Annotated in this window: 51 protein-coding genes (1 of these 51 cut by a window edge); 16 read left to right on the forward strand and 35 right to left on the reverse strand. The window is 63.7% G+C overall.

The window, feature by feature from the left end; genetic code table 11:
* Positions 1-541 precede the first annotated feature (541 nt).
* From ACRQDJ_RS04250 to ACRQDJ_RS04260, 3 genes are read right to left on the reverse strand one after another with little or no spacing between them, the layout of a single operon-like run.
* Positions 542-1063 (reverse strand): DUF6912 family protein, encoded by a 522-nt coding sequence (locus tag ACRQDJ_RS04250; RefSeq protein ID WP_284896283.1) that lies wholly within the window; start codon positions 1061-1063, stop codon positions 542-544.
* A 13-nt stretch (positions 1064-1076) separates the two neighbouring features.
* Positions 1077-2033 (reverse strand): CpaE/TadZ family protein, encoded by a 957-nt coding sequence (locus tag ACRQDJ_RS04255; protein ID WP_284896281.1) that lies wholly within the window; start codon positions 2031-2033, stop codon positions 1077-1079.
* Complete coding sequence (locus ACRQDJ_RS04260) at positions 2030-2608, reverse strand: hypothetical protein (RefSeq protein WP_284896279.1); 579 nt, start codon at positions 2606-2608, stop codon at positions 2030-2032. Before ACRQDJ_RS04260 ends, ACRQDJ_RS04255 begins: the two co-directional genes overlap by 4 nt.
* 412 nt (positions 2609-3020) lie before the next feature.
* Here ACRQDJ_RS04260 and ACRQDJ_RS04265 point away from each other — a divergent pair, with 412 nt between their 5' ends.
* Together ACRQDJ_RS04265 and ACRQDJ_RS04270 are read left to right on the forward strand one after the other, a co-directional pair.
* Entirely contained in the window at positions 3021-4025 is a 1005-nt protein-coding gene (locus ACRQDJ_RS04265) for a LysM peptidoglycan-binding domain-containing protein (RefSeq protein WP_284896277.1), read from the forward strand.
* 91 nt (positions 4026-4116) lie between these two features.
* Positions 4117-5235: an Rv3235 family protein gene (locus tag ACRQDJ_RS04270; protein WP_284896275.1), complete on the forward strand. Its 1119-nt coding sequence runs from the start codon at positions 4117-4119 to the stop codon at positions 5233-5235.
* Positions 5236-5426: 191 nt separating this feature from the next.
* Here the strand turns inward: ACRQDJ_RS04270 and secA are convergent, their stop codons facing one another.
* The 3 genes from secA to ACRQDJ_RS04285 form a co-directional block, all read right to left on the reverse strand.
* Positions 5427-8405 carry a preprotein translocase subunit SecA gene (gene secA / locus ACRQDJ_RS04275; protein WP_284896272.1) on the reverse strand — a complete coding sequence of 993 codons (2979 nt, stop codon included), beginning with the start codon at positions 8403-8405 and terminating at the stop codon, positions 5427-5429.
* Between the two features lie 118 nt (positions 8406-8523).
* Complete coding sequence (locus ACRQDJ_RS04280; RefSeq protein ID WP_435717817.1) at positions 8524-9528, reverse strand: polyprenyl synthetase family protein; 1005 nt, start codon at positions 9526-9528, stop codon at positions 8524-8526.
* Between the two features lie 50 nt (positions 9529-9578).
* Positions 9579-10283, reverse strand: a complete 705-nt coding sequence (locus ACRQDJ_RS04285) for a class I SAM-dependent methyltransferase (RefSeq protein ID WP_284904223.1) — start codon at positions 10281-10283, stop codon at positions 9579-9581.
* 202 nt (positions 10284-10485) lie between these two features.
* Here ACRQDJ_RS04285 and ACRQDJ_RS04290 point away from each other — a divergent pair, with 202 nt between their 5' ends.
* Genes ACRQDJ_RS04290 through ACRQDJ_RS04300 form a run of 3 tightly spaced genes read left to right on the forward strand, consistent with a single transcriptional unit; the run spans position 10486 to position 13427 of the window.
* Complete coding sequence (locus ACRQDJ_RS04290) at positions 10486-11934, forward strand: hypothetical protein (protein ID WP_284904224.1); 1449 nt, start codon at positions 10486-10488, stop codon at positions 11932-11934.
* 58 nt (positions 11935-11992) lie between these two features.
* On the forward strand, positions 11993-12901 hold the full coding sequence (locus ACRQDJ_RS04295; RefSeq protein WP_284904226.1) for a 1,4-dihydroxy-2-naphthoate polyprenyltransferase: 909 nt from the start codon (positions 11993-11995) through the stop codon (positions 12899-12901).
* A gap of 40 nt (positions 12902-12941) precedes the next feature.
* Positions 12942-13427 carry a PLD nuclease N-terminal domain-containing protein gene (locus tag ACRQDJ_RS04300; RefSeq protein ID WP_284904227.1) on the forward strand — a complete coding sequence of 162 codons (486 nt, stop codon included), beginning with the start codon at positions 12942-12944 and terminating at the stop codon, positions 13425-13427.
* A gap of 68 nt (positions 13428-13495) precedes the next feature.
* Here the strand turns inward: ACRQDJ_RS04300 and ACRQDJ_RS04305 are convergent, their stop codons facing one another.
* The 4 genes from ACRQDJ_RS04305 to ACRQDJ_RS04320 form a co-directional block, all read right to left on the reverse strand.
* Complete coding sequence (locus tag ACRQDJ_RS04305; protein WP_284904229.1) at positions 13496-14167, reverse strand: histidine phosphatase family protein; 672 nt, start codon at positions 14165-14167, stop codon at positions 13496-13498.
* A gap of 116 nt (positions 14168-14283) precedes the next feature.
* Positions 14284-14790: a MarR family winged helix-turn-helix transcriptional regulator gene (locus ACRQDJ_RS04310; protein WP_087069920.1), complete on the reverse strand. Its 507-nt coding sequence runs from the start codon at positions 14788-14790 to the stop codon at positions 14284-14286.
* A 454-nt stretch (positions 14791-15244) separates the two neighbouring features.
* Positions 15245-15349, reverse strand: coding sequence for a 30S ribosomal protein bS22 (locus ACRQDJ_RS04315; RefSeq protein WP_425541650.1), 105 nt, complete (start codon positions 15347-15349; stop codon positions 15245-15247).
* Between the two features lie 175 nt (positions 15350-15524).
* The gene (locus ACRQDJ_RS04320) at positions 15525-15731 is read right to left on the reverse strand and encodes a helix-turn-helix domain-containing protein (protein WP_284904310.1); all 207 of its coding nucleotides are present in this window, start codon (positions 15729-15731) and stop codon (positions 15525-15527) included.
* A gap of 207 nt (positions 15732-15938) precedes the next feature.
* Between ACRQDJ_RS04320 and ACRQDJ_RS04325 the strand changes: the two genes are divergently transcribed.
* Entirely contained in the window at positions 15939-17339 is a 1401-nt protein-coding gene (locus ACRQDJ_RS04325; RefSeq protein WP_435717820.1) for a TrkH family potassium uptake protein, read from the forward strand.
* Between the two features lie 33 nt (positions 17340-17372).
* Here the strand turns inward: ACRQDJ_RS04325 and ACRQDJ_RS04330 are convergent, their stop codons facing one another.
* Positions 17373-17603 carry a hypothetical protein gene (locus ACRQDJ_RS04330; protein ID WP_284904233.1) on the reverse strand — a complete coding sequence of 77 codons (231 nt, stop codon included), beginning with the start codon at positions 17601-17603 and terminating at the stop codon, positions 17373-17375.
* Positions 17604-17688: 85 nt separating this feature from the next.
* A complete protein-coding gene (locus ACRQDJ_RS04335; protein ID WP_284904234.1) occupies positions 17689-17976 on the reverse strand; it encodes a helix-turn-helix domain-containing protein in 288 nt (95 codons plus the stop codon).
* Positions 17977-18122: 146 nt separating this feature from the next.
* On the opposite strand from ACRQDJ_RS04335, the gene ACRQDJ_RS04340 reads away from it, so the two are divergent.
* Positions 18123-18815 carry a potassium channel family protein gene (locus tag ACRQDJ_RS04340; protein WP_016441787.1) on the forward strand — a complete coding sequence of 231 codons (693 nt, stop codon included), beginning with the start codon at positions 18123-18125 and terminating at the stop codon, positions 18813-18815.
* Between the two features lie 101 nt (positions 18816-18916).
* The gene (gene radA / locus ACRQDJ_RS04345) at positions 18917-20293 is read left to right on the forward strand and encodes a DNA repair protein RadA (RefSeq protein ID WP_284904236.1); all 1377 of its coding nucleotides are present in this window, start codon (positions 18917-18919) and stop codon (positions 20291-20293) included.
* Positions 20294-20360: 67 nt separating this feature from the next.
* Here the strand turns inward: radA and ACRQDJ_RS04350 are convergent, their stop codons facing one another.
* Positions 20361-21098 carry a hypothetical protein gene (locus ACRQDJ_RS04350; RefSeq protein ID WP_284904238.1) on the reverse strand — a complete coding sequence of 246 codons (738 nt, stop codon included), beginning with the start codon at positions 21096-21098 and terminating at the stop codon, positions 20361-20363.
* A 646-nt stretch (positions 21099-21744) separates the two neighbouring features.
* On the opposite strand from ACRQDJ_RS04350, the gene ACRQDJ_RS04355 reads away from it, so the two are divergent.
* Positions 21745-22641, forward strand: coding sequence for an HhH-GPD family protein (locus tag ACRQDJ_RS04355; RefSeq protein ID WP_284904239.1), 897 nt, complete (start codon positions 21745-21747; stop codon positions 22639-22641).
* Here the strand turns inward: ACRQDJ_RS04355 and ACRQDJ_RS04360 are convergent.
* On the reverse strand, positions 22591-23679 hold the full coding sequence (locus tag ACRQDJ_RS04360; RefSeq protein WP_284904240.1) for an alpha/beta hydrolase fold domain-containing protein: 1089 nt from the start codon (positions 23677-23679) through the stop codon (positions 22591-22593). The genes ACRQDJ_RS04355 and ACRQDJ_RS04360 overlap by 51 nt on opposite strands.
* Before the next feature lie 43 nt (positions 23680-23722).
* Here ACRQDJ_RS04360 and ACRQDJ_RS04365 point away from each other — a divergent pair, with 43 nt between their 5' ends.
* Positions 23723-25525, forward strand: a complete 1803-nt coding sequence (locus ACRQDJ_RS04365) for an L-lactate permease (protein WP_284904242.1) — start codon at positions 23723-23725, stop codon at positions 25523-25525.
* A gap of 112 nt (positions 25526-25637) precedes the next feature.
* On the forward strand, positions 25638-26486 hold the full coding sequence (locus ACRQDJ_RS04370) for an SMP-30/gluconolactonase/LRE family protein (RefSeq protein WP_284904243.1): 849 nt from the start codon (positions 25638-25640) through the stop codon (positions 26484-26486).
* On the opposite strand, the gene ACRQDJ_RS04375 is transcribed toward ACRQDJ_RS04370, so the two are convergent.
* Positions 26464-27165 (reverse strand): GntR family transcriptional regulator, encoded by a 702-nt coding sequence (locus ACRQDJ_RS04375; RefSeq protein WP_284904245.1) that lies wholly within the window; start codon positions 27163-27165, stop codon positions 26464-26466. The genes ACRQDJ_RS04370 and ACRQDJ_RS04375 overlap by 23 nt on opposite strands.
* A 128-nt stretch (positions 27166-27293) precedes the next feature.
* Here ACRQDJ_RS04375 and ACRQDJ_RS04380 point away from each other — a divergent pair, with 128 nt between their 5' ends.
* Positions 27294-28577 (forward strand): MFS transporter, encoded by a 1284-nt coding sequence (locus ACRQDJ_RS04380; RefSeq protein ID WP_284904247.1) that lies wholly within the window; start codon positions 27294-27296, stop codon positions 28575-28577.
* Positions 28578-28675: 98 nt separating this feature from the next.
* On the opposite strand, the gene ACRQDJ_RS04385 is transcribed toward ACRQDJ_RS04380, so the two are convergent.
* The 18 genes from ACRQDJ_RS04385 to dacB form a co-directional block, all read right to left on the reverse strand.
* Positions 28676-30028: an MFS transporter gene (locus ACRQDJ_RS04385; RefSeq protein WP_087069933.1), complete on the reverse strand. Its 1353-nt coding sequence runs from the start codon at positions 30026-30028 to the stop codon at positions 28676-28678.
* 126 nt (positions 30029-30154) lie between these two features.
* A complete protein-coding gene (locus ACRQDJ_RS04390; RefSeq protein ID WP_284904249.1) occupies positions 30155-31093 on the reverse strand; it encodes an NAD(P)-dependent oxidoreductase in 939 nt (312 codons plus the stop codon).
* A gap of 29 nt (positions 31094-31122) precedes the next feature.
* Positions 31123-32634 carry an ABC transporter permease gene (locus ACRQDJ_RS04395; RefSeq protein WP_284904250.1) on the reverse strand — a complete coding sequence of 504 codons (1512 nt, stop codon included), beginning with the start codon at positions 32632-32634 and terminating at the stop codon, positions 31123-31125.
* Complete coding sequence (locus ACRQDJ_RS04400) at positions 32631-33311, reverse strand: ABC transporter ATP-binding protein (RefSeq protein WP_035276747.1); 681 nt, start codon at positions 33309-33311, stop codon at positions 32631-32633. Before ACRQDJ_RS04400 ends, ACRQDJ_RS04395 begins: the two co-directional genes overlap by 4 nt.
* Positions 33311-34333 (reverse strand): efflux RND transporter periplasmic adaptor subunit, encoded by a 1023-nt coding sequence (locus ACRQDJ_RS04405; protein WP_284904251.1) that lies wholly within the window; start codon positions 34331-34333, stop codon positions 33311-33313. The genes ACRQDJ_RS04400 and ACRQDJ_RS04405 overlap by 1 nt, the downstream gene beginning before the upstream one ends.
* Before the next feature lie 220 nt (positions 34334-34553).
* The gene (gene lysS / locus ACRQDJ_RS04410) at positions 34554-36035 is read right to left on the reverse strand and encodes a lysine--tRNA ligase (RefSeq protein WP_284904313.1); all 1482 of its coding nucleotides are present in this window, start codon (positions 36033-36035) and stop codon (positions 34554-34556) included.
* 40 nt (positions 36036-36075) lie between these two features.
* A complete protein-coding gene (locus tag ACRQDJ_RS04415; protein WP_284904252.1) occupies positions 36076-36924 on the reverse strand; it encodes a Rossmann-like and DUF2520 domain-containing protein in 849 nt (282 codons plus the stop codon).
* An 11-nt stretch (positions 36925-36935) separates the two neighbouring features.
* On the reverse strand, positions 36936-37805 hold the full coding sequence (locus tag ACRQDJ_RS04420; RefSeq protein ID WP_026428660.1) for a ketopantoate reductase family protein: 870 nt from the start codon (positions 37803-37805) through the stop codon (positions 36936-36938).
* A 52-nt stretch (positions 37806-37857) separates the two neighbouring features.
* On the reverse strand, positions 37858-39639 hold the full coding sequence (locus ACRQDJ_RS04425) for a PH domain-containing protein (protein WP_435713462.1): 1782 nt from the start codon (positions 39637-39639) through the stop codon (positions 37858-37860).
* The gene (locus ACRQDJ_RS04430) at positions 39640-40134 is read right to left on the reverse strand and encodes a PH domain-containing protein (protein WP_284904256.1); all 495 of its coding nucleotides are present in this window, start codon (positions 40132-40134) and stop codon (positions 39640-39642) included.
* A gap of 87 nt (positions 40135-40221) precedes the next feature.
* Complete coding sequence (locus ACRQDJ_RS04435) at positions 40222-40641, reverse strand: DUF3180 family protein (protein WP_087069941.1); 420 nt, start codon at positions 40639-40641, stop codon at positions 40222-40224.
* On the reverse strand, positions 40634-41557 hold the full coding sequence (folK, locus tag ACRQDJ_RS04440) for a 2-amino-4-hydroxy-6-hydroxymethyldihydropteridine diphosphokinase (protein WP_284904257.1): 924 nt from the start codon (positions 41555-41557) through the stop codon (positions 40634-40636). The genes ACRQDJ_RS04435 and folK overlap by 8 nt, the downstream gene beginning before the upstream one ends.
* Positions 41554-42516, reverse strand: a complete 963-nt coding sequence (folP, locus tag ACRQDJ_RS04445) for a dihydropteroate synthase (RefSeq protein WP_284904259.1) — start codon at positions 42514-42516, stop codon at positions 41554-41556. Before folP ends, folK begins: the two co-directional genes overlap by 4 nt.
* Before the next feature lies 1 nt (position 42517).
* Positions 42518-43177 (reverse strand): GTP cyclohydrolase I FolE, encoded by a 660-nt coding sequence (gene folE / locus ACRQDJ_RS04450; RefSeq protein WP_284904260.1) that lies wholly within the window; start codon positions 43175-43177, stop codon positions 42518-42520.
* Positions 43178-43234: 57 nt separating this feature from the next.
* Positions 43235-45520: an ATP-dependent zinc metalloprotease FtsH gene (gene ftsH / locus ACRQDJ_RS04455; RefSeq protein ID WP_284904263.1), complete on the reverse strand. Its 2286-nt coding sequence runs from the start codon at positions 45518-45520 to the stop codon at positions 43235-43237.
* The gene (hpt, locus tag ACRQDJ_RS04460; RefSeq protein WP_016441812.1) at positions 45521-46072 is read right to left on the reverse strand and encodes a hypoxanthine phosphoribosyltransferase; all 552 of its coding nucleotides are present in this window, start codon (positions 46070-46072) and stop codon (positions 45521-45523) included.
* 37 nt (positions 46073-46109) lie between these two features.
* Entirely contained in the window at positions 46110-47240 is a 1131-nt protein-coding gene (tilS, locus tag ACRQDJ_RS04465) for a tRNA lysidine(34) synthetase TilS (RefSeq protein ID WP_435717822.1), read from the reverse strand.
* Entirely contained in the window at positions 47240-48613 is a 1374-nt protein-coding gene (gene dacB / locus ACRQDJ_RS04470; protein WP_435717823.1) for a D-alanyl-D-alanine carboxypeptidase/D-alanyl-D-alanine endopeptidase, read from the reverse strand. The genes tilS and dacB overlap by 1 nt, the downstream gene beginning before the upstream one ends.
* A gap of 80 nt (positions 48614-48693) precedes the next feature.
* Between dacB and ACRQDJ_RS04475 the strand changes: the two genes are divergently transcribed.
* Positions 48694-49218, forward strand: coding sequence for an inorganic diphosphatase (locus ACRQDJ_RS04475; RefSeq protein WP_026428653.1), 525 nt, complete (start codon positions 48694-48696; stop codon positions 49216-49218).
* 196 nt (positions 49219-49414) lie between these two features.
* On the opposite strand, the gene ACRQDJ_RS04480 is transcribed toward ACRQDJ_RS04475, so the two are convergent.
* Positions 49415-50752: a C40 family peptidase gene (locus tag ACRQDJ_RS04480; RefSeq protein ID WP_435717824.1), complete on the reverse strand. Its 1338-nt coding sequence runs from the start codon at positions 50750-50752 to the stop codon at positions 49415-49417.
* Positions 50753-51442: 690 nt separating this feature from the next.
* Here ACRQDJ_RS04480 and ACRQDJ_RS04485 point away from each other — a divergent pair.
* Both ACRQDJ_RS04485 and metX read left to right on the forward strand, forming a co-directional pair.
* Positions 51443-52759, forward strand: a complete 1317-nt coding sequence (locus tag ACRQDJ_RS04485; RefSeq protein WP_435717826.1) for an O-acetylhomoserine aminocarboxypropyltransferase/cysteine synthase family protein — start codon at positions 51443-51445, stop codon at positions 52757-52759.
* A 22-nt stretch (positions 52760-52781) separates the two neighbouring features.
* Entirely contained in the window at positions 52782-54062 is a 1281-nt protein-coding gene (metX, locus tag ACRQDJ_RS04490) for a homoserine O-acetyltransferase MetX (protein WP_435717827.1), read from the forward strand.
* 27 nt (positions 54063-54089) lie between these two features.
* On the opposite strand, the gene ACRQDJ_RS04495 is transcribed toward metX, so the two are convergent.
* On the reverse strand, positions 54090-54971 hold the full coding sequence (locus ACRQDJ_RS04495) for a hypothetical protein (RefSeq protein WP_435717828.1): 882 nt from the start codon (positions 54969-54971) through the stop codon (positions 54090-54092).
* A gap of 1469 nt (positions 54972-56440) precedes the next feature.
* Here ACRQDJ_RS04495 and ACRQDJ_RS04500 point away from each other — a divergent pair.
* Positions 56441-57238: the 5' portion of a hypothetical protein gene (locus ACRQDJ_RS04500; RefSeq protein ID WP_435717829.1), read on the forward strand. The gene runs 129 nt beyond the window's last position; 798 of the gene's 927 nt are visible here — the first part of the coding sequence; it begins with the start codon at positions 56441-56443; its stop codon lies off the right edge, out of view.

Genomic DNA, 57238 nt, shown 5'->3' on the forward strand with positions numbered 1-57238 from the left:
CGATTGCCAGCCGGAGCGAAAATGCCGGGTGCCGAATTAAGCGACCCCGTGTAGTGAGACATCTTTTCTCCATTGGTTAGATATACGGATATTTAGGAGACGGACGCCGTCACATATGTGAAAATTATGAAAGTGATACACCCAAGTATCACCAAAACATAATCAGTAACGCACCGTATCGCCTAAACATTCAAAATCGTAACACAACCATGAATATCCCCTTTGATATTTAGCAATACATCATCAAATATGCATATACCGCTTTGACCTGGGGCTTTATTGGGCAACCCCCCAATCGATAGGGGACTTTCCGCCCATCTTGCAGTCTTTATGTAACTTATTTTCCACAAAGTGTGTGGAACATAACCACCCGCCTGCACATGGACTCGTGAATCATTATTCAATTTGCACATAGCCTCTTTGAGAGAATAAGTCTCATAGATATGAGAGAACTATTCGCGCGGTTTTCATAACAAGCGGCTATACATGCAGCATCATTCGATCAGCATGCACATCCAGACCACATAACGATGTCGGCGCCTTAAACGCTTGCCGCTGTGCCCAGTTCGAGGGCTAGATCAAGGCGTTCGGACACGTCGTACCAGAGCAAGTCCTCCTCGGCGAGTACCTTGAAAGCGGCCCCGTCGTCAGGCCCTGCCAGCACGTAGGGTTCCATCTCCGGCCCGTCCACGTGGATAGACACCACCTCAGCCCAGGAAAGTTCTTCGCAAAGCTTGAGGGCCGTGGGTAAATACTCCTCCGGGTTGGCAAGCGCCCCGCATGCTTCGGGTGCTACCTCAGCGGCAATCACAACTCGGCGCGGGCGCAGCCCGCCCCGCTCCGGGAGCACTACCCCGAACTGAGGATCGGCCTTCCCCGCAAACATCGCCGAAACGGCACACAAAGAATCATCCGCGGCCGCGTTGAAAGCAATCGCCTCGAGATAGTCACGATCTTCATCATTCACTTCACGCGCCAGGGCCTCCGTTGCCGCGTGCACCACACGCCCGGAAAGCACGGACATCGCAACATCGGCAGGAGTAGCCGGAAGATAAATTCTCATGCGCCCAGTCTACTCATCGCCCCACACCCCGATAGTCCAGAACAGCACGCGCCAGCCGCCGCACATCCCGACTCACCCTACTGCGAGGGGCTACAGCCACCACGCTCATGCCGGCTCGTTCGGCCCGTGCGTAGCGAGCGGCGTCGTCGCCCACCCCTATCACGGCGGGTATCTCACTCTCCCCGAGAAGCGAGGCGAAGGTAACGCGATCCTCCAGACCCGCGCGCGTGACCACCGGCAAAGCCGCGCGGCCCAGCGCCCGAGCCCGCCACCACGCCTCCACTCCGCGGCGCAAACCTACCGGTCCGGCGCGGCAGGCCACCACCACGAGATCCGCGGCGAGAAGCGCACTGAGCGTCAAGCTATCACGCTCCCCGCTCGCCCCGGCACATCGCTCGCTACTCCTGGCACGCTGGCTTAACTGATCGTTCCGGTCGTGTCGATTCGCGATGGGGAACCCGGCCGCCCGGGTATCGGTTTCGTCGAGAAAAGCGGGAAGTTCCGCCGCGCAATCAACGATGGTGATCTGCGCGAAAGGCCGGAGCTTATCCCAGAGCTCGCCGATACCGGGCCCGACCAGTTCAGGCCAGCGGCCAGCGCGATTGAGACCAGGGAGGAAGTGTAAGGTGCCGCGCGGGCTGGCGCGCAGTTCCTGAACGTAACGCGGAAGCTGCGCCTCTAGCGCGTCGCCGGAATGCAGGGCACGGGCAACCCCAATGAGCCCAGCCGGCTCCTCGCCCAGATCAACGAGCTGCGCCAAAGACGGGTTGCGGGTATCCGCGTCCACCAGCAACACCGTATGCCGCTCACTCAGCACCCAAGCAAGATCGCGTGCCAGGGTGGAACGCCCCGGGGCGCCACCGCTCCCCCAGATAGCAACCAAGAAACCGAAATCAGGATGGGCACGCTCAGCAGGATTCGTGTGCTTCGGGACATTGGCACGCTTCCGGCGCTCAGGATTCAACCTCATTGCACCTCACCTACCAGCGTGAATGACGCGCCCGCCGCGAGCTCCCCAAGCGCAGCCCCGAGCTCGGCACGCGGGATATGAACTTCCATCGCCGCCGCGCCCGCGAAATGCGTATCGCTGGCCGTTCCCGCGAAGATAACCTCCCGGGAAATCAGCCGGGCGGGAGCTTTTTCGCCGGTGCCGCCCGCGGCGGGAAGCGCCCACAGCTGCGCCGGTGCCCCGCGCGCCAGAGCGGTGGGAAGCACACCGCTGAGCGGCAGCATTGTCACCACCCGCTCGCCCGACATGCGCAACGCCGACTTTTCGACCAGCTCACCCGGGTAAATCGTGCGCCCGACCGTACCCGCCTGGCCTGCCGGGATATAGGCATCAGCCAGCCCAGCCGGCACTTCCACGACTGCCAAAGCCGCCTCATCCAGCGAGGTGCCGGGCACCACCGCCTCGGTTGCCCGATAGACGGGCACGGTCACCGGGCCGCGCAGCGCATACCCGCCCGCGAGCGCGCCGGCAGCAATCAACGCCACCCCACCTGCCAGACGCGGATCTTTCCACCGCGTCCACGTTTTCTCACGCATCCGCTTCCCCTTTCGATTGACCGCATTTGAGCGAACTTGACCACACTCGAACGCATGTGACCGCGAAAACTCGCGACCGGGAGCGATGCGAAGTGACCGGAAACGACCAAAAATAACCACCACTTTGGCCTCCGCTCACGCCCGCTCGCGCCGTGGAGTCAGTGTGACAGCTAGCGCGCAACTCGCCAAGTCCCCATCCACAGCTTGTGGATATCCCGGTCATTCCTTGGCGTTTCTTATATGAGTTATCCACAGGGGAATGAGGCCGGGTGTACCCGGCTGATTAATAGTTGAGCCACACGGGACATTTAGTCATACCACCACGGTGAGAACCGCGTGCCACCCGCTCTTCATCACGAGCAGAGCACGAGGTTTTCGATCCTGACCGGTAACCCCACTGAAGAGGTTCACGATGTCGGCAACGATCAAAGCGCTGTTATCGGCGCTCGCAGGGCTCGCGTCCGCATTTTTCGCGGTCGCGACCGCCCGCTTGCATGCCCCGCCCGGGAGCGTCGCCCAGCTCACCGGGACTCTCACCGTGGCCGTATGCATCGTCGCGTGCTTGGCATGCGCGCGGCTCACCCTCTGCTATTGCGCGGTTGCGCGCTTCGCGCGCGGGAAGGACGACGCCGTCACCCGCCTCGCCCGGCGCATCGGCGGGCGCCATTTCCGCGCGGCTCTCACCAGCACTCTCGCCACTACGCTGGTGGCCATGCCCGGGGCATGGGCCTCGGAGCCAGATTCCGGCAGCGGCGTCGATATTGGCTGGGGCGGTGACTATTCCGCTCTTCTCACCTCGCCTTCCCAGCCCAGTCCCGATCCCACCGGGTTGTTCCGCGTGAATCCCGATGACTTGCTCGGTGACGTCTCCTATCGGGACGGCGCGGGTGGCTACTATTTGCACCCGCCGGCGCTACCTACGGCCTCGCCTTCGGCTGAGCCTGGCGAACTAAACGCGACGGGTATAGCAGATGCATCGGGCGAAGCGAATGCACCGGGTAAAGCAGACGAACCAAAAGAACCGGGTGCGCTGAGTTCACCGGAAAAACCGGCCGAACCTGCTCAGCCCTCTCTGGCAGCTCAGCCAAGCAACCCGGAAAGCGCTCCCACCGAATCGTCACGCCCAACCGCGCGCAGTACACCCGCCCTTTCCCCGACCGAAATTTCACGGCTCGCTGCCCCGCTCCTCAACTCGGATCCGCAGCCCGCGGAGCTGCCGTGGGCAGCGCCTCCCCCGATTTATATTGTCCAGCTCGGGGACACCCTTTGGGATATTGCCGATACACACCTCGGGGCCGGAGCGAGCGATGCGGATATTCTCGGGTATACCTATGCCATCGCCGCGGCCAACACCATCGAGGATAGCGACCTCATTTATCCCGGCGAACACTTTATTCTTCCGCCAGCGCGGGAGTAAGAGCCACGCATCTGCTCCCACCACCCATGTTCAGTCCTGCCTCGGTTATCGAGGTTCGTTCCCCTACCCCCACGCATCTCAAGGAGATCCCATGTCCACTGCTCCGCATACCGAAAATACCCCCGGTGCTACTGAAACGACGAAGCCCGCCCATCCCGAACCGCAGCCCATAACCAACGCTGCGGGTCAGGATCTGCCTCCTCCCGAAGAAGCCACCTCGGAGGGCCAGCCGAGTTCGTGTTCCCATCTCGGGGCGGAGGAGCCGGAGATGATTCGGGTTTCTCGACTTCCACCTGCACCACCTCCGGTATTTGCGCAGCCGGATATCGATGACATTGTGTCCACTCTGGATCAGGTTCAACTCGCGGAAATCACCCAATATCGCGCGGTCACCCGCCACCCTCCCTTCCCGCCGGCACCCCACGAGGAAGATACCTGCGTAGCGGAAAACGCGCCGCCCGCGGGTGGGCTCGCAGGCGAGTCCGCGCGTGGGCTCGTAGACGAGTCCGCAGGTGAGCTCGCGGGTGAGCCCGCGGAGCTACCTGGCGCCATGGTTAACGAACGCCCCAGCACCGGCACGGAATCCGCAAACAGCGCGGATCCCACAAACAGCATGGAGTTCACAAACGGCATGGAACCCACCCCAGGAGTGGATCCCATCGATGCCTTTGAGCTGATCGATGATGTTTACCTCACTGATGGTGTTGACCCCGCCGGTGACTTCCACGCCATCAATGCTGAGAACAGCACCGATACCTACACAGCCATACCGACCGAATCCAAACTCCACCAATGGAACCGGCTCGCGCTATCCGCCGCGCCCTACCGTGATATGTGGCGTGAGGAGATGGCTACCCTTGATGATCCACTCCCGCCCGAGATCCGGCCACCGCATCGTTTCGCCGCCGGAATTATTATCTACTCCATTGAGGTACTGCTGGGCCACCGCGCACCCGGATATGTGCGCCCGCATCTCAGCCCGGAAGTATTTGCCGCGCTCGTGCGCCGGGCCGGCCTGGCTATGCGTATTAAAGGGAAAGCGCCCTGGCTGGGAAACCTGCGGATTTCCACGCTCAAAATAACGCATCCGCGCCCGCGCGTGGCCGAGGTCATCGCCTGCGTATATTCGGGTGAGCGGACCCATGCGGTTGCCATGCGCATGGAATTCCTCGCGGGGCGCTGGAGCGTCGTCGCCCTGGAAATTGGGTGAACAGGCCGCAAGGGCAACAAAAACTATCCCGAAACCCGCACGCAGGACTATGAGGCCGCAACGCACCCGAAACAAAAACAAGCGCCGGCCGGTCACGCACTATCACGCACGTGACCGGCCGGCACCCGTATGTCTCTCGCCTAACGGTTTACGGTAGTCTCGCAGCCACTAACTAACGGCCTCGCAACCGCCTACCGCCGCCGCTTCTTATTCTGCTTGGCCGCGGCCCGGCGCTGCGCCCGGTTACCACCGCCAGCGCCACCCGCGCCGCCCCGGCCCCCGCGCGAACCGCCGCGCGCACCGGTGGTTTCCGTCTCCCCGGAACCGTCCTTCGCCGCCGAGGAATACGAAACATTCTGCTGGCGCTTCGGCTGCTTAATACCCAGGGATTCCGCCGTCACGCGCTGGCCCGAGGCACCCTCGGCGCCTTCACCCACCGCGGCCTGCAAAGCCCGCTGCTGTTCCGCCTGCACCTGGCGTTGCTTTTCCTCCAGCAACTGGCGCTGCTGTTCCTGGGCGGCACGCAGCGCCTGCTGGGAAGCAGACACCTGCTCGGCACTGCCCGCACCGCTGGTGCGAATCGCCACTCCGGGGCCGGCCATACCCGCCGCGGTATTCCCCGCCACGGTCACCGGGCCGGTCGCCTGGGCTTCCGCCTCCAGGCGCGCCGCGCGTTCAGAAGGAAGCTCGAACTTGAAGAGGTACCGAACGGTTTCCGACATGATATTGTCATTCATCGCCTGGAACATGCGGTAGCCCTCGTCCTTGTATTCGACGAGCGGATCGCGCTGCGCCATGGCGCGCAGGCCAATACCTTCCTTGAGGTAATCCATTTCGTAGAGGTGCTCGCGCCACTTGCGGTCCAGCACGGATAGCACGATCTGGCGTTCCAGTTCGCGCATATTTTCCTCGCCGACTTCCGCTTCGCGCTCCTCGTAATGGGCGTGAATATCATCGGTGAGTTCGCGCTTGAGCGCGGTGCGATCCAACTGGGAGGGCCCGCCAATCTCATCAAGGTATTCCTCCGCGGTGAACCCGGGAGTGTAGTAGCCCTTGAGGTCCGTCCACAGCGCGGAAAGATCCCACGCTTCCTCGTTATCATCGGCGGTGTGGGCGCTGACCACGTCATCCACCACGAAGTCGAGGAAGCCCTGCACCATGGACTCCATATTTTCGCCCTCGAGGATGGAACGCCGCTCGGTGTACACCACGGTACGCTGGTCGTTCATCACGTCGTCGTACTTGAGGACGTTCTTCCGCATTTCCGCGTTCCGCGCCTCATTTTCGGTTTGCGCCCGCGAAACGTTCTTCGACATCTGCTTCGTTTCGATGGGAGCATCGTCGTCCATGGCGTAGCTGAGCATCCGCCCGGCCATGCCCTGGCCCCACAGGCGCAGCAGGTCATCTTCCAGCGAAAGGTAGAAACGGGATTCACCCGGGTCACCCTGGCGGCCGCTACGCCCGCGCAGCTGGTTATCGATACGCCGGGATTCGTGCCGCTCCGAACCGAGCACGTACAGGCCGCCCAATTCGGCCACTTCTTCGTGTTCGGCCTTGACGGCTTCCTGCTGGCGCGCCAGTTCTTCCGGCCAGGCCGCTTCGTATTCTTCCGGGGTTTCTTCCGGATCCAGGCCGCGCGCAGCCAACGCATCCACCGCGCGATGTTCGGGGTTGCCGCCCAGCATAATGTCAGTACCGCGGCCGGCCATATTGGTGGCCACCGTGACCGCGCCCTTACGCCCGGCCTCCGCAACCACGCGCGCTTCCCGCTCGTGCTGCTTCGCGTTGAGAACCTGATGCTCGATGCCTTCACGCGCGAGCAAATCGGAGAGCTCTTCGGAAGCTTCCACCGAGGCGGTACCCACCAGCACCGGCTGGCCCTTTTCGTGGCGTTCCACAATATCTTCCACAACCGCGCGCAGCTTCGCGGCACGGGTGGGGTAAATAAGATCCTGTTCGTCCTTGCGGATCATCGGCTTATTCGTGGGGATGGGAACGACGCCGAGCTTATACGTCGAGGCGAATTCCTCAGCTTCGGTTTCCGCCGTACCCGTCATGCCAGAGAGCTTGTTGTACAGGCGGAAGTAGTTCTGGAGGGTGATCGTGGCCAGAGTCTGGTTCTCCGCCTTGATCTCCACGCCTTCCTTGGCTTCAATCGCCTGGTGCATGCCTTCGTTGTAGCGCCGCCCGGGCAGCACGCGCCCGGTGTGTTCGTCCACGATCAGCACTTCGCCGTTGAGCACCACGTAATCGCGGTCTCGCTCGAAAAGCTCCTTGGCCTTAATTGCATTATTCAGGTAGCCGATGAGCGGAGTATTGAGGGATTCGTACAGGTTATCGATACCCAGGGCATCTTCCACCTTGTCAATTCCCGCTTCGAGCACACCCACGGTGCGCTTCTTCTCATCCACTTCGTAATCGGTATCCCGGCGCATACGCAGCACCAGGCGCGCAAATTCGCGATACCACTTATTCGCATCACCTTCGGCCGGGCCGGAAATAATCAGAGGAGTACGCGCTTCGTCAATAAGAATGGAATCAACTTCGTCAACGATAACGAAATTATGCCCACGCTGCACCAGCTCACTGGTCCGCCACGCCATATTGTCACGCAGGTAATCGAAACCAAATTCATTATTGGTTCCGTAAGTAATATCCGCATTGTATTGTTCGCGGCGCTGTTCGGGAGTTTGCCCGGTGAGAATACACCCGGTGGTCACCCCGAGGAAGCGGTAGACGCGCCCCATAAGTTCGGACTGGTAGGAAGCCAGGTAATCATTAACCGTGACCACGTGCACGCCCTCACCGGTGAGCGAGTTGAGGTAGGCGGGCATGGTTGCCACGAGCGTTTTACCTTCACCGGTTTTCATTTCGGCAATATTGCCCAGGTGGAGGGCCGCGCCGCCCATCACCTGCACATCATAGGGGCGCTGACCGATGGTCCGCACCGCCGCTTCGCGCACCGTGGCAAAAGCTTCGGGAAGGATAGCATCGAGGGTTTCGCCCTCTTTCAGGCGCTCCTTGAAGCTATCGGTTTGCGCGCGCAACTCCTCATCACTCATCGCCGAGATATCACTTTCAAGCGCATTGACCTGCGCGGTGATGTTCTTCAGCTTCTTCAGCGTGCGGCCTTCGCCGGCGCGAAGGATACGATCAATCAAGCGTGCCACTTCGTCGAGCTCCTTACCGTGGGCATACGGATGCAATTGTACGGGGTAGAAGCGCGCCCCGCCCCACCTCTTTCACCATTAGCTTTGCGTTCTTCATTACGCTCAGTTTTTCACCAGCCTAGACCGTGCGCGCCACCACCGAGCGCGCATATTCCGCGAGGGCTTCGCGCACCGCCCCATTCTCCAGATCAGCAATGGCGGCCACCGCGCGCCCGGCCCATTCTTCGGCAAGCTGGCGGGTTTCTTCCATCACCGAATGCTTGCGCAACGCGCCGAGCACGGTATCAAGGCGCTGCCCGGCGAGCTCCCCGCGATCCAATTCCGCCAAGATCGCTAGCCCGGCGTCGTCCAAAATCCCCGCGGCGGCGCGTTCCCGCAACAAAATCGTGGGCATGGTGTCCACCGATTCGCGCAGGTCCGTTCCCTGTTCTTTACCTGTTTCTTCAGAAACAACGTCGATATAGTCATCGGCGATCTGGAAAGCGATCCCCACATTTTCGCCGAATTCTTGCACCTGAGCGGCAACGTGCGCGTACTCGGCTTCCCGGCTCCCGGCCGCCGCATACACGCCTTCGCGCGCGGAAGCCGCAATAAGCGAGCCGGTTTTCCCCGCCAGAACTTCCAGGTAGTGCGCCCGCGGGGACACCCCGCTCGTGCGGCCCACGGTTTCCAGGAGCTGCCCGGTGCACAGGCGCCGGAACGTTTCCGCGTAATCCTTGACGGCACGCGGCCCCAGATCCGCCATCATTGACGAGGCGCGCGAAAAAAGAATATCTCCGGCCATAATCGCCGCGGAATTCCCGTAGCTGCGGTGCGCGGCCGGAACCCCGCGCCGCAGCGGGGCTTCGTCCATAACATCGTCGTGGTAGAGGGAAGCCAGGTGGGTCAGCTCCATCGCCACCGCCACGTGCTCGACCCGCTCCGATTCCGGCTCCGGGCCCAGATACCCGCAGAGCAGCGCCAGCGCCGGCCGCATCCGTTTCCCGCCCGCCTCGGCAAGATACGTGGTGATCGGGTCCACGCGCAGGTCACCAAAATGCGTGGCCGCGTCCAGCTTTTTTTCGACGACGCCGAGCCGCTCCCCCACGCGGGTGAGCAGCTCTTCGACAGTCAGGTCTTTCACGATAGCCAATCCTAGCTTTCCGATGGTGCGCCGGCCCGCGGCCCGGTGCCTCAATGCGCCGCCGGCAGGGTAGCGCGGTGCAGCGCAACGATCCCGTTGCACATATTACGGTATTCAACGTCGCGCCACCCTGCCGCGTGCAGCCAGCCAGCCAGAGTACGTTGATCGGGCCAGTCGATAATCGATTCCATGAGGTAGGCGTAGGCCGGGCCATCCGAGGAGGCCAGGGCCGCGACCCGAGGAAGCACGTGGCGCAGGTAGCCGTGGTAGAGGGTGCGGAAAGGCGCGCAGGTGGGCGTGGAAAATTCGGCGATCACCACGTGCCCGCCCGGGCGCGTCACGCGGGCCATTTCTTGGAGGGCCCGCATGGGATCGTGAATATTACGCAGGCCGTAGGAAATAGTCACGGCGTCGAACGTATTATCCACGAAAGGAAGATCGCAGGCATCGGCCTGCACAAAACGCAAGTCCGGGTGGCGCAGGCGCGCAACCTCAAGCATCCCGTCCGAAAAATCGGCGCCCACCACGCGCGCCCCCACCCGGGCGAAATGCTCGGTGGAGGTGCCGGTCCCGCAGGCCAGGTCGAGGATCTCCATCCCCTCGCGAATGCGCAGGGCTTCGGTAACGTAGCGGCGCCACAGCCGCACCTGCCCGAAACTGAGCAGGTCATTGCTCAGGTCGTAGCGCGGGGCGACCTGGTCGAACATTCCGGCGACGGCGCGCGGATCTTTGCTGAGTTGTGCACGTGCAGACATGCCCTCTATTCAACCAGCTTGGGCGTATTTGGCAAGAGTGGAATTCTATCTGGCTGCGTAGCCGGGGCGCAGCCACGTGCAGCCGCGTGCACATCCGCACAAAGTGCCCGGGTTCAGCACGCGCCCCACGGGACCTCAAACCGGCGAATTTCCAACGGGCGGCGACTAGACTGAAAAAGAAGTCACGAATTGAGGAGTCATTATGTCCCTGCCCACGCCCATGCCAGCTATGACACCGCCGCTGCTGGCCGATGTGCGCCGCGATTTTGGCGCCCGCACCTGGATTGTGGCTCTTATGAGCCCCGTGATCGCGGTGGCGGTCACCTTCCTCGTCACGCTTTTCTTCGCCTGGCTCGGCCTGCGCGGCATGGGCGAGCTCGATATGGGCGGGGTGAATCTTAGTGATGTGCTCACCGCCCCGAAGTGGGCGGCCCTCACCCTGCTGCTGGCCCTGGGCGGCACCGCGCGGGTGGTGGCCGAGCCGAATCTTGTGGATATGAGTTTCTTCGTTCCCGCTCTCACCCTCACCCTCCTGATCGGCCTCATTATCTACTTCCTCAACCAGTGGGTGGGCCGCGGTAAGCGCAATTCCACCCTGCTGGTCTGGATTCCGGCCTGGGTTTCGGCCGGGGTGCTCGCGGCGATCGGTGCCGGGCTGGCCGCGTTCATGCGGGTGGATCTGAGCCCGGGCGGGGCCGTCATGGGGCAGCCCATCCCGCCACTGGCCTTGCAGGCTAGCCCCCTCTTCACCGCGCTCACCTGCCTCCCGCTCGGGCTTTTCGCCGCGGGCTTCGGGCGCATGACCACGGTGAAATCCACCCCGCGTAACCGTTTCACCCTCACGGCGGCCTCCTCTATTCCCACCTACGCGCACGCGGTACGCCTGGCCTTCACCGCTTTTATCCTGGTGAGCTGCGTTTCCGCCCTCGCCTTCGGTATTGACCTCATGGTGCGCCAGGATGCCAAGATCGCGTGGCTCCTCTTGGCCTTCCCCTTCTTCCTCACCACCGGAGTCATGACCATGTTCGGGGCGGTGGGCGCGTCCTTCGCCGCCGAATATGATGCCACCGGCCTGGGCATGGGCGTGAACGCCCAGGGTGATACCACCTTCCTGCTCTGGGATAACCTGGCCACCGCGCCGGCCATCGTGGCGCTTATCTCCATGGTGCTGGTGCTGGTGTGGACGGCCTACCGCTGGGGCCGCTCGCGCGATCCGCGTATGGAATTCGGTGCTATTGCCTGGACGGTGATGCCCTTCGGTTTCGGGGCCACCACCACCGTGATCTGGGGTATTACCCGCGGCTCCGCGAAGATGGCGGCGCAGGGCATGGAGCTGGCCAGCGCCAGTTACGACCTGCATTGGTACCTCATTTTCATCGGGATTGGCCTGGGCCTGGTGGTGGAGGCTTTCTCGCGGCCCTTCCGCACTCGTCCGCCCGAAACGATGGCCACGGGTTACCTCACCCCGCACGCCTCGGATATCCCGCATCATCCTTCCGTTCCCGGCGCCCCGGGCGGGATGCCCTTGCATCCGGAGTATCCGGGAACCCCGGTTGCGTCGGCTCCCCAGCAGGCCCGGCCGCCGGTACAGCCACCGATGCAGGCCCAGCCGCCGCATGCACCGGCGCCCCGCCCCGAAGACCTGGCCTAAACCCCAGCGCGGTCTAGGTGATGCGCTCGGAGCGTTCCCCTCGATAGAATAGGCGGCCGTGGCAACTGTTACTGATTGGCTCGAAGGGGCGCGCGTTCGCACCCTTCCCGCGAGTGTCTCCCCCGTTATCGCCGGGGCCGGGATCACCCTGTGGGAAGGGACGCTGTACGGCCCGATTCTGGCCCTGGCTTTCGTGCTCGCCCTGCTGTTGCAGATCGGCGTAAATTTCGCGAATGACTATTCCGACGGCATCCGCGGCACCGACGATCACCGCACCGGCCCGCCTCGCCTCACCGGCGGCGGCACCGTGCGCCCGGGCGTGGTGCTCGCGGTGGCACTCACCTGCTTTGGCCTCGCGGCGCTCGTGGGGCTGGTGATTATTGCCTGGTGCGGGCAGTGGTGGCTCATCGCGGTGGGCGTGGGCGCACTGCTGGCCGCCTGGTTCTATACCGGCGGGCGCCACCCCTACGGCTATATGGGCTTGGGCGAAGTCTTTGTTTTTATTTTCTTCGGTTTGGTCGCCACCGCCGGCACCGTCTATATCCAGAGCGGCACGGTTCCCTGGCAAGCCTGGGTGGCCGGCAGCGCCGTCGGCCTTATTGCCTGCGCCATTCTCATGGCTAACAATATCCGCGATATTCCCACCGACGCCGTCACCGGGAAACGTACCCTCGCGGTGCGTCTGGGTGATACGTGGGCGCGGCGCGTCTATGTGCTCATGCTCGCGGTGGCGATGGGCTGCGGCGTCGTGCTGGCGTTCACGCCGAGCACCCACCAGGCGTCCCTCCTCCTCTACCTCCCCGCTTTCGCCATCGCTGCGCGCAATAGTTGGCGGATGCTCAGCCGCGGTCCTTCCCGCGCGCAGGGGCGTGCTCTTATCCCGGTCCTGAAAACTACCGGTATTACCGAGCTCGCTTTCGCGCTGGCGGTGCTGGTCTCGTTCTGGGCCAGTTCGCTCTTGGTCTAGGCGCCTGCAGCCTCCGCGCGCTAACGACTAAGATGGTGGTATGGCCCGAGTAATTATGGCACTTCTTGCCGTCAGCATCTGGATTTACGGCATCATTGACGTCATCCGCACGGACACCACCCGCATGCCGGGCCGGCTGCGTAAGCCGGCGTGGCTCGCCCTCACGGTTCTGGTGCCGGTTCTCGGGTCGCTGCTGTGGATCGCTTTTTCTTTCCCGGTCAAGTTCCCGCAGCAAAATATTTCGCTCGGCTCTTTTGGGCGGGGTCGCTCTTCGTCGCAGCGGCGCCGTCGCCCCGTTGCGCCCGACGACGATCCGGACTTCCTGTCCCGCTTGGATGCGGAAAACCGTTTCCGCGAATGGGAACGGCAACAGAAGGAGAACGACGCCGCACCCGACGCCGCATCGGGCTCCCCCAGCGCCGGTGAATCGAAAGACGCGGGCAGCCCGGAAGCTGGCGGCGCGCAGCCGGATAATCCGGAGGAGCCTGGGGGCCGGCCGGCATCCCAGCCGCCCGCGCAGGATTAACCCGCTAGTTTCTGAGAGTCGCTCAGCCCTGCCAGTCCGGCGGGGCTGTCTCTATCTGCGCGTCTGGCTTAGTCCCCGCGGTTTTCGTCCGCCGCGGAGACTCCCGGGGTAATATCACGCGCCCGGGCCAGCAGCTCAGCCGCGGGTTCGGCGTAGTCCACCGCCACCAGGCTGGTGCCCTGGAACGTCAACGAGGTCACCGAGCACAGCGCGCACTGGCGCCGGCGCGGATCGTGAGCGAGGGAACGGCCTTCCACGAAGGAACGCAGCGTCCAAATGGGAAGCTGGTGGGAAACCAGCACCGCCTCGCCACCGCGGGCCGCTGCCAGCCCATGGCGTACCGCATTCGTCATGCGCGCGGCAATATCCGTATAGGGCTCCCCCCAGGAGGGCCGGAAGGGGTTGATATACCACGGCCAGAATTTCGGGGAGGCCAGAATCCAGCGATTCCGGTTAACATTGATTCCCTCGAAATTATTACCCGCTTCGATGAGGTTGGCATCGGTGCCAATCTCAAGATCGAAAAGCTCAGCGGTGGGGGTGGCAGTTTCAATAGCCCGCTCCAGGGGTGAAGAGATCACCGCCCGCACATCACGACCGCGGAAGAAATCCCGAACACTGCCGGCCATCTCCCGGCCCAGATCGGTGAGGTGAAAACCGGGTTGGCGGCCGTAGAGTTCGCCGCTGGGGTTATCCACCTCTCCGTGGCGGACCAGGTGAACAACTGTTACGTCAATCATGATGCCAGTCTACGGCACCGGGAGCTGCCGGCCGGACCCCAAGCCCCCTCGCTTGGGAAATTCGCTTGAAAAGCACCATCCGACCGGCGTGCCCGAATACCTACGTGCCCGAACGCCTACCAAATATCGGCGGCGTTGCCCACCAGGCGAGTGCACAGCTCGCCCATCTTGAGGAAGTCATCATGACCGAGTTTGTCCACGAGGTGAGCGCGAACCGAGATCACGTGGGTAATGGCCGCCTTTTGCAGCAGCTTGAAACCTGCATCCGTGAGCGTGCAATCCACCCCGCGCCGGTCATGCGCGTTGGCGGAGCGAGCCACCAGACCGCGCGCCTCCAGGCGGCGGACGGTGTGGGTGAGCCGCGAGCGAGAATGTACCATCACATCGGCGAGAGTCGACATCCGCATGCAGCGATTTTCCGCCTCGGAAAGGCGGGCCAGAACGTCATATTCGTTCAATGACAGATTGTGATTGACCATGAGTGCGTGGTTGAGCGCCTCTGAGGTCACGGCTGTCGCGCGCAGATACGCGCGCCAGGCAAATTGTTCCTCTTCAGAAAGCCAGCGAACTTCCGCGGCCATGAGATTCATCCCTTCGTCAGGCACGATGTCACGTCGTGACATTAACGGCAACTCGCACGGGGTGTGCGAGTCTTCATTACGTCGTTGCGCCCGCGCCGGACGCAACACATCCAGCTTGCGCCGGATGAACGATGACGCCACTTCTCCCCCATTTTCCCACGCGGGAACCCAGGAGCGAAAGGCCTTAAGTGGTGCTCGTAGCGCGGTACCGCGCGCAGCACGCCCGTGCCTGGCGAAGCGCCGTCGACCACAGCATCACGTGAAGTATACCTTTGTACGAACGTAACTCAGAGTTACATTCTCTTTTTAGGAAGGACCCCCTTACCTAGGTAGTAATATTGATAAGTATTTTTGCCCGAATTGTCAAGGTTTGCTCGATAAGCATCCCATGAATATGTGAGCACTTTCACTTGTTCCTAAGTGTCGATACCACGGCGTTAAAACAAACGATAAAACAAAAAGGCCCGGACATCCGGGCCCTTCCGCACGCGGGGAACTACTTCTTGTTCCGACGCTGGTGGCGAGTTTTACGCAGCAGCTTACGATGCTTTTTCTTCGACATACGCTTGCGGCGCTTCTTAATAACGGAACCCACAGGCACCTCCAAAACTAGATCGCGGGGAATCGCCCCGATGGAACATCACAGTATCTTACCGGCCCGCGCCCGCCTATGCGTAGCGCGTGAATCAGAACACGGTTAAATTCACAACCGCTCCGGGCCTGCCACCGTTTCTAGCGCCCCTTTTCGGGCGACGACGCACCGGCCGTGCGCCGCACTATTCCCCAACCGCGCGCTGTTGCGGGAGGCTATTTCCAGTCAGGAGTGCTTCAACAGCGCTGGCGGGTACCCGGTAGGAGCTTCCCACCCGCACGGCCGGCAGATCGCCGGCGTGAACCATGCGGTAGACGGTCATCTTCGAGACACGCGTCAATTCAGCCACTTCCGCGACGGTGTAAAACTGCGGAGACGAAGGCATTTGCATCTGGTTCATCCCATCATCCTGGAGTAATTTTTTGCCACATCGGCAACAGCTACAGCAAGGATATCCCATATTCTCAGCATTCACAGCATTTTCTGCATGTTATGTGCCGCTTTTCCGTGAGGTACGTGGCAGGGGAATATACTACGGAACAGGTACGCGGCGTTTTTCCTGGCCGCAGCCGCTAGCTCGAGGACCCGGAGGACGCCCATGGCAGCACACCCTGAGGTGGCATCCGCGCGCCCGAGCTGGCGTGATCGGCTGGCGGCCGTAGGTGGACGCGTGGATCGGGTGGCGCGGGATCGCCCCGCGCGCCTGGCGCTTCTTATTTTCGCGCTCATCATTTTGTTCCTCACTGCCGCGCTTTCTTTGCCGTTGGCAACCACCACGGGGAAGAGTGCTCCGTTCATTGATGCGCTTTTTACCGCGACGTCATCCGTGTGCGTGACTGGCCTGGTGACGGTTGATACCGCGACATACTGGTCGGTATGGGGCCAGCTTTTTATTTCTTTCGGGCTCATTGTGGGTGGCCTAGGCGTGATGACGCTGGCCTCGATTCTGGGCCGGGCGGTTTCCCGCCATGTGGGTCTCACGCAGCGCATGCTTACCGCGGAGGAGAATCAGTCGAGCCTGGGCGAGGTAGGTACGCTGCTCCGCGCGGTGATTATTGTGGCGTCGACGGCGCAGGCTATTTTGTTCTTGGCCCTCCTGCCCTTCTTTTTGCGCAATGGCGAGGCCCTGCTTCATGCTCTCTCGCATTCCTATTTCATGGCGGTTTCCATCTTTAATAACGGTGGCTTTGTGATCATGCCGGAGGGTGTGAGCCCGTATGTGGGGCAGTGGGCGCTGACTATCCCGATTATTTTGGGTACTGTTGCCGGGGCTATTGGTTTCCCGGTGGTTTTGGATATGTGGCGTAACCGTTCACGCCCGCGTAAATGGTCGGTCACCACGAAGATCACGCTGGTCACCTATATCAGCTTGGCGGTGCTCGGCGCGGTTTTCCTGGCGGTGTTGGAATGGAATAACCCAAATACCCTGGGTAATTTGGCGGTGGCCGATAAAATCAACGCCGCGCTCACGCTGTCGGTGGATGCGCGTTCCACGGGTTTGACCACTATTGATGTGGGTGCGATGGGTGAAACATCGTGGATCCTCCTTGATTCGCTCATGTTCATTGGTGGCGGTTCAGCTTCCGCGGCGGGCGGCATTAAGGTGACGACTTTCGCGGTGCTCTTGCTGGCTATTCGCGCCGAGGCGCGCGGTGATCGCGATACCGAGGCTTTCGGTAAGCGCATCCCGGCCGAGGTGTTGCGCTTGGCTATTGCGGCAACGTTCGCCGGCGGGATCATGGTGGTGACCGGTTCGGTGGCGCTGCTTCAGCTCACGAATTTCACCTTCTCGGAGATTCTGGTCGAGGTGATTTCCGCTTTCGCTACCTGCGGTTTGAGCACGGGGATCACCGGGGCGCTACCAGCCAGCGCGAAGTTCGTGCTGGTACTCCTCATGTTCTTTGGGCGCACGGGCACGATGACGCTCGCTGCTGCATTGGCGCTGCGTTCACGACGCCGCACCATCCGGCTGCCCGAAGAACGGCCAATTATCGGCTAAGCGGGCAGATGGCTTATCCCGGGGTTACCTACGCTAGCTTCGACGCTTGGTGCCGGCTGAGCCGCCGTCGTTCCGAAGAATGCTGCGTAAAGAAGAGAGGAACAAAAGCACCGCAACCACTATGGCCGGGGCGAGAGCGTTCGGGGTTGCCGGCGGGAAAATACGGTTGAGGAGAGTCACCGTAAGAAAAGCGACCCCGCCGCCAATCGCAGCCACCACCAGCGCCTTAAGAACGCCTACCGCGAGCACGCGCCAATCCTTCATAACATCCCCTGCCTACCCGGGCCGCTAACCGGCGAATGCCTTTATCCTAAGCCGTCCGCCCCGCCCGTTACGAGTGCTCCTCCTATCAGGAGTGCTCATGCTTCGAACGCTCCTCCTCAACATCGAGATCTTTCACCGTATAGAAAAGGCCAGCACCGATCACCACAGCGTAAAGCTGAAGCGCGTGGATTGTTGGATTAGTTATGCCCGCCTCCAGTTCCGCAACCGCCTCCTCATCCAGGCACATTCGCCGCGCCACAGTTTCTTGAGTCAGACCTTTACTCACGCGTATAGCGGTGAGCTCCCGCAGCATCTGCCGCCTTCGACGGGCCTGCTGACGAGATCTTTCACGTATCACGGAAAGCCTATCCATGGTGCCCTACCTTTCTTCGATATCAGTTGAGTGCGTTTACGCAGGATTTCTGCGTACCTTCATGGTCGCACGGGCTTACGACATGAATTTTGGCACGGAGCGTTAGACTACGAGCCAGAGATATTGTGACCGGAGAAAGGGCGGCTATGCCGGATACGCGCGACGAACAAGCCATCCTCGTGGTGGGGCTGGGGCGTTTTTCGACCGCCATCGCCACCACGCTCGATGATTTGGGGCGTGACGTGCTCGTCGTCGAAAAGAATCCCGATACCGCGCAGCGGTGGAGCCATCGCTTGCGGGTGGTGGAAGGGGATGCCACCAGTATGGAGGTGCTCGACCAGGTGGGCGCGGGGGATTTCACCGTGGCCGTGGTGGGCGTAGGGACTTCGCTGGAGGCTTCCGTGCTGGTGACCGCGAACCTGGTTGATCTGGGGATTCCGCAGATTTGGGCGAAGGCGGTTTCGCGTGCGCACGGCCGTATTTTGCGACGCATCGGCGCCCACCACGTCATTTATCCGGAGTACGACGCCGGTACGCGCGTGGCGCATATGGTCTCGGGAAGGATGCTCGACTATATCGAGATGGAGGACGGCTTCTCCATCGTGAAGATGCGCCCGCCGCGGGAAATTCGCGGTTTCACCATCGCGAAATCGCGTATCCGTGAGCGTTTCGGGGTGCGGATTATCGGGGTGAAGGCACCGAATCAGCCCTTTGAATACGCCACCGAGGACACCCTCATCGGGGCAGATGACACGATTATTGTGTCCGGCGATACCGAGCTATTGGAGGAGTTCGCCAACCGGCAGGGGTGGATCCCGGCGGTGGGTTCGGCTCGGTAACGGGCTCGGCTCGGTAGCGATTCGGTAGAGATTCGGTAGGGATTCGGTAGCGACTTTTAGCTCGCGATTTTTATGTCGTAGGCCCCCTCTAGGATGGTGGCATGGCAAAACAACCGGCAACCGTGTACGAATGCAGCGAGTGCGGGTGGTCCACCGGCAAATGGATGGGCCGCTGCGCGCGGTGCGGCTCGTGGGGCACGCTTGATCAACACAGTCCGGCCGCACCCTCCGCGGCTCCGGCCGCTTTAGCACCAACTTCACCGGCGCAACCCATCACCTCGGTGCCGGCTACCGCCGCGCGGAAAATCCCCACCGGGGTATCTGAATTGGACCGGGTGCTGGGCGGCGGTTTGGTTCCCGGCGCGGTAATTTTGCTTGCCGGGGAACCGGGGGTGGGCAAATCTACCCTGCTCTTAGATGTGGCGGCGAAGGCCGCGCGGGCTGCGGCGCGCTCGGGGCGGGCGCCGGTCCTCTATATTTCCGGGGAGGAATCGGCCTCCCAGGTGCGCTTGCGCGGGGAGCGCATCGGGGCGATGGATGAGCATCTGCTTCTTGCCTCGGAAAGCGATATCGGGCGGGCCCTCGGGCATATTGAAAACGCCCGGCCTTCCCTTCTTATTGTGGACTCGGTGCAGACCTTGGCCGATGCTGAGGTAGCGGGAACTGCGGGCGGCCCGGCGCAGGTGCGGGCCGTGACCGCGGCGCTCGTGAGCGTGGCCAAAACGCACGGCCTGCCGGTGGTGTTGGTCGGGCACGTTACGAAAGATGGTTCCATTGCCGGGCCGCGCGTCCTGGAACACCTGGTTGATGTGGTCTGCCAGTTCGAAGGGGATAAACACTCGCGGCTGCGTTTGGTGCGCGCGGTGAAGAATCGGTACGGGGCTACCGATGAAGTCGGGTGTTTTGAGCTCACCGAAAGCGGGATTGTGGGGCTACCTGATCCCTCGGGGTTGTTCCTTTCCGCCCGGGATCACACGGTGCCCGGCACCTGTGTATCGATGACTCTGGAAGGGCGGCGGCCCATGCCGGTGGAAGTCCAGGGCCTGGTGGTTCCTTCTTCCGGGCGGCCGCAGCGCACCAATTCCGGGGTGCTTTCCGCGCGGGTGGCCATGATGGTCGCGGTGCTGCAATCGCGCCTGGGCTTGAGCTTGGATCAGAAAGATATTTTTGTGTCCACGGTGGGTGGGGCGCAGGCCAGCGAACCGGCCGCGGACGCCGCGATTGCTTTGGCGCTGGCATCGGCCTACATGGATCTGCCGCTTGCTCCCGGGGTGATCGCCATCGGGGAAGTGGCCCTTACCGGGGAACTCCGCCCGGTTACCGGCCTCCCCCAGCGCCTGAACGAAGCTGCCCGGCTCGGTTTCACCCTTGCCATTGTTCCCGAACGTACCGATAGCTCGAAGCTCCCCGCGGGGATTCGGGTGCAACGCTGCGCGGATATCCGCCAGGCCCTGGAGGCGGTGCTTCCCACCGGGTAAGCCGCTAAGGCCGGGCATAGATGGCGTAGGCACAGAAAGAAAGTGGTACCTGCGCGGCGGGCCCCGGCTAGTTCGCCGGCTCGGAATCCCCTTCCGGCGCGGGTGCTTCGGCGCCTTCTCCAATGCCGGCTTCCGGGGCGGGTGCTGCTTCTTGGTTTTCACCTTCCGCGTTATTCGCCGCGGGGCTCGGATCCGCGCTGGGAGCCGGGCTAGCATCCGTGCTCGGTTCGCTACTCGCCTCATCATCCGGGCGGGCGGGCTGCTTGCCGCCCCCGGTAATCAGCTCAAAGACGGCGGTAGCGGGAGAAGCTGCGCCGTCGGCAAAAATAGCTTCCGCCTTGTACGTGCCCGGTGTGGACAGCGAACCCGAACTGCCGCACCCGACGCCCTCGTTCCCGCCCGGCCATGTCACCGTGGTCACGGCGTCCATCCCGCGATCCAGCAGCAGACGGCGATGTTCATCCCCGGCCTGGCACGCCGCGGTATTCGCCACCTGGTGCCCGCCGGACGTAATCGACACATTGAGATTGCCCCACCCGGCATCCACATAACACGGATTCGTGGTCGATTTATTCGTCAATTCCACGGAGAAAGATACCGGCGCGCCCGCACCACGTTCGTTATTCGTCACCCGCATCCGCAGCATATCCGGAGTGCAGGCCACCGGCTCGTAGAAAGCGGTCGGAACCGCAGCCTGGGCTTCCGCGTGCTCCTGAGAACGCGAGGCCGCAAACTTAAACGTCACCACCGCGCCAATCACAATCGCGAGCGCGGCAAAAATCCACAGCCAATGCTTCGGTTCCAAACGCGCAAAAATCGAAGTCTTTTCTGGGATCCGGCTCTGGCCGCGCGGGCCCGCCGGTACCGGGCGGCGCCGCCGAGTAGAAGCCTGGCGTTCCCGGCTGGTGCGCTGACGGCGACGCTCCTGGCCAGTACGTTCGCGAGGTGAACGCTCTCGAGTGGTACGTTGGCCTGCACGTTCGCGGGGAGAGCGCTGGCCGGAGCGTTCACGAGTAGTGCGCTCCCGAGTAGTCCGTTCCCGCGCGCCGCGCTCCCGATTGACTTGTTCCCGGCCTGAGCGTTGCCGATTTGCGCGCTGCTGGGCCGAACCTTGCTTATCTGCACGTTGCTGACCGCTACGCGCCTGGCCGCTACGCTGCCCGCGTTCCGAAGGCGCCGATTGTGCCGAGCGCCGCGGCCGCGCAGCCTGCGCCCCGCGCTCCGAGCCCCGTTCCGAACCGCGCTCTTTCCCGCGGACCGGGCGTTCACGCTGGCTTTCCCCGCGCCTCACTCGCGCGGTTCGCCCAGCCTGCTCCTCGCGCCGCTCGCGGCCACGCCGCGGCGCACCACCCGTGGGCCGCTTATGCGCGCGGCGCTCTCCGCCCGTTTCTTTCACGGATCCACGGTACCAAAACGTGCATAATGCCCGCGTTTCCGGCACACTACAGATAATGCTCAAGAATCTTTTAAGGTGGTACGACGGCGCAGCGCGGCCACTACCGTGGCGCGCGCCCGGCACCTCCCCGTGGGCAATCCTGGTATGCGAAGTGATGAGCCAACAAACCCCCGTCGCCCGGGTCGCGCCCGCCTGGCGGGCCTGGCTGGAACGCTGGCCCACCCCGGCCGACCTCGCCGCAGCCACACCCGCGGACGTGCTCATTATGTGGGACAGGCTCGGTTACCCGCGCCGAGCCCTGCGCCTGCGTGAATGCGCTATTGCCCTGGTGGAACGGCACGGCGGCCGCGTCCCGCGCACCCGCGAGGAACTCCTCGCTCTACCCGGCATCGGCCCCTATACGGCCGACGCGCTCCTCGCCTTCGCCTTCCAGGAACGCTCGGTCGTCCTCGATACGAATATTCGCCGGGTCCTCGCTCGGGTATACGACGGCGCCGCTTTGCCGCCCGCCCATCAAACAGTTCGGGAACGCGAGCGGGCCGCTGCGCTTGTTCCCGCGGATGGCCCGGGCGCGGCACGCTGGAACGCGGCCCTCATGGAGCTGGGCGCCCTGGTCTGTACGGCGCGTGAACCTGCCTGTTCGGGGTGCCCGCTGCGCGCTGAGTGCCGCTGGTTATCTGCCGGGAAACCAAAGAATGCCGCCCCGCGCACCACCCAGAAATTCACCGGGACCCAGCGCGAAGCTCGGGGAAAAATCATGGCGGTCTTGCGCAAGCGCCGCGGCGGATGCGCCCGTCCGGACTTACTGCACGGTAGTCACCTGAGTGAAGAGCGATTCGCTCCCGCACTCGCCTCACTCCTAGAGGACGGGCTTGCTCAGGAAAGCGACGGCCGCTACCACCTACCTATCGCTGAGAGCGTGGACACCGGAGTATCCCAGAACGCCAGCTAGAAATACCGCGGTATCCGCGATGACGCGGGCGGCTTCGGGCAGGAGCCGCACTCGCTGGAGAAAAGCGTGCATCACCCCGGGGATAACCTCGAGGCGTACGCGCACCTCGCTCGCCTCGAGGTACGTGGCCAGCGCCTGGCTATCGGCCAGCAGCGGATCGCACTCCCCCACCGCGAGTAAAACGGGCGGGCAGCCGCGCAGCTCGGTGCGCAGTAGCGCGGTATCCGGGGCCGTGGCCCGCTCGGTGGGCGAAGAAAAATAGAGGGAGTCGTAGTAGGCGCGATCCGCGGGGCTCATTCCATCGGCGGTATCAATATCGCTCATAGCATCCGTATTGCATGCGGGCTTGCCCAGCGATTCGCAAGCGGCAGTGGCTGCGTTGGCAGCGGGAGGAGCGGGCAGGCCGTATTCGCCGTAGTACAAAACAAGCGCGGCTATCCGCTCGGCAACCGGCCCCCGTGCGAGCCGCCACCAAGTCCCTAAGCTCAGGGTTGCCCCGCAAGAATCCCCCGCCAGCACGATAGGACAGTTGGGAAAGCGGCGGGCCAGCTCGATGACCGTGTCCTCGCATTCCTCGGATATGCGCGGGTAGCGCGCCCCGGGCGCCAAAGTGTAATCCACACTCACCACCGCGGCGCCGGTGGCGGCGGCAAGCTCGCGTATGAGGCGGTCATGAGTAGCCGAGCTGCCCACGCAGTAACTCCCGCCGTGCAGATACACGATAATGGGCCGGGCGGCACCTGCAGGGAACTGCGCCGTCGTACCTAATTCGGTGGCCGAAAGCGAACCGCACCCCGCGAGCCGCGCAACCTGCCCGGACGAATAGACACGCACCGGAACCGGGCCGTGCCGGGTCGGAAGCGTATCCGCACGCCACGCAACCTGCGGCCCGCCCTCATTCCACCAGCGGTGCTCGGCTTCGTAACGCGCCTGCATGGCGGCGGGCTCCCCGTGCCCGTGATGCGGGAGGGCGGGCCGGGCGTCCTGCGCCAGGGCCGCCCGCGTCGAGGCCGATAATCTCACGTCCGAGCTAGACATAAAGTCATCATAAAGGCCCGAACCGCCCCGGTACGATGAAGGAATGCCTTGTAGCCCCGCGCTGCTCGCCGTGCCGAGCCAGCTTTCCACAGTCCTCACGAATAAAACCCTCCTCGCGAATACCTCTCTCCTCACCGGCACCACCTTCACGCCCGCGCCCGATGCGGTCGGCGGCCAGCTGTGGCTTTCCGCACTCCTGGCGGCGCTTCCGCTCCTGGTGTTCTTCGTGCTCCTCGGAGTGTTCTCCATTGCCACGCACTGGTGTTCCCTTATTTCCCTCGGCCTGGCCCTGGCCATCGCCGTCACCGGCTTCGGGATGCCGGCGGACCTGGCCGGACTCTCCGCCCTGCAAGGCGCGGCATTCGGGCTTTTCCCCATCTGCTACATCGTGATTATGGCGGTGTGGCTCTACAACCTCACCGAAAGTTCGGGGCGTAGTAAGGACGTCCAGGCGGTTTTCGCGGCGCTGGGCCGCGGGGATATGTGCGTGCAGACCATCCTCATCGGCTTTATTTTCTGCGGCCTCATCGAAGGGCTGGCCGGATTTGGCGCGCCGGTGGCCATTAGCTGCGCCATGCTGCTGGCCATCGGCCTGCCCCCGGTCAAGGCCGCGCTGGCCACCATGGTGGGCAACGGCATCAACGTGGCCCTAGGTGCCATGGGTATCCCCCTCACCACCGTGGCCCGCATGGGCGGGGTGGCCGATCCCATGGACGTGGCCGCGGTAGCCGGGCGGATTATCCCGGTGGTGGCCGTGGGCGTGCCCCTCCTCCTCGTTTTTATCGTGGACGGCAAACGCGGGGTGAAAGACACCTGGCCGGTGGCCCTCACCGCCGGAATCGGTATGGTGGCCGGGCATGTGATCGCCTCGAATTTCATTTCTCACGAACTCATCGCTGTGATCGCCTCCCTTCTTTCCTTCGCGCTCACCGCCGTGCTGCTCACCCGCTGGCGCCCGGCCCACACCCCGGCCGAATTCGCCAGCGCCCCCGCGGGTGAGAAAATCTCCGCCAGCCGGGTATTCCTGGGCCTGCTCCCCTACCTGCTGGTTGTGGTGGTCCTCGCGGTCACCAAATTGTGGCGGGTTACCGTTCCGGGCACCGCCGGCCCGGGCGGCGCGGGAGGAGCGGCCGGAGCCGCCGCCCCGCGCCGCATCGAATTCCTGGCCCAAACCGATATCAGCTTCGGCTGGCCCGGCCTGCACGGGCACCTGGTGGACCAGGCCGGTAACGCCCTGTCCACCACCACCTTCACTTTCAACTGGCTCTCCTCCCCGGGGACGATGCTCTTCCTCACCGGAGTGGTGGTCACCGCGGTGTACGCGCGGTGTTCCTCCGGCGGGCGCTACCCCTATTCCTTCCGCACCGGCCTGGCCACCCTGGGGGCCACCGTGGCAAACCTGGCCGTGACCGTGGGAACGATTGCCACCATTATGGCCCTCGCCTACGTCATGAATTTCTCCGGTCAAACCCAGGCCATCGGGGCCTTCATGGCCTTGGCCGGCACTGCTTTCGCGGCGCTTTCCGCCTTCCTCGGGTGGATCGGCACCGCGGTCACCGGATCGGCCACTTCCTCGGCAGCGCTCTTCGGGAACCTGCAAGCCACCGCGGCCGCCGGGGCCGGCATCGACCCGCATCTCCTCCTGGCTGCCAACCAGCTCGGGGGCGGGCTCGGGAAAATCGTCAGCCCGCAAAACCTCGCGATTGCGGCCACCGCGGTACGCGCCCCGGGCAGCGAACCGGAACTGCTGCGCCGCGGAGCTGCCTATTCGCTCGGGTTGCTCGCCCTGCTGACCCTCGTCGTCGTGCTGGCCGCGAGCGGGGTGCTGAGCTTCATCACCGCGTAAACGGACGCGGGCGCTGCGGCTCGCCAACCGGGGCGCCTGCTCTGCAACTAGCCCGCCGGCGCGCCCGCCGTACAGCTAGCCAGCCCGGGCGCACTGGCCTACCCTGGAGAGCATGGCTTTTGAACAAATTACCGACGCTGTTGCTTTCCACGCCGAAGGCCCGGTGTGGTCGGAAAGCTGGGGCGGGCTGCGTTTCGTGGATATGCTGGCCGGCGACCTGCTCACCCTGCGGAGCGACGGCGGAGTGGATCGCCTGGCCACCGGCTCGAAAATCGCGGCATTTGTGCGCCCGCGCACTGGCGGAGGTTACGTCGTCGCCACCGAACGCGGGCTGGCCTTGGCCGATACCGCCACGGCCGCCCCGCGCCCGGCCGCAACCCTGTGGAACAGCCCCGCCTACCGCATGAACGAAGGCACCGCGGACCCGTGGGGCTACCTCTACGCAGGTTCCATGCCCTACACCCGCGACGCCACCACCCGCGGCACCGCGCGCCTCTACCGCATCTCCCCCACCCTCGAGGTCAGCGTGATTTTGAACGATGTCACCACTTCGAACGGCATCGGTTTTTCGCCCGACCGCACCCGTGCCTACTACATCGACACCTCCACGCGCGCGATTTCTGTTTTTGAGGTCGACGACGCAGGCGCACTTCAGCACCGCAGCGACTTCCACCGCGTGGAAGGTGCGAGCCCGGACGGGCTGACCGTCGACAGCGAAGGGAATGTGTGGGTGGCCCTCAACCGGGCCGGCATCATCCGGGTCCTCGATCCGAGCGGGCAGATCGTGCAGGAATACCAGCTCCCGGTAACCGGGACCACCGCGGTGACCCTGGGCGGGGCGGACGGTAAGGATGTTTTCGTGACCGTCTCGCGCGAAAATGACGATTCGCGGGGCGCCGGGGCGCTGTGGTGGATGGACGGGCCGGTGGCCGGCCAGCCTACCTTGCCTTTTGCGGGGTGACGCCGCCGGCATGCGAGAGCACCGCGCCCGCGTCCACCCCGAGCCGGGCCTGGCGTGCCCGCTGTAAGGCACGCAGTGCCTCCCAGGCGCTCTCCTGCCCCAGCAAAACAGCGTCAATGAGTTGTTCCTGCGCTTGCTCCAGCGCGCTATCTATGTGGCTGGCATCGGCGCGGCTAGAGTTTGTGCGGCCGGCACCGGCGCGGGCTGCCCCGATGCGGCTGGCATCAGCGCTGCTGGCCTCCGCCCGGCTGGCCGCGTACAGCATGGTGTGGAAGGTGAGCGGGCGGTGGAGTGCTTCCAGGCGCTTCGAGCCGGAGACCTCCACGAGGGTGTGGAGCACCCGGCTGGGTTGCTCCCCACGGGCCGCGCGCAGCGGGCGCAGATCCGGATGGCCGGCCATAATCCGCGCCAGCGCCAGGGATTCACTAATCTCCAGCAGCGCCACGATCTCCGGGATTTCCGAGCCGTCCACGGTGACCACCCGCGGGTGTTTACGTGCTTCGCGCTCGACCAAACCGTCCGCAATCAAGGATTCCACCGCGATGCGGGCGGTGGAACGCGCCACCGAGTATTCCTCCGCGATCGCGGCTTCGGCCAGGCGCTCCCCCGGCGCAATATTTCCGGAAAGGATGCGTTCACGCAGGTGGTCAGCCAGATCATCGGCAAGCCGGCGAGCCATGAGCACTCCTTTCCTCCGCGGGATAACGAGCTGGGTGAGTACCCGCTCCCGCCTTATCCTAGGTAAACTGACTGTCAGTTTCCACTGTGATTTTACGCCCGCGCGCCGCACGCACGAAAGGAGGGGTTATGGCCGCCACGCGGTTCCCACCGGGCTGCACCCCCGCCCCGGATTATTACCGCTGGCGCGCCCACGTCTTCCTCGTTGTCTATATCGGCTATGTATTCGCCTACACCACCCGCAATAACCTCAAAGTAGTCTCCGCCCGCTTCGTGGAGGAAGAAGGCTGGTCCCTCTACCAGGTCGGTTTCGTGCTCAGCGCCTTCACCCTCGCCTACGGGTTCGGGAAAATCATTTTCGGCATGGTGGCCGACCGCGTCTCCCTGCGCCGGCTCTTCGGCGGGGCACTCATTATTTCCGGAATCCTGTGCATCCTCACCGGCTTCCCCAGCTCCCCTCAAGCTATCGCGGCCCTGACCTTCGCGAACGGGCTGGTGCAATCGGCCCTCGCCCCGGCCGCCCTGGTCCTCCTGGGGGCCTGGTACCCCAATTCTTCGCGCGGTTCGCGGGTGGCGATCTGGAATACCTCCCAAAACCTGGGCGCCGCGCTCCTCCCGCTGCTGGCCGGGGCGTTCACCGGCTGGAGCCTGGCCCATTTCCATATTTTCCTCATCCCGGGCCTGGCCACTGTCGCGGTGGGCATCTGGGCTTACCGCACCGGCGCGGACCGCCCCTGGCGCCAGGGCCTACCCACCCTCACCATGCTATTCGGCCCGGCCGGCACCCCGCAGCTGAGCACCCGCGCGGACGGCTACTGGCCCACGGTAGTGCGGGCGGTGCTCACCAACCGCTGGATCCTCACCCTAGTCGGCATTAATACGCTGCTGTATTGCATTCGTTTCGGGGTCATCAACTGGGTGGTTATTTTCGCCGCCGCCCACACCACCGGGCGCGACGGCGAAATCGCGCTGGCCGGCGCGGAATTGGCGGCGATTCCGGCCTCTTTCGCCTTCGGGGCCTACGCGGCACGCTACCCCAACCGGGCTTCGTCGGCCGCCATGAAAGCGATGCTGGCCCTGGCCGTGGCACTCGCCGCCTGGCCCCACCTGGCTTTTAGCAGTTCTTCGGCGGCCGGCGCGCTGCTGCTCGGTGCCCTCATTTACGGACCTCAGGTGAGTATTAATATGCTCACCCTCTCCCTGGTTCCCGATAATGTGGCGGGGGCTGCCACCGGGGTGGTGGGCGCGGCCGGCTACCTCGCCGGCGAAACCCTCGCGAATTTCCTCATCCCCCACCTGGTCACCGGCTACGGCTGGACGGTGGCCTACACCAGCCTCGCCCTCACCGCCCTCATCTGCGCGGCCGGTTACGCGAGCCTGCGCGGCCCGGAAATGCGCAGCCTGCGGTATTAAGAACGACGACGCCGCTAGCTGGCCGCCAGCACACCCGCGCGGGGCCCGAATCCTCGGGCCCCGCGCCGGCGTCGTCGTACATTATGCTGCGGCAACTATTAGGCCTGCACCACAGCCTGTTCGCGCCGCGAGAGCGAAAGGTACATAACCCCGGCCGCCACCGCGATGCCGGCGAGCAGCGTGAAGGAGGCCGCCCAGGAGAAGCGCTCGGCGAGGATCGGCATAATGAGGTTCGCGCCCATTTCGCCGACGATGTAGCCGAAGAGCCCCACGAAACCGACCGCCACTCCGGCCGCTTTGAGCGGAACGAAGTTGAGGGTGAGGATATTGACGATGAGCTGCGGGCCGTAAATCAGCGCGCCCATAAGCCCGGAAACGATAAGGAGCACCACGTAATTGTCGTTGCCCATGTAGACCCAGATGAGGCCGGCCAGGCACAGCAAGCCGAGGAAGCCCACCACAGACTGGCGGTTGGGGAGCTTGACGGAAATCCAGGCGAAGAGGAAGGAACCGGGAATCGCGATCCATTCCAGCACCGAGAAAGCCGTGGAGTACTGCGCTTCCGTGAAGCCCATTTCGGTGCCGAGGAAGGCCGGCATCCAGTTGAGCACCCCGAAACGCAGGAAGTAGAGCGCGGCGTTGATGAAGGCCACGGTGAGGACCAGCGGGGAGGTGAAAACGAAACGCACCAGGATATGCCAGTAGCTTTCGTCGGGGGTTTCGTCGGTATTCGGTTCGCCGGCCTTCCCGTAGATTTGGCGCAGGGTGGGCATGCCTTCAGCTTCGGGGCGGTCCCCGCCGTACTTCCAGAAGAAGATCGAGAGGCCGAAGACCACCAGGCCCGGGCCCCAGAAGGCAATCGCGCCGCCGCTGGGTCCGCCCAGGGCCAGCAGCCAGGTGATCATGAGGGGCAGCAGCGCCCCGCCCAGGTTCTGCGAGGTATTCCAGATCGCGATACCGGAACCGCGGGTTTTATTCGGGTACCAATTCGCGATCATCGCCATGGACGAAGGCGCGAGCGCCCCCTGCGCGCAGCCGAGCAGGAACATGAGCACCGCGAGCAGGTAGAAGTTCGTGGTAAAACCGATGGCAACGCAGAGCACCGCGGAAAGCCCCAGGCAGCCGGCGAAAATGCGGCGCAGGGAAACACGGTCGGACAGCATCCCCATGAAGAATTTCCCGAAGCCGTAGGTGATGGTGAACATGGTGAGCACCAGGCCGATTTGCGGCAGGCTCCAGTCGTTCTCCAGGCGCAGGGCTTCGGAGCGGAGTTTGAAATTATTGCGGACCAGGTACGCGCATACGTAGCCGAGGTAGGCCACGAAGAACACCATGCCGCGCCGCCTGAGGTACTGCGCGAAAGTGTCCGGGTGCGCGGCGGCGAATTGCGCGCTGGTGTCCTCGGATTCCGCGGCGGGCGTGGCCGGCCGCTTATCGTCACTCGATGACATCACTACTCCTCCTTGAGCTGAACTGTATGTCAGTTTAAGGAGTGTAGCGCACTATTGCCGCAGGGTGGTAGTCCCGGGCGGGTGGTTGGGTGCGGAATCGCGGCCGCTAGAGGCTTCGTTCCGCGCTTAGGCTTCGCGGTTGATAAACTCCCCTCCATCGCGCAGCGCCCGCACATTGGCGAGGATAAGCTCTTCGGCACCCACGGGCCGCCCGCCGGCGGTATGCGGGGTAATAATCGTGGCCAGATCCCACAGCGGTGAATCCGCGGGGAGCGGCTCGGTGGCGGTTACGTCCAGGCCGGCGCCCGCGATTTTTCCTTCGCGCAGCGCGGTGGCCAGGTCTTCTTCGTTCACCGTTTTTCCGCGCCCCACATTAACGACGACGGCGCGACTGGGCAGGGCCGCAAAGACGCTCGCATCCACCACGTTGGCGGTGGCCTCGGTGGCGGGGAGGATGAGAATGAGGACATCGGTATCGGCCAGGATGCCATCGCGCTGGGCGAGGTTGGCGCCGTCGTACACCTCAATATCACCTTCGGTGCGCCGGGAGGTGGCCAGGCCGCGCACCTGCGCCCCGAAAACTTTGAGCATCCCGGCCAGGTGGCGCCCGATATGCCCGTAGCCCCAGATAGTGACGTTCGCGCCGAGCAGGCTGGTCAGGCGCCCGCCCGGGCGCAGCTCGGTGAAGAAGATGCGATCGCGGGACCAGCGGTGGTTGTGCTGTTCTTCGGTGGCGACGCGCAGGTCGCGCACCAGGTAGAGCGCGAGCGCGATGGCGTGTTCGGATACGGTAGCGTCATGCAGGCCGTTCGCGGTGGCGAGGATGACTCCGGCGGGCGGGTTGGTGGCGTGCAAGCTTTCCGCGCCGGCCATCATGCCCTGGATGAGTTTGAGTTGGGGAAGCTGGGCCACGTGTTCGGTCGCATTCGGATCGAGCCAGACCACGAGGGCTTCGGCATCGCGGTATTCTTCCGGGATGGGTGCGTTCACATCGAAGGTCACCCAGGTGACGCCCGCTTCGGGCGGGAGGGAGAGGTCAAAGCTATTGGGGAGCAGTACTTTCATGGCTTTAGCCTAACTCTCCGCGCTCCCACCTAGAAGCGGATGGCGTCAATCGGTTTGATGCGCAGCGCCATGGTGGCCGGGATAATTCCGCAAAGTGCGCCCACTCCGGCGGAGATCGCCAGGCCAATAAAGGCGGCCAGGACCGGGTATCCCACGCTATCCACCGAGAAGGGCAGGTCGAGCCACCGGGCTAGGGGCGCGGTGCGGATGGTGATAATCGAGGCGATGACCCCGATGAAACCGGCCGCCGTCGTCGCCACCACGGATTCCAGGAATACCGAGGTGAAGATACGGCGCGCGGAGGCGCCCATCGCGCGGCGGATCCCCATTTCCCGCACCCGCTGCTTCATCGTGACGATGGAAACGGTGAGAAGGCCCAGGGCGCCCACCAGGATCACGATCCCGCCAATGGCCGCGATAATCGCGGTGACCTGGCGTTCGGTGGATTCCTGGCCGCGCATCTGACTTTCGATGAACTGGCCTTCCACCTGGTAGTTCTTCCCCAGGCGGCCCTGGAGTACGGAAACGAGGACCTTCTGGGCTTCCGCTTCTTCCCCGCGCGGCACCAGCACCGAAACGGTGGAGGAATTCATAGGGGAAAGCTGAGCCATCGCGGCGGCGGCCATGCTCTGGTAGGGCACGTGCAGGCGCGGGCTATCCCAGCGCGAGCGGTCCGCGACCACCCCGACTACCGTCATCCGCACCCCGGTGGGTCCGGATAGCGCGATCTGCGGGTAGCTGGCCAGCGAAGGCTCGCCCATTTCCTTGTAGAGCATTTCATTGACGACGGCGGGGTTCATGAGGCGCTCGCCATCCGCTTCGGTGAGCCACCGCCCGCGGGTGAGCTGCACATCGAAGAGCGGGCCGTAGGCCGGGTCCACGGCGAGCATTTCGTAATTCGGTTCCATCATCCCGAATCCGGGGCCGCCGCCTTCACCGAACTCGGTACTGGCAGAACCATCCCCCACCGGTTCGGCACCTTCTACCGCGCCGCCGCTTTCCAGCTCGCCGGCGCTTTCCATCTCGCCGCTGGCTTCCGCCCCGGCCATGCTTTCAGATTCCCACCCCTCCAGGTCCTGAATATCACCGGCGCCACCCGCTCCGGGTAGCACCGGCGGGAAGGCGAGGGAGACATAGGAGGTACGCGAGCGCGTCCAATAATTCGCACCGGCCTTCTCCATGTATTCGGCCACGGTGGTGCCGAAAACATCCTCGCTGGCTTGGGCGCCGGCTAGGGTGCCGAGCTGCGCGCCGGTGGGCGGAGCCACGGGATTCGCGTAAGGATCGGCATAAGGGTTGGCGTACGGGTCAGCGCCGCCCTCCCCGCCGGTGTTATACACCCCGATATTGACGGTGCCGGGTTTGCCCTCCCATTGGGCGAGCTGGTGTTCCCCGGCGGCGCTAATGAGCTGGCCCAGGGCGAGCACGGTTGCCATTGCCCATACCGCGGCCGCCACCCCCACGAGGGAGAGGATAACTCGCCCGCGATCCACTCGAATTTCTTCCCAGGCTTCGAGAACAGCCCCGAAAATGCGTGTCATTTTTCCTCCGGCCAGACGAGCCCATCGTGGATGGTGAAACGGCGATCCGCGCGGGCGGCCACTTTCGGATCGTGGGTGATCATAATGAAAGTGGCGTTATTTTCCCGCGCCATGCTTTCCATAAGATCCATGACCCGCCCCGCGGTATCCACGTCGAGGGCGCCGGTTGGTTCATCCGCGAGGAGCACCTGGGGGCGGCGCACGAGCGCCCGGGCGAGGGCCACCCGCTGCTGTTCCCCGCCCGAGAGCTGGGAGGGCATCGCATCCAGGCGGTCCCCTAATCCCACCCGATCCAACATCTGGGCAGCTAAGCTGCGGCGTCGAAAAATAGTGGCGGTATCCGAATACAGCAGGGGAACTTCGACGTTTTGCACGGCGGTGCGGCCGCGGAAAAGATTGAACTGCTGGAAAACGAAACCGAAAAGGGAGCCGCGCAGGTGGGCGCGCGCCGATTCGCTCAAGTCCGCCACGTCGCGGCCCTCAAAACGGTAGGAGCCGGTATCGGGCAGGTCGAGCATCCCGATGATATTGAGGAGGGTGGATTTCCCCGTTCCGGACTGGCCCATAATCGCCACGTACTCCCCGCGCTCGATGCGCAGGTCCACCCCGCGCAGGATCGGCAGCGGGCGGCCGTTCGGGAGGGTGACGGTGCGGGTCACCTGCTCAAGCTCTAACATCACATCCCCATCATCGGGTCGGGCGTGGGCTGCGCGCTCGGCACGTACTGGAGGATTTCTTCGCCTTCTTCCAGTCCGCCGGTGATTTGGATCTGGCGCCCGTCCGTGACCCCGAGTTGCACGGTGCGTTTGGTGGGTTGCGCGCCGTCCGCCGCGGGCAGGTAGACCACGCCCTCGCGGAAGCGCCCTTCCACCGCACTCACCGGTACCGTGAGCACCCCGGTGGTATTGCTCCCCGGAATGGTGAGTTTCGCGGCCGAACCGTCATAGACCTGCTGTTCGGCGGGAATATCGCAGATGAGGGCGGGTTGCACGCTTCCAGACACCCCATCCAGGCCGCGCGCCTCGGCTTCTTTAGCGCCCAGACCCGCGCCCGCGCCGGTTTTTTCCGTGACCGTGCGCAGATTGGTGCAGTCGAAAGGCGCCGGGCCGTTCGTAACCGCGAGTTGCCCGGCCGGCGGCAGCGAGGCGAGCGAATAGAGCTGTTCGGGTTTCACGCTCACCCGGGCGTGGTAGGTGGCCGGGGTGATCGAGCCGATGCTTTCCCCGATGGAGACCGGCTGGCCCACGAGCACATCCACCGCCACGGTGCCGCTCACCGGGGCAAGCACATTTACGTAACTCACTTCGATATAGGGTTCGCCGGGCACTTCCACTTCGGTGCCGTCCTCAAAAGTTTCCACGGTGGCGGCGGTGGTTTTTTCTTCTTCGTGGCGGATCCGCAGCAGCCGGTCACCTTCATTGACGACGGCGCCCGCTTTGACATCGACCACGTCCACGGTGCCGTTGGCGGTGGCCCGCACGGGAGTGGCCGGATTGCGCATGACGGTGGCATCGAGCGTGAGGGAATTATCGATATCCCCCGGCATAGCCACCACGGTGGGGATGGTGAAATCCCCCTGGGCCACGAGTTCCGTGGAGGTGCGTTGGTTCGGGAAAAATGCGAACTTGACGAGGGCTGCGGCGATGACGAGGCCGAGCAGGAGCTTGATGACCTGGAAAATGGTGTCAGTTTTCTTCATGGACGGGCACCTTTGCACACGGGAAATAGGATTCGGGAAGCCGGGCGTGGCACCGAACTACTTGGAAGATTACCGTGAAGAGGCCGAAAAATAAATAGGAAAATTCATCACGTTTCTTTTAGTTGGCAACTTACCTTCCGCCAGATACGCAACCGCGCCGCGGGGGCTGAGCCTCCGCGGCGCGGGCGTCGTCGTACCGAAAAATTGTTTTCGGGCCGGGTTACTTCCCGGGTTTAATGAAGGGGAAGGTGATCGTTTCACGGATCCCCAGGCCGGTCATGGCGGTGAGGAGGCGGTCGATGCCCATGCCCATGCCACCGGTGGGCGGGAAGCCCTGTTCCATGGCGGCGAGGAAGTCTTCGTCCAGCTGCATGGCTTCCGGATCGCCGTTGGCGGCTTCGATGGATTGCTGGGTGAGACGTTCGCGCTGGATAACCGGGTCGGCCAGCTCGGAGTAGGCGGTGCCCAGTTCCATGCCCCGCACGTACAGGTCCCACTTTTCGGTCAGGCCCTTCTTGGTGCGGTGCGGGCGGGTGAGCGGGGAGGTGTCCTCGGGGAAGTCGTACACGAAGGTGGGTGCGTAGAGCTGGTCCCCGCACAGTTCTTCGAAGAGTTCTTCCACGATTTTGCCGTTCACCCAGAAGGGCGCGATCGCGATATCGCGGGCTTCCGCGAGGGCTTCGAGGCGTTCGCGCGGGGTATCCACGGTGATTTCTTCACCCACGGCCGCGGAAACCGATTCGTACAAATCAAGTTTCTGCCATTCGCCGCCCAGATCATATTCGGTGCCGTCATTCAGGGTGACGGTGGTGGTGCCCAGGGTATCCAGGCAGGCCCGCTGGACGAGGTCCCGGGTAAGTTCGGCCATCGTATCGTAGGTGGCGTAGGCCTGGTAGGCCTCCAGGGCAGTGAATTCCGGGGAGTGGGTGGAATCGGCGCCTTCGTTGCGGAAGTTCCGCCCGATTTCGAAGACGCGATCCACGCCGCCCACCACCGCGCGCTTGAGGTAGAGCTCGGTGGCAATGCGCAGGTAGAGGTCCTCATCGTAGGCATTAATATGCGTTTGGAAGGGCCGGGCCGCGGCGCCGCCGTGGATGGGCTGGAGGATCGGGGTTTCGATTTCCACGTAGCTGCGGCGGTCAAAATTGGCGCGCAGCGATTTCATGACCCCGGCGCGCAGCCGCACCATATCACGGGCGGCCGGGCGGGTGATGAGGTCGAGGTGGCGCATCCGCACCCGCGATTCTTCGTTGAGGGCAACGTCTTCGCCGGCTTCGTTCTGGTAAATCTTCGGCAGCGGGCGCAGGGCCTTGGAGGCCATCTGCCATTCGTGGGCGAAAACGGAAAGTTCGCCGCGCTTGGAGGCCCCCACGTGCCCGGACACGAAAATGAAATCGCCCAGGTCAACATCCTGTTTGTAGGCGGCCAGGCGTTCTTCGCCCACGTGCGCGAGGGAGAGAATCACCTGGAGGCGGTTGCCGCGCCCGTCTTGGAGGGTGGCGAAAGCAATTTTGCCGCCGGTACGGGAAAGCATGACACGCCCGGCGATGCCCACCGAGGTCTCGGTTAGTTCTTCACCAGCTTCGATATCACTGTATTGTTCCCGGATCTCCGGGATGGTGGCGGTGATAGGAAGTTCGGCCGGGTAGGCTTCGGTTCCTTCCGCGAGCAGGCGGGCGCGCTTGTCCAGCCGGATACGCATCTGTTCCGGGGTTTCACTATCAAGAAATTCACTCACATGGTCATGGTAGACGACGCCGCGCCGCCCGGTCACGTGACGCGGCCCGTATCACCCGATAGACAGGCGGAATATCAGGATAATTCCCGGTTGCTGCCAGGGCTTCCACCGCGGCGATATCGTCCGGGGTGCTAGCGCTTGCGGCGGGTGCGTCTTCATTTTTTTCGGCGACGACGCCGCTAGCTGGCGGGTCAATAAGTTCGATACCGGCATCGGCCATGGCGAGTGCTTGTTCTTGGAGTCCGCGGGCGTAGGTGCTGTCCAGGCCGGCGGCGGCGAGCATGCGCTGGACCTGGCCGGCGAGGAGTGCGGTGTGCCGGGAGGCGTGGGTGAGGGCGGCAGCGTAGAGTCCGCGGTTTTCTTCGGCGAGGACGGAGGGTTCTCCCCCGAGTTCGCTCACGAGGGCCATGCCGATGGGGAGGAGCGGCGCGGAGCTGGTGACTGCCCAGGTGGCGCCGATGAGTTGGCGCATATCGAGGGAGGTCCCGGTGAAGGTGAGGGCCGGGTGGAGGGCGAGGGTGAGTGCACCGGCGGCGGCCGCATCCCGGAGTACGCCCGTGCCAAAGCGCGCGCTGGTATGGATGACGAGCTGGCCGGGGCGCCACCATCCCTGCCCGGCGGCGTGTTCCACGACGCCGGGCAGGGCGGCGTCGGGCAAAGCGAGGAGGATGAGGTCTGCGCGGGCGAGGAGGTCTTTGGTTTCGCGCGCGGGTACTCCGGGGAGGAGTGCGTCGAGGCGTTCGCGGCTGGCGCTGCTGCGGGCCACCGCACCGATGATGGTGTGGCCGGCGGCCCGCAGGGCTGCGCCGAGGACGCTTCCGACTTTTCCGGCCGAGATGATCCCTATGGTCATCCGGCCCGGTGTCACTTGCGGCCCCGCAACCGATCGTCGATGGCGGAGAGCGCGGCGGTGATGGCCGGCGCGGGGACTCCGAGGCGGGCGGCTTCTTCGAGGACCGCGGTGCCCAGGGAGTGGATTTCGGTGCGGTTGCCGTCACGCAGGTCGCGGGAGAGCGAGGAGTGTGCATCGGGCGCGAGGCGGCGCAGCCACGCGTGGATTTCCGCGGGGCGGGTGGGAACTTTCTCCATGGTGGCGATGCGGGCCAGTTCGGTGCACATCGCGTCGGTGAGTTCCGGGGCGCGTTCCATGGCGCGGCCGATGGGTAGCCCGGTGGCGCCGGTCAGCAGGGCCATGGCGCATTGGTTGCGGAGTTTGCGCCACAGTACCTGGTTTTCGGTGCCGCGGAAGAACACGTCAATTCCACCGTTGAGGAGTACGCGCGCGATTTCGCCGTCCATGGCGGTATCGGGCATTTCCACTTTGAGGAATTGGGAGGTGTGTTCGATAACTCCGGGCGCGGTGCGTTCGCTGATGGTGTAGACGGAGCCGGACCAGGATTCCCCTTCGGTGAGGGTGTGGATGGCACGAGCATGATCGAAGCCGTTGAAGAGCGCCCCCACTTCTTTGGGGCGGGCCGAGCGAATCGACTTTTCGATGCTGGGGAGGGTGTATGCCTTGGTGCACAGGAGGATTTCACTGCCGCGGGCCGGGCTGGTTATTGCCGGCACCTGCGCGGTGAAATTACCGAACCGCTTGGATTTAATGATAATTCCGTTGCGGTTAATAACATCTGCGGTGCGCTCAGTAGCAACAACCGCGACTTTTTGACCGTTGTGCGCGAGAACTCCCGCGATGAGCCCACCAATACCACCCGGGCCGTAGATATTAAGCATGGGAATAATCCTAGATGTAGAAAAATGTAAAAGTGCGGCTACGCGACGTGTTTCACTCTTGTATCGGGCCGAAATCACTTTCAGGAACCTGGCTGCGGCCCGACCCGGGACTATTGTCATTCCCTTGGGGGTACGACGGCGCCGTAGGCGCGCCCGGCTGAGTGGGTGCCGCTGGCTGCGCGGAGGGCCGCACGGCTGATGGCGCGGTGGGCCCGGTCGGAGGTAATTCGGGGTGCCAGCCGCGTGGGCCGTTCCCGCGTTCGCGGACGGTGGCGGTGAGGACACGGCTGGCGGTAGCAGCATCCATGTGTTTGGCGTGGGCATCTACCGAAAGCCCCACGGTTGCCCAGCGCAGGGTGCCGAGCTGGAAGCGGCGCTCAAGCGGGCCCTGGCTGATAATGGCGGATTGATAGTGTTCGCGCAGCAAAATTGTTACTTTGCGGTACCAGAACCAGCCGTGCCGCATAATAATGACATCCTCCCCCACGAAAATACCCGAGCGTTTCCACCCGATGGGATCCAACCAGCGTGAGGAGCGCGGGTTGGGAATGAATCCGGGGAGGGCACTGTCATCAAGAAGATAGCTGCGTAGCTGGACCAGGCTGGGCACCCCGGTGTGAGGTGGGCGCGCCAAAGCATCGGCAGTTCCAGCAGCATCGGCGCCACTAGCGGCAGCGGTAGTAGCCTCGGATGCGGCATCGGCCTCGGGAAGCACGTCAGCGTCGGCGTCTTTCGCGAAGCCGAGTTCACGCGCAACGGCGAGGACATCCTCGACCGTTCCTACCGGGACCAGGGCATCATTCGCGGTCTTGGCTGCTTCCATCGCTTCGGAAATCGAGCCGGAAATAACGCAGCTTTCTACTTTCCACCATCCGGGCCACAAATTCGGTTTTTTGAAGGCCAGCGCGTGGACGCGATAGGAAGGTAACCCGAGGGTGCGCCGGGATAGGAGCCCTTCTTGTTTTTCCACGCCTTCGGCCGTGGGTGAGATGCGGGCTCCCCAATTGGCTTGCAGGGAGCTCACGGGCTGCCATATCAGCGCGATGATGAGGAAGAGGAGGGCGAAGGAGCCGCCTTCATCGGTAAGCAGATAGGTGGTGACCGATCCGGCCACCGTGATAATAGCGAGGAAGATTCGCGGGGACAGCACGAGGGAGGCGAGGAACCGCCGCGCGGACATAGCATACAGGTGCGGGCGCACTTCCGGAGCGCTCACCGTGGCAAGATCGGGAACTTCCGAGCTATCCCCGCTGCGCATTTTATCCGCGAGCGAGAGCACGAGGGGCCGCAGTTTTTCAGCGTGGGGCAGCGCCAACCACCCTATCTCTACTTTTTCTCCACCGGAGGTAATAGTGAGGCTGGCTTGGCGCACCAACCGCGCGAGGAGTTTTTGGGTGACATCCACGCTTTGGATACGATCCCAGCGCACGTGGCGGTGCTGTTTGAACAGCACACCGCTGCGCATATGCACCCCGGACGCATCGAACATCCAGGCCATATGCCGCCATTGGATGGCCGCGATGATCCCGGTCACGAGGGTGACTACCACCGCGATACCCACCGCGATCAGCCAGAAGGAACGCAGCAGATAAACAACATCACGCCAGACTATTCCGGGCGAATCGGTATCCTCCAGGCGTTGAATAATAATCCAGCCACCCGCGACCAGCACGAAGAACCACAACGAGAGCAGCGAACTCCACGGCGTCCATTTCGAGACCGGCTGCCAGGTGCCCGAGATCGCGGTGCTACTCACTCCGGGCGCAATCGGTAACGCGCCCGGAGCTGCGGGCAGCGCACTTCCCGCTTCCTGGGATATTTCGGTGCCCGCCATTTAGACCCCTTCCATTTCGGCTACGCCGAGGTGAAGGAGACGTTCGCGCACCTCATCCGCTTCCGCGGTAGGCAGGCCGGTGATGACCGCATCCGTTTCCATGGAGGCGGTGTGGAGGGTGACTTTCGCGAGCCCGAAGCGGCGCAGCAGCGGCCCGGATTGCACATCCACCGTTTGGATACGCCCGTAGGGCACCACGTCAATGCGGCGGAACATAATCCCGCGGCACAGGCGCAGCGCAATATCATCCATGGCGTAACCGAGGTGATTCACCTGCCGGGACACGATGCGCAGGTGAATGAGGAAACCGAGGATGGGCAGCCCCAGCAGGGGCGCATAATAAGCGAGCGGTTCGGGGCGCGCAATAAATCCGGCCACCGCGAGCGCGATGAGGAGCACGAGCCAGAAGCACGCGGCGATAATCCACCGCACCGTGAAGAGTTTGCGCGACACCGCGCGGTAGTTCCGCCCAGGATCAAGAGGGGTAGTCACCATGGCTTAACGCTACCAAAGGGCTACGACATAAAAATTGGCCCGGAAAAACACCCGCGCTTGCCGCGGCGCAATGAATCCGACGCCCCGCTACCGCCGCTCAATACGGCACCAGGTATCCACGATCCACCCGACCACCGCGAGCACCAGCGCCGCGGCGGTGAGGATCCCCCAGGCCCGCGCACTCGCCCGGGTAAAGGAGGTGGAGCCCAGCGCACTCATGATCGCGAGCACTCCCCCGGCACCGGCCAGGAGTGCGCCGCTGCGCAGCCCCGCTGCCGCGCCTGCTGCCACCCGCAGCGCGGCCAGCCGCGAAAGGGATTCAGCACGCCCACGGCGTAGGCGCCGCACCCGCCAGCCGTACCAGAGCAGCACCGCGGCGATGAGGAGTAGTGGCAGCCCGGCGAAGGCGGGCACCGCGACCGGTTGCGCGGCGAGGAGGCGCCGCAGCGCTTCACCCGCTAAGGCACCGGCCGCGCCCCACCCCAGGAAGGCTCGTAGATTACGCACAGCGGCCGCCCGTATCGGGGCCGACGCCGCCGCCGGCACCCGCGTGCTCGCTTAGCCGGGCGCGTTCCAGTTTTGCGGTGGCATCCGGATCGATTTCTTGCCAGGGTTCCATCACGAATGCACGGCTATGGGCACGCGGGTGGGGCAAGGTGAGAAACGGGTTGGTGCTGCGCACTCCTTCCACCCATTCGATATCGAGGTCGAGGGTGCGGGCCCCCCAGTGGATGCGGCGCTGGCGCCCGGCCCTCGCCTCAATAGCGCGGAGGGCGGCCAGCACCTCAAGGGGAGCCAGCTCGGTGGTCAGGCGCAGTACCGCGTTGAGGTAATCGGGTTGCGGCTCCTGCCCGGGGGCAAGCACGGGCGCGGTGCTATGAAATGAGGAGACCGCGTCAATATGAACGGGGAGCGCGGCAATCTGGGTGAGGGCAGCACGCAATGTTTCTTCGCGTTCCCCCAGATTCGCGCCCATCCCGATCACCATCTCCCGCATGGTTCCCCCGCGCGCAATAGCTGCCAGGCGCCGCACGGTCACCCGAGCGTCCGCGAAGCGGCCCGGCACGGGGGCTTCGGGTTTGTGCACGGTAACTTCCACCGCCAGGGCCCCGCGCGCGAGGACCCGGCTGGCTACCCGCTCCCCCAGTGTTTCAAGCAAGCTCACGGGAGCACTTTCCCCGACCGTGCGGGCGTCCTCTGCCAGATCCGCGTAGGAGATGGTGGCCGCGAGGTCATCTGCGTGGCCTGCCGCGCTGGTGTCCACGAGGGCTGCGATGTCGAAAATAAAAGGGTGATCGGCTTCGCGTTCTTCCGCGTAGACGCCGTGCCGGGCGGATACTTCCACGCCGGTGATGCTCACGGTATCCAGGCAGCATCCGAGCATGGCGAGGGCATCGTGAATACGCGGGGGTAGTCCCATCATGACCGCGCGGCCTCCACAGCTCCCGCGTTTTCGGGGCGGGCCACTCCGGGTTGGGAGGTGGATACCAGTCCGCATTCGCGCAGTTTCGCCACGGTATCCACCGCGATCCGCGATGATGCGACGTCGTGGACCCGCACCGCCCACACGCCTTTTTCGGCGAAATAGGTGCTCAGTGCCGCGGTGGCGCCGTCTCGCCCGCTGGCAGGTAGGCCTTCCGGGGTTACTTCGGCGAGGAAGCGTTTGCGGGAAACTCCGATGAGGACCGGCATGCCGGCCCACAGGAATTCGTCAATATGGGCCGCCAAGCGCCAATCGTCGTCGCCCATTTTTGCGAAGCCGAAGCCCGGGTCGATGATGATCCGGGTGGGGGCAATTCCGGCGGCAACGGCGCCCGCCACGCGCTCAAGGACTTCCGTGCTGACTTCGCGGCCGATAGCGCGATAGCCGGCCAGGGAATTCATGGTTTGTGCGTCGCCGCGCCCGTGCTGGAGCACATAGTAGGCCCCGGATTCGGCCACGGTTTCCCACATGGAGCTGTCTGCGCGCCCGCCGGTCACGTCGTTGATAATGCGGGCGCCGGCCGCGCAGGCTCGCGCCGCGGTTTCGGCGTGGTAGGTATCGACCGAGATGGGGATATGCGCGGCTAGTTCGCGTACCACCGGCCCGATGCGCTCCCATTCTTCCGCGGGGCTGAGGAGGGTGGCTCCCGGGCGGGTGGATTCCCCGCCGATGTCGATGATATCTGCCCCGGCGGCGATGAGTTCATGGCCGTGGGCGATGGCGGTATCGACCGTGGCCCAGCGTCCGCCGTCGGAAAAAGAATCGGGGGTGACGTTGAGGATTCCCATGACGCGGGTGCGGGGTCCCCCCAGGAGTTCCGGATCGCGCAGCGGCGCGGGCGCCGGGGTATTCGCGGCCGTGTATGTGTTTGCGGTTGCTTCCGGTTGTGGTGTTGGCATTTTAGGCTCCCCGTTCGATGAGACTCATGGCTTCGGCGCGGGTGCTCGGTTTGCGTAGCATGCCGCGCACCGCCGAGGTGACGGTACGCGAACCGGAATTGCGCACCCCGCGCATGGTCATGCACATATGTTCGGCTTCCACCACTACGAGCACTCCGGCCGCGCCCAAACGGTCACGCAGCGCATTGGCAATCTGGGTGGTCAGGCGCTCTTGCACCTGGGGGCGGCGCGCGTAGCCTTCCACCAGTCGGGCCAGTTTGGATAGGCCGGTGACTTTCCCTTCCGCCCCGGGAATATAGACGATATGGGCCGCCCCGAAGAAGGGCAGCAGGTGGTGTTCGCACATGGAATAGAAGGTGATATCCCGTACCACCACCATTTCGTGGAAGTCCTCCGCGAATTGGGCGTCGAGCACCGCGTCGGGATCCTTGCCCACCCCGGAAAAAATTTCGGCGCAGGCGCGGGCTACCCGCGCGGGGGTATCCACCAGGCCGGGGCGGTCCGGGTCCTCACCGATAGCGCTGAGGAGTTCCCGCACGGCCCGCTCCACCCGCGCGGTATCGACCTGCTGCGCGGTATCGACCTGCCGCGCGCCGCGGCGCTGCGTGTCCACACCCTGGCAATCCACCTGGCCGCTTCCCGCTGATTCCACTGCGCTCATGCATCCGTCCTTTCCCCGCTCACGCCCCGTATTTTTCGCGCTCATAACCACGAAAGTTTAGGCATCCTCATTTTCCGCGCCGTGCCGGCCGCGCGGGCCGAGCGGCCCGGTGGCAGCATCGGGGAGTTCCGGGGCGGCAAGGCGCGAATCCGCTGCCGCTTCCGCCTCGGTTTTCCCTTCCGGGAGCGGGATGGGCGGGCGCTGCGAGACCGGGCGATCCGGGGCGGAAAGCCACACTTCCCGCTCCGGGGCTTTGACAACATCCTTGAAAATCTCCGCGAGTTCGTTTTCCAGCACGGTTTCCTTATCTAGGAGCACCGCGGCCAGGTGGTCGAGGATATCCCGGTTTTCGGTGATGATCGTCCACGCTTCGGTGAGAGCCTGGTCGAGGAGGGCCCGCACATTTTCATCCACGGTGGCAGCCAGAGAATCCGAGGTGCGCGAAGCCGCCCCGAAGCTCGCTTCTTCCTGGGCCGTGGGAGCCACCCGCACCGCCCCCACCGCGGTGGTCATCCCGTATTCGGTCACGATCTTGCGCGCGGTTTCGGTGGCTTTCTGGATGTCATTGGAGGCGCCGGTGGAGGGATCCCGGAAAATAATTTCTTCCGCGGCGCGCCCGCCCAGCGCGTAGGTGAGCTGGTCGAGGAGCTGGTTGCGGGTAACCGAATAGCGATCCTCGGTGGGCATAACCATCGTGTAACCCAGGGCCCGCCCGCGCGGCAAAATGGTCACCTTGGTGACCGGGTCGGTATAGCGCAGCGCCGCGGCCGCGAGCGCGTGCCCGCCCTCGTGATAGGCCGTCATGCGCCGATCCTCCGGGCTCATCACCCGGCTGGAGCGCTGCGGGCCAGCCATCACGCGATCCGAGGCTTCATCCACATCCGCATTGGTGATGACGTGGGCGTGGCGGCGCGCCGCCAAGAGCGCGGCTTCGTTGAGGATATTGGCCAGATCCGCGCCCGTGAAACCGGGGGTGCGCTTGGCGACCCCGGCCAGGTCTACGTCGTCCGCGAGCGGCTTACCGCGCGCGTGCACCCGCAAAATTGCTTCGCGCCCGCGAATATCGGGGGCATCTACCGCGACCTGCCGGTCGAAACGCCCGGGGCGCAGCAGCGCCGGGTCCAGCACGTCCGGGCGGTTGGTGGCGGCAATAAGAACCACCGCTTCGTCAGTGGAGAAGCCGTCCATTTCCACGAGGAGCTGGTTGAGGGTTTGTTCCTGTTCGCCGTGGCTGAGGGCGCCGCTGCTGCGCCCGCGGCCCACCGCGTCAATTTCGTCCACAAAAATAATGGCCGGGGCTTTTTTCTTCGCAGTTTTGAACAGCTCGCGCACGCGCGAAGCACCCATGCCTACGTAGAGTTCCACGAATTCCGAGGCGGCGATGGAGAAGAAGGGCACTTGTGCTTCCCCGGCGATGGCCTTGGCCAGCAGGGTTTTACCCGTTCCGGGCGGGCCGTAGAGGAGCACCCCGCGCGGGATGCGGGCCCCGAGGGCCTGGTAGCGGTCCGGGTTCTTGAGGAAGTCCACCACTTCCTTCACTTCTTCCACGGCTTCATCTTCCCCGGCCACGTCGGAGAAGCGCACTTCGGAGACTTCCCCGTCCGCATTGGCATCTTTCGCCCCGAAGCCGCGCCCCATCTGGCTGCGCATGAACCAGATGAACACCGCGAAGATGAGGATCATGGGCAGGAAGGTAAAGAGCATGGACACAAACACGTTCTGGGAGGGAACGATTGAGTTATGCCCGCGCTCCGGATTGGCCCGTTCCACCAGGGAGGTGATGTGCTGGCCCTGCGGGTCAGCGTATTGGAAGGTGACTTTCTTCCCGGCGTCGTGCTTATCGCCGTCACCATCCATGGTTTGCGTTGGCTCGGTCAGCCACAGGCGTACCCGGTTGGTGCCGTCTGTGATCTGCACGCGCTGTACGGTGGTGCCTTCCAACAGCGCGATACCTTCCGAGGTGGAGATATTGGACCACTGCATGGCCATGAATTGGTTGGTCCCGATAAAAGCAAGAAGCGCCGCGATGACGATGCCGGAGATAACGCGCCAGCGCCGCCGGCTGGTGCGTTCTTCTTCGCTGAGCTTGTGGCCGGAGCCGGAGCCGCGGGATTTCTTGTTCTTCCCGGCGCCACCTTCCGTACCGGTATCACTGCCCGAGTTGTCCGGCTGGGGCGGGTGGGCCCGGCGTGCCCGGCGCTTGCGCTCATACGCGCTGGGTTCGGCGCGATTCGCTTCGCTACCGCGAGCGTCACTACCGCGTGCCTCACCGCCGCGAGCGTCACTTCCGCCCGGCGCGGTGCCGCCCGGTTCCGTACCGCGAGGTTCTTGCTGTTCGTCCACTTATCCTCCGTAAACGTGCGGGGCCAGGGTGCCCACAAAAGGCAGATGCCGGAATTGTTCGGCATAGTCGAGTCCGTACCCCACCACGAACTCATCGGGAATATCAAAGCCTAGATAGTCAACCTGAACGTCAACTTTAGCCGCCTCGGGTTTTCGCAGAATAGCCGCGATCCGCACCGATTGCGCCCCGCGATCCAGCAGATTCTTCTTCAGCCACGCGAGGGTAAGGCCGGAATCGATAATATCTTCCACGATGAGGACGTGCCGGCCGGTCACATCAGCATCCAGGTCTTTCAAAATCCGCACCACGCCGGAGGATTTGGTACCCATCCCGTAGGAGGAGACCGCCATCCAATCCATATTCAGCGGAGAGTGGATTTTCCGCACCAGATCCGCCATGACCATGACGGCGCCCTTGAGCACGCCCACCACGAGCAGATCACCATCGTAATCGGCGTCAATCTGGCGCGCCATGTCCTCAAGCTTCGCTTGGATTTCCTCATTTGTGACGAGGATTTTTTCCAATTTATCACCCATATCGGTGTGGTCCATCACCATCTCCTTGAGCAGTTCCGCTGTGCATCTAAGCCTAACGCGCGAAGACGACAATATTATCGCGCCGAAGCGCTCGCGCCCCGGGCAGGTCGCAGTGGCGCACGCCGCCCGGCCCGGTCACCAGCGCGTCGAGGGCCTCGATATGCCCCGCGTTCACCTCCCCGCCACGCGCTCCGGCGCGCAGGGCAAGGGCACGCAGAATCCGGGTGCGTACGGCCGTGGGAAGTTCGCGCAGTGGCGCAATAGGTACGACGACGCCGCCAGCTGGCTCCCCCGCCTCTTTCACCACACCGTGTTCTTCCCAGGTGGCTAGCTCCCGGGCCGCCCAACTATCGAGCGCTTCGTTATCGCGGCGCAGCAGGTAGGCGGTGCGTGCCAGGGCTTCCACCGTGCCCGGCCCGAGCGCCTCTTTTAGGGCCGGCAGGGCGCGTGAGCGCAGCGCGGCGCGGGTGAGCGGGCCACCGCCCGCCGCCCGCCACGGGCCATCGGGCTCATTGGAAGGGTCCTCCACCCAGGCAATGCCCTCCTCTTGCAGCGCGGCGCGAAGCGCCGCGCGCCGCAGCCCCAGCAGCGGGCGTAACGCAGTGATCTCCGGGTGGCCTGGCAGCGGACCCGCTTCCGGCATACCCGCCAGGGAACGCGCTCCCGAACCCCGGCCCAGGCCCAGAAGCACGGTTTCGGCCTGGTCGTCCACGGTGTGGCCCAGCAGCACCGGACCGCAACTAGCTGCAAGCTCGCCTGCCCCGCCCGGCACCTCACTTGCGCCGCCAGCCGCTTTGCCTGCACCAGCCATCTCGGCCGCCGCGCCTGCCGCCTCGGCCAGCGCCGCGTACCGGGCCGCCCGCGCCTGCCCTTCCGGGCTCGATCCATCGCCAAGGTCCACACTGACCGTTGCGGCGTCGTCGTACCCCCACGAACGCAGGCGGGCCGCAACCTGCGCGGCTTCGCGCCCCGCCTCCGGGCGAATCCCGTGGTTCACGGTCACCGCGCGCAGCAGGTAGCCGTCACGGCGCGCCACGAAGAGCGCGATGCGGGCCAGCGCCAGGGAATCCGAGCCGCCGGATACCGCTACCGTCAGGCGGGTCCCCGGCCCGTAACCGCAGCTCTTCAGCAGTGCGCGCAGGCGGCGCCGCCCGGCCGCATACGCGGGATGGGGTCCGGCCATTACAGCTCCGCCACCGCGGTGAGGAAAGCATCCTCGGCGGCCCGCACATCCAACAACGAAACGTCGTGGTGGGAATCGGTGAGGATGGAGAAGGTCAGCAGCGCCCCCGAACGCGTGCGCAGCACCCCGCTGAGGGAAACCACATCGGCGAGCGTGCCTGTTTTCCCGCGGATCATCCCGGGCGCGGCGCCTTCGGTGAGGCGATCCGCGAGCGTGCCGTTGAGCGCAGCCACCGGCAGCCCCGCCCCCAGCGCCCCCACCGTGCCATCGCTCAGATTCACCGCGTCCTCCAGGATCGCGAGCTGGAACGCGCAGGTGAGCCGATTCGTTTCGGAAAGCCCGGAATTATCGGAAATGACCACGCCCTCCAGCGGGTAGCCAAGCTCCTCCAGGGCCGCGCGCGTGGCCCGCGCCGCCCCCGCGAAATCCGCACTTTCCCCGCGCTCGCGCGCCACCAGATGCCCGAGGGTTTCCGCCAGGGTGTTATCCGATTCGGTGAGCATGCGGTCCACCAGCTCGCGCACGCTCGCCGAATGCACCGTAGCAAGCGGGTGGGCCGCCGCTTCCTTGGGGGCCTGCCCCGCGCGCACCTCCGCCACTTCCACGCCGGCCCCGCGCAGCTGCTCAGCCAGCGCGTTCCCAGCGTCGAGTGCGGGCGTGGCGCTGTAGTGGTAGCCCACCGCCCCGCCGTTCACGGCAATCGGCGTGATGGGTGCCACATAATCGTGATTGACCGGGTCGAGGGTGGGCGCGTACTCCGGCCCCGCGAAAAGAGAGGTATCAACGACGACGCTCACCGGGCCACCCGGGTGCTCGCGCGCGTAGGTGGCGGCGGCCGCGGCCAATTCCGAGAGATCGCCGCGGGCAATGGTGCCCGGGACCTGGGTGGCGGCGGTATCGAGAGCTAGGAATACATCGCCCCCACCGATGAGGTGGATGGTGGAGCCGGAAGCGGCCACGCTGGTAGCGAAGCGGCGGTCAGGGCCCAGGGTTTCCAGGGCCACCCGGGCGGTCACCAGTTTCATATTGGAGGCCGGTACCCGCGGGGCTTTTGCGTCTTTGCTGGCCAGTACCCGCCCGGTGGCGGCCTCGCGAATTTCGTAGGATACCTGGCCCGTGGGGGCCAGGCGGGCGGCGAATTCCTGGCCGAGGGCGGCCACCTTGGCGGCGCTGGCATCCTCGAGTTCCGCGGGTTCGGGAGCGGCCGGAACGGTCACGGCCGGCACGGGGGTGGGATGCGGATACGGCGCGGCGGCATCGGCCCTAGGTCCCAGGGTGAGCAATCCGGGGGTAAGATCAAAGGCATCAGCGAATGCGTACCCGCCCGCAAGAAGGAGCACCAGGGACAAAGCGATCTGAGCTTTTCCTTTCACGGGCCTATTCTTGCACGGAACGCAGCTCGTATTCTTAGGTGTTCTTATGTGCCAGCCGTCAGCGAGGAGAGCTTCACATGATGGAATTCGATGTCACCATCGAAATCCCCAAGGGAAATCGAAATAAGTACGAAGTAGATCACGAAACCGGGCGGATTCGCCTGGACCGCATGCTTTTCACATCCACCCGGTACCCCGATGATTACGGATTTATTGATGACACCCTCGGTGAGGACGGCGACCCGCTGGACGCCCTGGTGCTCCTGGAAGAGCCCACGTTCCCGGGTTGTGTGATTCGGTGCCGCGCGCTGGGCATGTTCCGCATGCGTGATGAAAAGGGTGGCGACGATAAGGTGCTGTGCGTGCCGGCCTCGGATCAGCGGGCCTCCTGGCGTACCGAAATTGAGGATGTTTCGGAATTCCACCGCCTGGAAATCCAGCACTTCTTCGAGGTCTATAAGGATCTGGAACCGGGCAAGTCCGTGGAAGGCGCCCACTGGGTGGGCCGCGAAGCCGCGGAAGAGGAAATCCGGGCTTCCTTCCAGCGGGCCATTGACGAAGGTTATTACACCGCGCACGAGGCGCAGCCGCCCAGCCAGCACTAAGCGGGCGGCCGGCCAACAGTAGGCGGGTAGCCGGCACCGGGCAAGAGCCCCGGTAGCCGGCGCAGCCCAAGCGAAAACCACCGACACCCCGAGTAAAAGCACAAAAAGCGGGAGCTATGCAGATGATGCACAGCTCCCGCTTTTAGGTACCTTGCTGAGCTCACGCTAAACTCACACTGAGCTCACGCAGCGCAACCTAGTCAATAATTCGCACGTAGGTGGGGCTGCCCCAAATCGGGCCTTCGCGCGTGCCGCCTTCCGGATTGGTGGCCGCAATATGCATGCCGTTTCCAGTGTAAATTCCCACGTGCCCGGGCCACCACAGCAGGTCGCCGGGTTGGGCTTGGGAGGGGGAAATCTCGTAGCCGGCCGAACGCTGCGCCCCGGAGGTACGCGGCAGGGAATACCCGAAGTGCCCGTATACATAGCGGGTGAAACCGGAGCAATCCCAACCCGAGGGAGTATTGCCGCCCCACACATAGGGCACGCCCACGAATTGCCGCGCGAAGCTGACAATCGCCCAGCCGTCACCCGAAGGCGCCGGGGCCGGTTCGGGTTCCGGTTCAGGTTCGGGATCCGGGGCTGGCGCCGGTGCGGGCGCAGGTTCCGGATCAGGTTCCGGCGCGGGAGCAGGGGCAGGTGCCGGCGCGGGGGCGGGCTGAGCTTCAGCCTGGCGCCGAGCCGCTTCTTCCGCGGCCGCCTGGCGGGCCGCCGCTTCCCGAGCCGCTGCCTCACGGGCGGCCTGCTCCTGGGCTGCCGCTTCGGCCGCGATGCGCTGGCGTTCAGCTTCGGCCTGGGCGCGTGCCGCGGCTTCTTTCTGTTCTTGCTGGGCGCGTTCCAGTGCCGCCGTCGTACCCTTTTGCCGGGCGAGGGTTTCGAAAAGTTGGTCGCGTTGCGCTTCGATGGAGGCCAGTTGGCTATCCAATTGGGAGGCGGCCGAGCTGGCGTCCTTCGCGGCGCCCTCGGCGCGCGCGGCAATCGTGGCCTGCTCATTGGCCTTGCGATCCGCTTCACCCTGGAGGGTATCGGCAATATCGCGGGCGGCCTGGTAGCGCTGCAGCTTTTGGTCCGTGGCGTGGCCTGCGGTACGGAAAGCGCGCTGGCGGTCATCGGCATCGCGCAGGGATTGCGCCCCGAGCAGTGCGTTCGCAGCGGTGAGCGTGGTGGAAGAATCCCGGTACATCGCCGAGGAAATCGAGCCGAGTTCCCCGCGCGCCGCATCGGCTTCCGCCCGGGCACTATTGGCCACCACCTGGGCATCCATCGCGGTATTGACCGAATCTTCCAGGTTACGCTGGGCGCGCTGGGCTTCGGCAGCCTTGAGCACCACATCGGTACGCGCCGCTTCGGCCTGGGAGGCGAGCCCGGCCAGCGAAGCTTCAATCTGCCCGATGCTTTGGGCTGTTTGCTTTTCCGCGGCCCGCGAGCGATCAATATCGCGATCAACGTTATCCGCGCGGGCGCCGGGTAGCACTGAGAGAGCGAGGGCGCAGGCGGCCAGCACAGCCGTTAGGCGCCGAGAACGATTCTCCACACGACCTCCAGAGGGCGGGCTTTCCCGCGCCCCGGACGGGTGCGCGCAGACTGAGCCCACAATTCGATATAAACACTAAGAACATACCTCACACCAGTCCAAAACGAAACATCTGCCCCAAAATTTCACAGGTGTAATTCTGTTCTTTTTCGTCACATCACTCACCTGTATTTATCAGAAACCACAATCGTCACACGTCCAGAGCCGAAATTGCCACACGTCCAGAACCGCACCTGTCACGAAACCGCGATGGAGGCCGGCCCGGGTGCTCACGCGCCTGCGCAGGGTTGCGAGCCCCCGAAGGGCATACAAGCACGACGGCGCAGCTCCGCCACCGCACACTCAACCAAGAATGTGATTCACGTCGTGAACTTGACGAATACCGCCCCCACCTGCCTATGCTTGCATCATGTTCGTCATGCGAATGCCCAACTAGCGCACGTTCCGCGGCCCAGCCGCCCTAACGTGCGCTATCAGCCCTGCTGATTTTGGAAAAGAACACCAAGTAGAAAAATAAGCGGGCTGGTCAGAGCGCATTCGCCGCATCGCACAATTCCATTCCTCATATGTCACACCTCTGGTTTATCCAGAATGGATATTGCTGCGCCTGAGAAAAAGAATATTTTCCTAGGTTTATGCCGGGGCGTTATCTGCCGCCCGCTCCCCATCACATTTTTGAAGGAGAGCACCATGTCAGAAAATCAGAATTCCCAGCACACCGCAGCCACCCCGGAGGCTTTGCACTTCGATACCCTTCAGGTGCATGCCGGCCAGGTCCTCGATTCCGATCACGGCGCCCGGGCGCTGCCGATTTTCCAGACCACGTCCTATGTATTCAAGGATAATGAGCAGGCGCGCGGGCGTTTCGCGCTCACCGATCCGGGCATGATTTACACTCGCATCACCAACCCCACCCAGGGCGCTATCGAAGAACGTATTTCCGCGCTGTACGGCGGCACGGGAGGGCTGCTCCTCGCTTCCGGTTCGGCTGCTATTTTCTACGCGGTCACGAATGTGGCGCAGGCCGGGGATAATATTGTGTCCTCCGATTCGCTCTACGGCGGGACCTACAACCAGTTCAAGCACGTGCTCAAGAACTTCGGTATCGAGGCTCGTTTCGTGGAGAATCCTGCGGATCCGGCCAATTGGGAAGCCCTGATTGATGAGAACACCAAGGCTCTCTACGGGGAAACGATCCCGAACCCGAAGCAGGATATTCTCGATATTGAGGCGCTGGCCAAGCTCGCCCATTCCCACGATATTCCGCTCATTGTGGATAATACGATCGGCACTCCCGCCAATGTGAATCCCTTTGATTTCGGGGCGGACGTGGTGGTGGATTCGGCCACCAAGTTCCTGGGCGGGCACGGCACCTCCATTGCCGGTTCCGTGGTGGAACGCGCGGGCTTCAACTGGAAGAACGGCAAGTTCCCCGGTTTCCACGAGGTGGACGAGTCCTACCACGGCATCGTCTGGGGTGATCTTCCCGGAGCTCCTTTCACAACCCGTATCCGCGCCACCTTGCTGCGTGATACCGGCGCCGCGATTTCTCCCTTCAATGCCTTCCTTATCGGGCTGGGCCTGGAGACCCTTTCCCTGCGTATCGACCGCCATCTTTCCAATACCCGCGCGGTGGCGGAATTCCTGGCCGAGCACCCCGGGATTGACTCGGTGAACTGGGCTGGTCTGCCGGGTAATCCCTACCACGAGCTGGCCGCCAAGTATGCCCCGAAGGGTCCCGGTTCGGTGTTCACGGTGGAAGTTGCCGGCGGATTTGAGAAGGCCGCGGCTTTCGTGGAGTCCCTCCATCTCTTCTCCAATCTCGCGAATATTGGGGATGCGAAGTCGCTGGTGGTGCACCCGGCTTCGACCACGCATTCGCAGCTGACCGAGGAAGAGCTGGCGGCCAATGGTATTAGCCCGGCCACCGTGCGCCTCTCCATCGGTATCGAAGATCCGCGCGATCTTATTGCCGATATTCGCCAGGGCCTCGAGTCCATCGCCTAGAGCCAGAAGATCAAGGATTATCATGACGCCCAGCCCCCAGTTCCTCGTGGGACACGCTCCCCTAGACCCGGTCACCGATGCCGAACCTATCGGTGATTTCGATACCGGCTACACCCCCGCCCCTCGCCTCACCGAGCGCCCTACCGGCGCCTGGCTGGAGGGGGATGACCCGGGTGAGCGCCGCTTCGCGGATCTTGGCCCCCTGGAACTGGAGCTGGGCGGCCGCCTGCCGCAGGTTCGGCTCGCCTACGAAACGTGGGGGCAGCTCAATGCGGACCGCTCCAATGCGGTGCTGCTGTGCCACGCGCTCACCGGGGATTCCCATGCCGCGGCGCGCGATGGGAAGAGCGGCTGGTGGAAAGATATTGTGGGCCCGGGCCTGGCCATTGATACCGAGCGGTATTACGTGGTGTGCCCGAATGTGTTGGGTGGCTGCCAGGGAAGTACCGGTCCGGCTTCCCCGGCTCCCGATGGCCAGCCCTGGGGCCCGCGTTTCCCGGAAATTACCATGCGGGATATGGCCGCCGCGGAGGCCCGGCTCGCCGATCTGCTCGGGGTGGAGCGCTGGGCCCTGGTGGCGGGCGCCTCCTTCGGCGGCTGCCGCACCATGGAATGGGCAGCGTCTTTCCCGGAGCGGGTGGGTGCTTTTGCGGTGCTCGTGGCGGGCCCGGCCAGCACCGCGGAACATATTGCGTACGCTCATCTACAAAATCTGGCGATTCGCTTGGATCCGCGCTGGCGCGGCGGGCATTATTACGATGCCGCGCCCGATGAGAGCGGGGTGAGCGGCCCGGATGCCGGGCTCGGCCTGGCTCGTGAAATAGCGCATTTAACTTATCGCTGCGCCCCGGAGCTAGCGGCGCGTTTCGGACGTACCCCGCAGGAGGGCGAAGACCCACTACGCGGGGGCCGTTACGCGGTCCAATCTTATTTGGATTATCACGGCGCGAAATTAGTGGCGCGTTTCGATGCGAATTCCTACCTGACAATCAGCCAGGCATTTATTACTCATGATATTGGGCGCGGGCGGGGCGGCACCGCGCAGGTCGTGGCGGGGCTGCAGCAGCCGGCGCTCGTCGTCGCCGTTGATTCGGATCGGCTTTTTTATCCGCAGCATATGGCGGACTTGGCCGCGGCTTTGCCCGGGGCGCACCCGCTCCAGACCGTGCATTCCGCGCACGGCCACGATGGTTTCCTTATCGAAAATAATGAGGTGTCCGCGATTATTGCGGATTTCCTCGCCGAGGTCGCACCGGCGGAAATCGCGCCGCTTGCAACCGCCCGGGAGGGCGCTACCCTTTAACCACCGCGCCGCCCGTTACTCGGCCCGTTACTCGCCGAATTGCGACCAGTCTTCGCCGAGCACGGTGCCGCGCGCGTCGATCATCACGTGCCCGGCTTTGCCGCCCGCGTGCAACCACCCGGTGTAGATGAGGTCCTCGGGCGCAGGGCAGGTGCCTTCGCATTCGGGCAGTTCGGCGGCCGCGGCTTTCACTCGCACGAATACTTCCGCGCTTTCCAGCTGCTCAGGCGTCAATCCGATCTGCGCGCCGCGGTCGCGCACGAGGGCGGTAGCGCGGGTGAAGAGCGCGGCGTCGAGCTGGGTGTAGTCGAAGGTGGGGATGCGTTCGAAGCGGAAGGGCTGCGAGGCCGCGAATCCGTAGGGCGTGGTATCGCGCGGCAGCGCCCAGGAGTAGGTGACCGCGGCGTTATTGCCTTCGCCCACGGGAACGTCAATTTCGAGGCGGCGTTCGCGCACGAGGGCCCGGAACGCTTGCGTGGTCCCGGCTTCTTTTTCAATATCGACGACGGCGACACTCAGGTCTTCAGCCCCACCCGCGAAATAGGAGCGCAGTGGGCCGCCGCCCCAGTCTTTGATTTGGGTGGTGACGATGCGGACGGCTTGTGGCGGGTTGAGGAGGGTGGGCAGCAGAGTGCCACCAAGAAATAATGCGATGCACGTGAGCGTGGCGGTGAGGGGACGGAGTGAGTGGTCGTGCGCGGCAGCGGTGTGTAGGTAGCGGTAGCGTAAATAAATAATGCCAACCAGCACGGTGAGGGCACCGGTCACGATGAGGCTGATGTAGAGGGTGCCGTGCCAGTCGTTCATCCAGAGCAGGGGGAGGGCGCCGAGGATGAGCCCGAAGCCGAGCGCGGGGAGCAGCCGGGTGGCTGTTTCCCGCAAACTGGGCTGGCTTTGGGTTGTGGGCACGGGCGGCTCCTCCCTATGCGATGGGCTGTTAGGGGGATTCTACAGAACTCCCCCACCCAAAATAACCAATAATTTTATATAACGAAAACCCAAATCGAGAATCTATTTCGCTATTTACATATTGGGACACATTTCCCTTGAAGCCCCTCTGCCCGTAAAATCCTAAATGGGGAAAGATTCTAGCTCTCCCCACCGCGCAACGGAGCGCACGCTACCCATCTGGGCAAACTGGCTTCATTGGGTGGTAACAACCGAGACGGAGGTTCCATCATGAAACGGAAAACAACAACCCCCAACCGCTCATGAAGTCCCCCGAATCTCGGCGATCATTCTCGGCCCTGTTCATTGCGGCCTTATTGAGCGTCATCGCGGTTTTTTCACTGGCTTCCATAGGTGTTGAGCTCCCCTATCGGAACAAGGTGGCTCAGACAAGTGGTCCTATCTACGCGACGAGCGAAGACAAAGCCACTTTCGCTTACCGAATCGATAATACTTTTGTCGATTCTCAACTCGTAAGTGTCCTGTATCTTGAACCTTTACGGCCAGATAATCCCCCACCTCCTGGACTCAGTGCTTGGCCAGCAGCGGGGAGCGCGGCGGTCACCCGCACCGCTCTCTGCTACCGCGAAGCCATTGAACAGCAATTTGGTCCCATCGCGACTGTTATTGATGACCGCGTAGCTCTTGATGATGATCTATTGGTTTACGCACGCCCGGCGAATGCCGGTGATTTTCTAGAACAAGCTCGGATGGAGTCCCGCGTATATTTCGCTTCAGGATTCGCAGCGGGCAAAGATAATCCAGACACCATGCCTATCGGTAGCGTGCTGTACGAGCGTTGGGCCGAGCACCTTTTACCTCTGGTGCTAGCTGTCATCGTTCTCCCTGTTTTTCTTTACATATTGACCTGTCGTAAGAATTTTCAAAGCAACATCGCGCAGGAGCAATTCATTCTGCAATGCGTGGGAGCGCAGCGCAGTCATCTCATTCGGCACGCCAGTAGGCGGGTCATTCCCCCAGTATTACTCGGTGGCCTCGCGAGCAGCGCCGTGGTTGCCGTTCTCATCAGTGGGGTTATTCGCCTGCCTTTCACCGGATTCCGCTTCCACCCGCAGGCATTTCTCCCCCAGTTAGGCTGGATCATCCTCGCCCTACTATGTGCGCTCTCGGCACTCGTGCTGTTTTTCGCCTGGCCCCGCCTCACACTTTCGATGCGACCAGCACGGCAAAAAAGAAAGCATCCTCGGCTTGGCCTAGCTCTCTTCACTATCGGGATTCTCTTGGCAGCAGGATTCCAGTGGTATATCCGATGGGTTCCCTTGGAAATCGCTTCTGCCGCCATCCCTATAGGAATTGTTCTAGTTCTACTCGGCCTACCAGCAACTTTCACACTGCTTACCCGTGCCGCGGCAAGCCTCGCCACCAGATCCCGCCGGGATCACCTCACTGATCTCACCACCCGCTGGGTTATGCGCCATCCCGAGGTAGCTTCCCGCTCCGGCACCCTCGCGGGCTGTTCCCTCATTATCGGAACCCTATTAATCGCCTGCTTCAACGCGGTCGCGGATACCGATAACGAGATGCCGCCACTTCCTGAGAACCTCAGTGCAGTTGATTCCTCTCTTGTGTGCCGCCCCAATACTCCGGGCTGCCTCGAAAATTCCGCCGCTCAGATTCACGCGGCCCGCCCTGACGCAGCCATTATCGCCGCTGGCCACGGAATCGGAGTGGTCCCGCTGGAAACCGGGCGGGTTACTCCAGAGAATCTAGAGCTGGTGCTTTCTGATTACCTGGCGCCGCTATACGGAGCTCCACAGCCAAACCTCCCTGAGAACCTAGACCGCGGCTGGCTCGTCACCCTCGTCGAATCCGATGACCCAGATTCTGGAGAAAAACTCCTCAGCCAGATTCACAGCTTGGATCTGGGCACCCCGATCCCCGCGCTATCCACACCACTGGGTGAAAATACCCGCGCCCTGGCGCAGATCTACCGCCAACATTCCACCTGGCTCAGTCTCTTTACCACCTTTGCTTTCATCTGCGGGCTGCTGGTGGTGTGGCTGAATTTCTCCCGCGAAGCCGAAGCCCGGGCGCGCGACGCCGCCGCTATCACGGCACTCACCGGGCAAACCCGCACGGTTGCCCGTATCCTCGCCCGGCGCACCCTCGCCACCAATATCGTGACCGGGATCGCGGCCCTCGCGGTCGGCACCTTCCTGGCACGCCAATTCTTACTGCCCGGAACCGGATTTATCCCCTGGGAGTTC

Origin of the sequence: Actinotignum urematis, assembly GCF_051264595.1 — a bacterium.
GTDB lineage: Bacteria > Actinomycetota > Actinomycetes > Actinomycetales > Actinomycetaceae > Actinotignum > Actinotignum timonense_A.

Bases quoted from the DNA above. Each gene is read 5' to 3' on its own strand.
- ACRQDJ_RS04250 (WP_284896283.1), bottom strand. From the start codon at position 1,063: ATGAGAATTTATCTTCCGGCTACTCCTGCCGATGTTGCGATGTCCGTG.
- ACRQDJ_RS04255 (WP_284896281.1), bottom strand. From the start codon at position 2,033: ATGAGGTTGAATCCTGAGCGCCGGAAGCGTGCCAATGTCCCGAAGCAC.
- ACRQDJ_RS04260 (WP_284896279.1), bottom strand. From the start codon at position 2,608: ATGCGTGAGAAAACGTGGACGCGGTGGAAAGATCCGCGTCTGGCAGGT.
- ACRQDJ_RS04265 (WP_284896277.1), top strand. From the start codon at position 3,021: ATGTCGGCAACGATCAAAGCGCTGTTATCGGCGCTCGCAGGGCTCGCG.
- ACRQDJ_RS04270 (WP_284896275.1), top strand. From the start codon at position 4,117: ATGTCCACTGCTCCGCATACCGAAAATACCCCCGGTGCTACTGAAACG.
- ACRQDJ_RS04285 (WP_284904223.1), bottom strand. From the start codon at position 10,283: ATGTCTGCACGTGCACAACTCAGCAAAGATCCGCGCGCCGTCGCCGGA.
- ACRQDJ_RS04290 (WP_284904224.1), top strand. From the start codon at position 10,486: ATGTCCCTGCCCACGCCCATGCCAGCTATGACACCGCCGCTGCTGGCC.
- ACRQDJ_RS04300 (WP_284904227.1), top strand. From the start codon at position 12,942: ATGGCCCGAGTAATTATGGCACTTCTTGCCGTCAGCATCTGGATTTAC.
- ACRQDJ_RS04305 (WP_284904229.1), bottom strand. From the start codon at position 14,167: ATGATTGACGTAACAGTTGTTCACCTGGTCCGCCACGGAGAGGTGGAT.
- ACRQDJ_RS04310 (WP_087069920.1), bottom strand. From the start codon at position 14,790: ATGTCACGACGTGACATCGTGCCTGACGAAGGGATGAATCTCATGGCC.
- ACRQDJ_RS04320 (WP_284904310.1), bottom strand. From the start codon at position 15,731: ATGCAAATGCCTTCGTCTCCGCAGTTTTACACCGTCGCGGAAGTGGCT.
- ACRQDJ_RS04325 (WP_435717820.1), top strand. From the start codon at position 15,939: ATGGCAGCACACCCTGAGGTGGCATCCGCGCGCCCGAGCTGGCGTGAT.
- ACRQDJ_RS04330 (WP_284904233.1), bottom strand. From the start codon at position 17,603: ATGAAGGATTGGCGCGTGCTCGCGGTAGGCGTTCTTAAGGCGCTGGTG.
- ACRQDJ_RS04335 (WP_284904234.1), bottom strand. From the start codon at position 17,976: ATGGATAGGCTTTCCGTGATACGTGAAAGATCTCGTCAGCAGGCCCGT.
- ACRQDJ_RS04340 (WP_016441787.1), top strand. From the start codon at position 18,123: ATGCCGGATACGCGCGACGAACAAGCCATCCTCGTGGTGGGGCTGGGG.
- radA (WP_284904236.1), top strand. From the start codon at position 18,917: ATGGCAAAACAACCGGCAACCGTGTACGAATGCAGCGAGTGCGGGTGG.
- ACRQDJ_RS04355 (WP_284904239.1), top strand. From the start codon at position 21,745: ATGCTCAAGAATCTTTTAAGGTGGTACGACGGCGCAGCGCGGCCACTA.
- ACRQDJ_RS04360 (WP_284904240.1), bottom strand. From the start codon at position 23,679: ATGTCTAGCTCGGACGTGAGATTATCGGCCTCGACGCGGGCGGCCCTG.
- ACRQDJ_RS04365 (WP_284904242.1), top strand. From the start codon at position 23,723: ATGCCTTGTAGCCCCGCGCTGCTCGCCGTGCCGAGCCAGCTTTCCACA.
- ACRQDJ_RS04370 (WP_284904243.1), top strand. From the start codon at position 25,638: ATGGCTTTTGAACAAATTACCGACGCTGTTGCTTTCCACGCCGAAGGC.
- ACRQDJ_RS04375 (WP_284904245.1), bottom strand. From the start codon at position 27,165: ATGGCTCGCCGGCTTGCCGATGATCTGGCTGACCACCTGCGTGAACGC.
- ACRQDJ_RS04380 (WP_284904247.1), top strand. From the start codon at position 27,294: ATGGCCGCCACGCGGTTCCCACCGGGCTGCACCCCCGCCCCGGATTAT.
- ACRQDJ_RS04385 (WP_087069933.1), bottom strand. From the start codon at position 30,028: ATGTCATCGAGTGACGATAAGCGGCCGGCCACGCCCGCCGCGGAATCC.
- ACRQDJ_RS04390 (WP_284904249.1), bottom strand. From the start codon at position 31,093: ATGAAAGTACTGCTCCCCAATAGCTTTGACCTCTCCCTCCCGCCCGAA.
- ACRQDJ_RS04395 (WP_284904250.1), bottom strand. From the start codon at position 32,634: ATGACACGCATTTTCGGGGCTGTTCTCGAAGCCTGGGAAGAAATTCGA.
- ACRQDJ_RS04400 (WP_035276747.1), bottom strand. From the start codon at position 33,311: ATGTTAGAGCTTGAGCAGGTGACCCGCACCGTCACCCTCCCGAACGGC.
- ACRQDJ_RS04405 (WP_284904251.1), bottom strand. From the start codon at position 34,333: ATGAAGAAAACTGACACCATTTTCCAGGTCATCAAGCTCCTGCTCGGC.
- lysS (WP_284904313.1), bottom strand. From the start codon at position 36,035: ATGCGTATCCGGCTGGACAAGCGCGCCCGCCTGCTCGCGGAAGGAACC.
- ACRQDJ_RS04415 (WP_284904252.1), bottom strand. From the start codon at position 36,924: ATGACCATAGGGATCATCTCGGCCGGAAAAGTCGGAAGCGTCCTCGGC.
- ACRQDJ_RS04420 (WP_026428660.1), bottom strand. From the start codon at position 37,805: ATGCTTAATATCTACGGCCCGGGTGGTATTGGTGGGCTCATCGCGGGA.
- ACRQDJ_RS04425 (WP_435713462.1), bottom strand. From the start codon at position 39,639: ATGGCGGGCACCGAAATATCCCAGGAAGCGGGAAGTGCGCTGCCCGCA.
- ACRQDJ_RS04430 (WP_284904256.1), bottom strand. From the start codon at position 40,134: ATGGTGACTACCCCTCTTGATCCTGGGCGGAACTACCGCGCGGTGTCG.
- folK (WP_284904257.1), bottom strand. From the start codon at position 41,557: ATGATGGGACTACCCCCGCGTATTCACGATGCCCTCGCCATGCTCGGA.
- folP (WP_284904259.1), bottom strand. From the start codon at position 42,516: ATGCCAACACCACAACCGGAAGCAACCGCAAACACATACACGGCCGCG.
- folE (WP_284904260.1), bottom strand. From the start codon at position 43,177: ATGAGCGCAGTGGAATCAGCGGGAAGCGGCCAGGTGGATTGCCAGGGT.
- hpt (WP_016441812.1), bottom strand. From the start codon at position 46,072: ATGGACCACACCGATATGGGTGATAAATTGGAAAAAATCCTCGTCACA.
- tilS (WP_435717822.1), bottom strand. From the start codon at position 47,240: ATGGCCGGACCCCATCCCGCGTATGCGGCCGGGCGGCGCCGCCTGCGC.
- ACRQDJ_RS04475 (WP_026428653.1), top strand. From the start codon at position 48,694: ATGGAATTCGATGTCACCATCGAAATCCCCAAGGGAAATCGAAATAAG.
- ACRQDJ_RS04485 (WP_435717826.1), top strand. From the start codon at position 51,443: ATGTCAGAAAATCAGAATTCCCAGCACACCGCAGCCACCCCGGAGGCT.
- metX (WP_435717827.1), top strand. From the start codon at position 52,782: ATGACGCCCAGCCCCCAGTTCCTCGTGGGACACGCTCCCCTAGACCCG.